Source organism: Parapedobacter lycopersici, from assembly GCF_040395035.1.
GTDB classification, from domain to species: Bacteria; Bacteroidota; Bacteroidia; order Sphingobacteriales; family Sphingobacteriaceae; genus Parapedobacter; species Parapedobacter lycopersici_A.
Map to the genome: position 1 here is coordinate 1 of NZ_JBEBRB010000008.1, position 57,671 is coordinate 57,671.

Here is a 57,671-nt window from a genome sequence, read left to right on the forward strand (position 1 = left end):
CCGAACCCAACGGCATCATCCCCCCGGAGAACGGACCACAACGGATAAACCGGACTATTTCATTTATTTTAAGCATAATTTATAACCTGAAAAGGTATGTTTTGTGCATAAAAAAGTCTATTTAATTGGTATACATTTGCGTTGTGCTATTGAAACACAGTTCATTGTGTTTTGATTATTACTTGATTTTACACGCTATACTAATTAACAATGGACGATCAACAACAACTTATTAAGCAGGTATTTCCTTTACTGCGGTTCCTGGCTGCGCCTAATCCGTCACGCGGCTGGAACAATTCCTTTACTTACCCCATGCAGATGACCATGTGCTGCCGGTAGTCGGTACACGGCTACCGGACTTTCTCTTTTTGAATATGTGTCCAGCTACCTGGCTTTGTGCATTTTACAGCTAAATCCAGCAGTTGGTTGGTTTACCGAATATATTAAGAACATAAGCAATGGCTATCTATATCAAACGAATACCTTATTTAACTTTATTTATTTTTGGCAATCTACTCCCTTGTCTCCTGCTTTTGTGTATCACGGTGCTGTCAGCCAATGCACAGGAAACTACCCCACTGATAAATTCGACATTGGATGGTCTGGTCGTAGATGCGGTTACGAAGGAGCCGCTTGCCGGCGCTTCACTGCAGTTACAGGGCGTTACCCATCGTACGAAAACAAATAGCCAAGGTCGGTTTCAATTTATAACAGGCCAGCAGTTTCCCTATACCATCATTGTGAGCTTTATTGGCTATAAATCCAGGTCCGTTATCGCCGATGGCAGTCCGATAACCATCGAATTGGAGCCGGATGCCACCGGACTCGATGAAGTGGTGGTGGTAGGTTATGGTACGCAACGGAAAAGAGACCTTATCGGGTCTGTTGCCAAAATAACTGCCGAAGATGTCGCAACAATTCCCGTCGCCGGCTTTGATGCTCAGCTGCAGGGAACGGCTGCCGGCTTGCAGGTCAATTCACAGTCAGGTGTTCCCGGCGATGCGGTGGTCGTGCGGGTGCGCGGTGCAGCTTCAATCAACGCAAGCGCCGACCCGCTTTATATTATTGATGGTGTGTTTGTAAATAATGAAAGCTTGTCATCTGTTGATCTGGGCGGTAAAGCAACATCTCCAATTTCAGATATCAACCCCTCCGACATTGAAAGTATTGAGGTGTTGAAAGATGCAAGCGCAACCGCGATCTATGGATCGAGGGGGGCTAATGGGGTCATTATTATCACCACAAAGCGAGGTAATTATGAACAACCGGCTACGATCACCTTCAATACATTACAGGGGATCGCCTGGGCCGATCAAAACAGGCTTTGGAAACAGACCACCGGAATTGAGCATGCCCTGCTGGTCAATGAAGCGTGGATTAATTCGGGTATTGACAATCCAACATTGAACCAGACCTACGAAAACCGGCCCTTCCGCCCGGTGAACGAGTTAATCAATGGGGTACCTGGCCTGGGGCTTCCCGAGGAACAGAAAACGTACGATAGAATAAGTGATATTTTAAAAACCGCACAACTGCAGAACTACGATTTAGCGGTGCAAGGTGGAGGCATGGTTACACGCTATTATCTGGGAGCCAATTATACTTCGCAGGAAGCTAATCTGCGTCCTGCGCATTTTCAGCGGGGGAGTTTCAAGGTGAACCTGGACCAGAAAGTAAGTGATCATTTTATTGTGGGAACCAGTAATACCCTATCTTATTCGCACCGTAACCAGGTACGCGCCGGCACTGGTCCGGGCACGGGGATATTTCAGGCGGCCCTACACACACCCACGTATCAACCCAAGAATAATCCGGATGGTACACCATTCAGACAGGCGTTTGAGAATACGGATTTGTTGCTGACGGATGTGTCAGTACAAACGGCATCCCTGCGCTATATCGGTAATGTATATGGGGAAGTCAATTTTGCCGACTATTTTACATTAAGAACAAGCTGGAGCGCAGATTACAACAATTACGATGAAAGCGAATACAATACCGACAAAACATTAAGAGGCGCCGCCGGCGGGCTTGCCATCTCTGCGATTACGCAAAACAGTACGTGGATCAATGAGCAAACGTTAACTTATCGAAGGACGTTTTCGGATGACCATCATATTGGGGCCTTGCTGGGCAATACGTTCCAAAGCAATGTCCTGAAATTCACACAGGCCCAGGGTACAGGTTTTCCCAATAGCAACTATACGCAGATCAGTGCGGCAAGTGTAGTAACCGCTGAACAGGGGTGGACGAAGGTGAACCTGGCTTCATTCTTTGCCCGGGTGGATTATAATTACCGGAATAAGTATTATATCGAAGGATCCTTACGCGCGGATGGATCATCAAAATTCGGTGCCAATAACCGATGGGGCTATTTCCCTTCAGTGGGCGTATCATGGCGACTTAAGGAAGAGGCTTTTTTAAGGGATATCAACGCAATAAGCGATATTAAACTCCGCGCGAGCCTGGGAATCCTGGGGAATCAGAACGGGATCAATAATTTTGCAGCCCTTGGATTATGGTCCGGCGGCGCCAACTACCTGGCGGTCCCCGGCGGAACGGACCAGTCCGGAACACGTCCGTCACAGCTTGCCAACCCCGATTTACGATGGGAGAAAACGAGGCAGTTTGATGTGGGGCTGGACCTTGGCTTCCTGAACAACCGCCTGGCGGTTACCGTAGATTATTATAATAAGTATACGACGGATTTATTATTGCCCTTGCCGATTGAAGCGATTTCGGGCTTTTCGAGCTATTATGCGAATAGTGGCGAGATCAGTAATAAAGGCATTGAGCTTGCGATCTCGTCAACGAATATTGTGACTTCAAAATTGCGGTGGACGACACAATTCAACTTTACAAGGAACTGGAACCGCGTGGAACAACTGGATTTTCCGCTGGTCTATGGCTCCCGCGATATGGCCCGGAATGAAGCCGGTTATCCATTATATTCTTTCTGGCTGTATAAACAGCTTTATGTGGACCCGCAAACCGGCGCCGCGGTATTTGAAGACGTAAATGGCGATGGGAACATTACCGTGGCTGATCGACAGCTGCTGGGGGATGCAAACCCGAAGTTTTTTGGTGGTCTGGCTAACAATATAACCTTTGGTGCTTTTGATTTTAACGTGCTGTTGACTTATCAGTACGGCAATAAGGTGGTCAGTTTTGACAGAATACTGATGGAAGGCGGGGGCACCAAAGGCGGCAACCGCTCCATCCTGGCCTATAACCTAAACCGTTGGCAGCAACCGGGAGATGTGACCGACGTTCCGAGGGCAACCAGCGTGGGTAACAATTATGGTATTGAGCAAAGCAGCCGCTTTTTGGAGGATGGTTCATTTGTCCGTTTGAAGACGTTGACGGTAGGATATACGCTTCCAGGGAATGCAGCGGCAAAACTGGGGCTTAAAACGCTACGGCTGTATGCCGTGGGTTCGAACCTTTGGTTGCTGACCAATTACCTCGGCCCCGATCCCGAATCCGTGCATACGGCCGATCAAAATGCCCGCGGGATTGACGTGGGAACGGCACCACAGCCTATTTCATTTCAACTCGGTGTCAATCTTAAATTCTGATAGGTAAAAATGAAAACAATGAACGTACGAAACACATACTGCTTTATTATACTTACGTTTTTTTCGCTGGCGTCCTGCGAAACCTTTTTGGATGTGCAACCCCGCGATGAAGCATCGGATGACGCGACAATCGTAGACCTCGGCTCAGCTGAGACGGCACTAAATGGAGCCTATCGGGCACTGGCAAGCAACGGCTATTACGGCACTACGTTCCAGTTTGCGATTTACCTGCAGGGGGGCGAACTGGCCTGGGGAGATTCCCGGACGGTAAACCGGGAATTCATCCAGCGTGACGTCCGGTCCGATAACGAGGAAGTGGAGAGCGTTTGGGTTGCGATTTATAACACCATCAATCAGGTTAATCACATCATTGCAAAAGTACCCGCACTTTCGGATCAGCTGATTGATGGTGCATCCCGCAACCGCATACTCGGTGAGGCTTATTTTATCCGTGCGTTAGCTTATTTCGACCTGGCCCGTACCTGGGGAGGGGTGCAGTTGGTGCTTACTCCTACGGAATCGGTGGACGACACCAAGGGAATAAGCCGAAGCTCCCTTGCGGAAACGTACGCCCAGGTGCTTCGTGACCTGGACGAGGCGGAAAGCCGCCTGCCGACTGGCGTTAACCGGGTCCGGGCGACGAAGAATACCGTTTGGGCACTGAAAGCCCGGTTTTATTTATACCAGCAAGACTGGGAGCAGGCGGAGTTCTATGCCAGCGCGGTGATAGAAGACCCGAATTATACGTTGATGAAACCCTATAGCAGTTGGTTCGCCAATAATGTGGTGGGATCCCGGGAGTCGGTCTTTGAGACCGCTTACAGTAATAATAATACCAATGGTCACCGGAATAATTGGCAGCCTCCGGTTAATGGCGGGGTCCGTCGCTGGTTTCCGACAGATGAATTCATATCACAGCTTACTGATCCGGCTATTGGTGGAGGCAGAAAGGCACTTGTTGCGCAGACCCCTTCGGGCATCTGGTATGGGAATTTATATTACCGCAATCCACCCGTTGATCCGTCATATGTAATCCGTATCGCAGAACTATACCTGATCCGTGCCGAAGCACGGGCAAATTTGGGAGGATCAAGGTTGGTCGGTGCGCTGGACGACCTGAATACCATACGTGATCGTGCGGAGCTCAAGCCCGATAGCGCGTCGACAAAAGAAACCCTGCTGCTGGCGATCGAAAATGAACGTCGGTTTGAGTTTGCCTTTGAGCCCCATCGGTGGTTTGACCTGGTGCGGACGGGACGGGCGGATGAAGTACTCAACTTAACCGACCCGGATAAATATGTGCTGCCAATACCGATTGGCCAGATACTTATCGATCCGGCGCTTGAACAGAATCATGGTTATTAATAATGAATGTTATGGCATTTTCATTGGAACAAACCACCGTCGTATCCTGGAATCACCGGGAGAAAGTGATTTTTCGGTTTATTTTTAGCTATTTAATGCTACAGGCCGTGCCGCTGGACTGGAAGTATTACCAGCATGTACTTTCCATCAATTGGCTGCAATTGCAGTTCGCTGATATTTTCAATATCAGCAGGTATACCCCACAGTTTGTGCATCACATTAAATCCGTGGATTTCTGGGGATTGAATACATTGCTGGATTGGCTCTTCCTCGTGATCATTGCCGGCGTGCTGACCTGGATATGGTCATGGATCGCGCAAAAAAAAGGATTGAAGTGGAATTACGATCGTTTGTATTATGTGTTGCGGGTTGTGCTGCGATACCGGCTGGCTATCGGTGTAATCGCCTATGGGCTGATCAAGGTCTTCCCGCTCCAAGCACCCAATCCGTCTTTGAGTAATTTCAATACGAATTACGGTGATTTGTCGGCCTGGAAAATTTTTTCATTAAGCCTGGGCATAGCCCCCTCTTTTGAGGTGTTTTTGGGAAGCCTTGAAGTGCTGGGCGGACTCTTGCTGCTATACCGCCGGACAACGGCTATCGGCGCCTTTCTGATCCTTGTTTTCCACGGTAATGTATTCCTGTCAAACCTGGCATACGAAGGTGGCGAAGCGATTTATAGTTTGTATTTGCTGCAGATGGCTGCTTTTCTGCTGCTGCACGATATACACCGTATCATTCTTGTATTTTCACTGGCTAAACCAGCGCAACCGGACAACTACCGACTCGTTTATGCTCATGCGTGGCAGCAAAAATTGCGGATTGGGCTGAAATCGGCTTTTGTTTTCTTTTTTGTGGGCCTTGCTGGATACAAAGCTTATGTGGTATACACGGAGGGTCCATACCAGTACCCTGAAACGCCGGGCCTGACCAATGCCCGTGGTTTATATAACGTTCGTGAATTCCGATTCAACGGCCGGGAAATTCCTTATGATAAAAAAGATACTGTCCGCTGGCAGAATGTGGTGTTTGAAGAATGGTCTACACTGAGTATTAAAACGGCCGCAAAGATCCAGCCTTGGCATGCCACAAGCGAAGTATTTCATCGCGATGACCGGGATCGACTATATGAATTGGCGGGTACTGCCGGCCGTCATTATTATCATTATCGCATTGATACCGCGGCGCGTGCGCTGCATTTGGAAAATAAAAACCCGCATTATGCGGGCGATCAATTCGTGTTGCATTATAAACGTCCTGATGCACATACGCTCGTTGTTTTCGGAACGACGGCTGCGGGTGATTCGGTAACCGCGGTGCTCGATCGCCTGGATAAAAAATACCTTCGAGAGGAACTTCAGCGGACCGGCGGAAGACGGGGAAATGAATTGATTTTGTAGTTCTTATTGCATACTTAAAACATTGCGTTATGTCAGAAGAAAAAACAATCCGGCAGCCGGAAACAGCGAATCCAGCCGTGTCCATACCAGCAGGTGATGGGCCATCCCAGCCGCGTGCATGGACCGCCTTTCAAAAGTTTGCTTTTCGGGTCGGCTTTATTTACATCGTGTTGCTGGTAGTACCTCCGGGGGTGTTTTCGATACCGCCGGATTTTAGCTGGTTTCGACTATGGATTGATACGGACTGGACCAGCCTGCATTATCGTGACCTGTATGACATTGCCCGTTTTAACCCATCATTCCCATGGCTTACCCAATGGCTGGGGATTCCGAGGTTAGCCGGGCATGCAATCTGGGTAACCTTGCTGGCGATAGCTTCGGTCGGCGCATTCGTATGGACGTTGATCGATCGAAAAGCCAGGGAGTATAATACGTTGTACTATTGGGCGTTGGTAATGGCCCGTTACCGGGCGGGCATTGGTATTATTGGTTTTGGCTTTACCAAATTGCTGCCTGTTCAGATGCCGTATCCTTCTGAAGGGTTGCTGAATACGGATTTCGGTGATTTTTCGGGTCAGAAAATCTATTGGATGTCTATCGGTATTGTGCCTTGGTATCAAGTATTTGCAGGTATCGTTGAAGTGCTTGCGGGTACGCTGCTATTTTTCAGGCAGACCACTGTTTTCGGAGCCGCTTTACTTTTTGGTGCCCTGGGCAGCATTACTTGGGTAAATCACGCGTATGATGGTGGTGTACAGGGGTATGCGTTCTATTTTGTGTTGCTGGGATTGTACATTTTTGGTTATTACGTGCCTAGAATACACCGGCTGTTTATCCTGCAGCAATATACTGTGCCTGTTGATTACTGGCCCACGTTTCCTAAGCGCTGGCAAAAAGGGCTCCGTTATGGGTTGAAGGCCTTTGTCATCTTTCTGTTCCTCGGGGTGCTCTTTTACCTGCAGCTGGTGGACTTTCTGTACGACCCCTATAAACAGCCTTCGACACCCGGGGTAAAGGCCCTGCGCGGATACTACGATGTTTCGGAGTTTAAGATTAACGGTGAGGAAATACCGTATTCTCCCCTGGATATCGTGCGCTGGCAGGAAGCGATTTTTGAGAAGTGGACTACCCTGGCCTACAAGGTGAACAAGCCCACCAGACTGAGCCTGTCCAATGGGGGTGGTAACCCCATCATGGATTTGGAGCGGAATTTTGAAATCACCGGTACGGCTGGTGGGAGGCGGGTATTCCATTATTATGCCGACACGACAACGCAAATGTTATACCTACAGGATAAAGTCCCGGTTGGTGGCGACTCCGATGAACGTGGTGTGCCGGCAAGTACTGCCCGGCAGGCGGCAGTGACATCCGGCCTGTCCGCCGGAGACTGGATTGATGAAACAGCGTGGGAACGCATCGGTGATGAACGTACCAAGATTCACCCACGGGGAATTAACACCCGAAGGAACCGCGGATTTGCAAGGGGGCCGCGTCCACTGACACGACATAAAATGGTCCTGCATTATGAAACTGCCGACGGACAGCGGGTGGTGCTGACCGGGACGAATGAGCACCGGGACTCCCTGTATATTGTGTTGGACCGCGTAGAGCGAAACTACCTGTTATCCAGAAGTTCGCTGGAAGCCGGACAGTATGATTAATAGACTGGTAAAATGCTAATCATCGAAAGTGATACTGTCCTTAGCCTACGTTTGGTATATTTGTGGTCACCCAGTGCATACTTGCCCTTGGCATCGGGATTAATATAACTTAGTTTGATGAATTCATTTCCCCAATTTAATCCAAAGCTTCCGGCTGTTGGCATCAGTATATTTTCCAGGATGTCGGCACTCGCCCAGCGATACGGGGCCATTAATCTTTCTCAAGGCTTTCCTGATTTTGATTGTTCGCCGAAATTGATTGGTCTGGTTGAGAACTATATGCGTAAAGGGTATAACCAATATGCCCCAATGCCGGGCGTACTTTCGCTGCGTGAGCGCATAGCGGAAAAAATAGCGCATACATACGGGTTGACCGTTGACCCGACGGAAGAGATAACCATAACGGCCGGCGGCACGCAGGCACTCTTTGATGCTATAGCAGCGGTGGTTAATTCTGGTGATGAAGTAATCGTTTTTGACCCGGCTTATGACGCTTATGCTCCTACTGTGCAATTGTTTGGCGGTGTGGTACGTCATATTACCTTACTGGCCCCTGATTTTGCGATTGACTGGCAGCAAGTAGCACGTTGCATTACCGAGAAAACAAAGCTGATCATTATCAACTCTCCGGGTAACCCGAGTTCGAAACTGCTGACGGACGTTGATTTTAATAAACTTTCGAACCTAATACAGGGAACCGGCATTTTTGTTTTGAGCGACGAAGTATACGCAGACATCGTATATGACGGGCGTAGGTTTTCCAGCGTATTGCAATACCCTGCACTGCGGGACCGGAGTTTTGTGATCGGATCGTTCGGAAAGCTTTTCCACGTAACCGGATGGAAAGCGGGATATGCTGTGGCCCCTTCGTGGCTGACCGATGCATTTAGAAAAGTACATCAGTTTAACGTTTTCAGTGTAAATACCCCGGTACAGCACGCACTGGCGGATTTCCTTGACGATCAATCGGAATATGAACAATTGCCTGCTTTCTTCCAGGAAAAGCGTGATTTTTTGCGTGCGGCAGTGGAGGGAACGGGTTTCCGTCTCTTGCCCTGTGAAGGAACTTATTTTCAGCTGGTTGATTATTCCGCACTGAGTGAGCAGGAGGAGGGGGGATTCAGTGAACGGTTAACCAGGGAGTTTGGATTGGCAACGATTCCGGTGGCAGCTTTCTATACGGATCCCATTAGCCAGCGGTTATTGCGCTTATGTTTTGCTAAGTCGATGCATACGCTGGAAGCTGCAGTTGAAAAGCTACGGAAAATAGACATGTTTTATGGCTAAAATCATCATAGCCGGTGGGACTGGCTGGCTTGGGTCGGCGATTATCCGGTATTATTTGAACGCGGCGAATGAGCTTGTCGTATTAACAAGGACAGTAAGGTCAGCACGTGATGGCGTGCGTTACGTTCGCTGGGACGGCTGCTCAATGGGTGATTGGTATAGGGAACTGGATGGTGCCGATACGGTGATTAATCTGTCGGGCGAATCTATCAATAGCCGATTAACAACGGCTAACAAAGATCGGATATGGCGTTCCCGGATCGACACAACAACGGTAATTGGCGAAGCGATACAGCAGGTTTTGGTTCCGCCGAAGTTATGGATCAACGCTTCTGGAATTTCGATTTATGAATCGTCAGATGTAGTCCGGAACGAAGGAGATGAGCCGCATGGAGAGGACTTCCTTGCGCGGGTGACCCAGCAATGGGAGCAGGCGCTTCGCGCCAGGCACACACCGAATACACGCAATGTGTGGCTGAGAATCAGCGCAGTGTTGTTTGCTAATGGGGGCATGCTGAAGCCGTTGATCCGTTTGGTTCGTCTGGGACTTGGAGGGCGTATTGGCAACGGTAACCAGTATGTTTCATGGATTCATGAAACCGACTTTGTCCGGGTAGTGGACTGGATTATTAACCATCGTGATATCTATGGTGTCATCCATGCCTGTAGTCCAAATCCGGTTCCGAACTGGGAATTGATGAAGGCATTGCGCCACGCATTGAAGATGCCATTGGGACTGCCTAATTATACTTGGGCTGCAAAGATCGGTGGCTTGCTTATCGGTGTAGACGCGGACCTGATACTGTCCGGTCGGCGAATCGTTTCCCATAAGCTTCCGGCGGGAGGTTTTGTCTTTGATTATCCCGAAATTAATGCAGCAATCCGTAACTTAGTTGCCAAAAGTGAAGCACACGCATGAAGTATGATGCGATAATAGTTGGGTCCGGTCCCAATGGACTTTCGGCTGCTATTACCCTGCAACGCGCCGGGCTTCAGGTCCTGTTATTGGAAGCCAGGGACACGATCGGTGGTGGTACGCGGACGGCCGAACTGACCCTGCCGGGGTTCTTTCATGACGTTTGCTCGGCTGTGCATCCAATGGGTGCTGCCTCTCCATTTTTCCGGACGTTGCCTTTACATGAGTTTGGCTTGGAATACCTGAATCCAGAAGTATTAGCGGCACACCCGTTTGACGATGGTTCCGCCGCGGCGCTTTATCAATCGATAGCTGATACCGCCGCAGGTTTGGGTGAAGACGGCCCGGCTTATCGCCGCCTTTTTGATCCATTGGTGGAGGACTGGCCACGGATTGAAGCGCATATCCTGGGACCGATGCTGAAATGGCCGAAAGATCCATTTGCATTGGCAGAGTTTGGGCTGAAGTCACTGCAATCGGGGAAGCAGATTGCCGCCCGTTTTAAAACCAGACACTTAAGAGGTTTATGGTCGGGTATCGTTGCCCACAGCATGATTCCATTGGAATCACTCACATCATCGGCTATTGGATTTGTGCTTACCATAGCGGGTCACCGTGGCGGATGGCCGATTCCCAAGGGCGGATCACAACGTATTGCGAATGCCTTGGCAGCTTATTTCCAGTCATTGGGCGGCGTGATCCAAACGGATACAATGGTAACAGCACTCGCGGATTTACCAGAGGCAAAAGCCATATTGTTTGATACTTCACCTAAGCAATTGATTCAAATCTGTGGAGATAGGCTGTCTTCTTTTTACCGATGGCAATTGAGGAACCACCGGTATGGGATGGGGGTATTTAAAGTAGACTGGGCATTAAGTGAACCGGTTCCTTTTGTTGCGGAACAGGCGCGAAAGGCCGGTACGGTGCACTTAGGAGGTACCTTAGCGGAAATTGCAGCGGGCGAGCGACTGGTATGGGAAGGAAAGTGCGCCGATAGACCGTTCGTGCTATTTGCCCAGCAGAGTGTCTTCGACGATACGCGGGCCCCGGCGGGTAAACACACAGGCTGGGCGTATTGCCATGTCCCCAATGGTTCTACTCAGGATATGACCGAGGCAATCACCGCCCAGGTGGAACGTTTTGCCCCGGGATTCCGGGACACGCTATTGGCCACGCATACGTTCAATACAGCCGCTATGGAAGCGTACAATCCAAATTATATTGGCGGCGATATTAACGGTGGCGTGGTGAATATTGCACAGCTATTCAATAGACCCGCCCTCCGGTTTTCACCTTACCGGACATCTGCAAAAGGAATTTATCTTTGTTCTGCATCGACGCCACCCGGTGGAGGCGTTCACGGCATGGGTGGTTTTTTTGCAGCCAAACAGGTATTAAAAGATCTTTTTTAATCGTTTCCGACACGTTACGATGTCGTATAACCGGTTTTGCGTATGTTTTCTGCATATCATAGGCATGATTTATGCCTATACCGGGAAAAAACAAGTGGCTACCTTTGTCATACTGAAATAAGTAATTGTCTGTTTTCAAATGATTAAAAAATGAACACTAAATTTACCCAAGGAACGCTGCCTGTCGTGCAACATTCTATTTGCATTGATCTTTCCAAATCATCTCCCATGTCGGCAATGCCTATCATGTACGCCGGTAATATGTGCCGTTAACCGACACAACGATCTTCCTTTTGAAATGGCTGAATGGAGACTGAAAAAGCCGTTTCAGATCACGTAATATTTAATTTTTGTCGATGGGTTAAATACCCGGGTTTTTGATGTTGGCGGGTGGTGATGTGAATACCGGGGTTGCTGGTTTCTTGCAGCAACAAAATCTATTTAAACCATAGATTATACATGATAATTAAAGCGATATATGATTATTCATAAAATTCAAAGACGATATCAATGGCTGTGGATACTTTGTGGGCTTGTTGTGCTGACGTTCCCTGTTGAAACAATAGCGCAGCAGACCGTACCGTTGGTTAATTCCGTATTAGATGGCACGGTCATCGATGCGGCGACGAAAGAACCCCTTGCCGGCGCGACGATTGACATTGCTGGAATAACACACAGTACAAAAACGGATGAGAACGGGAAGTTCCGTTTCGTAACCGGGCAGAAATTTCCTTACACGCTTATCGTAACCTACATCGGATATAAAGCAATCAATGTGGTGGCCGACGGAAGTCCGATTACCATTGCGCTGGAACAGGATGCCACACTATTGGAGGATGTCGTTGTTGTGGGATATGGCACCCAATCACGACGGGACCTGGTTGGCTCGGTTTCAACGATTAAAGCGGATGAAACTAAGCAGATTCCGGCGGGAAGTTTTGATGCCCAATTGCAAGGTAAGGCTGCGGGCCTGCAGATTTCGTCAAATACGGGGGTGCCGGGTGAAGGGATTTTCATCCGCGTAAGGGGAACAACGTCAATTAACGCGAACAATGACCCACTATATATTGTTGATGGAATTTTCTTAAACAATACCAGTTTACAGACGGTCAGTACGGGAGGTAAGGAAACCTCACCGATCGCAGACATCAACCCATCAGACATCGAAAGTATCGAAGTGCTAAAGGATGCGAGTGCGACGGCTATTTACGGCGCGCGCGGTGCCAATGGAGTAGTTATTGTGACCACCAGGCGTGGTTCATTTAACACGAAACCTGTTGTTGGCTTCAATGCCACCCACGGATGGGCGCACGCCCCGAAAATATGGGAAATCGCGTCCGGGCCTGAAAACGCGGCACTGCTCAATGAGTCCTGGATTAACTCGGGGATTGATAACCCCGCGCTGAACCAGACGTATGAAAACCGGCCTTTTCGACCCGTAGAAGACGGTGGGCGGGGCACCCCTGAAGAACAGGAAACTTACGACCGGTTGGGAGACATATTCCGCACTGCCCAATTGCAGAATTATGATTTGACATTGCAGGGAGGGAACAACAGTGCCCGATATTATATTGGTGCGGGATACAACAGACAGGAATCGATTATGCGGCCTGTGTATTTTGAGCGTTCGAGCTTTAAGCTTAACCTCGACCAACAAATCAGTGACCGGGTACAGATTGGCTTGAGCAATGGCGTGTCGCGCACGTTCAGGAACCAGGCCCGTGCTGGTGATGGTCCCCAGGGAGGTATGTTTCAAACCGCATTGCTGGTGGCCACGTACCTGCCAAAAAACAATCCGGATGGGACGCCGGCCAAATGGGGACCTTGGGATAACCTGGATGTACTCTTGAATAACTATGATGTAACCACGGCTAATCTTCGTTACATCGGAAATATTCACGCTGATGTTGAAATTCTTCCGGATCTGAAGTTCCGGACCAGCTTTGGTGTCGACTATAATAATTACGAAGAAGCAGAGTACTGGAATAGCCTAACACTCATCGGAGCACCACCTACAAATGGACGCGCTACTTCAGCAATCAGCCAGAACAGCACCTGGTTGACAGAACAAACGCTTACTTATAGGAAAAATTGGGGGCAACACCGCTTCGGGGCCCTTATCGGAAATTCCCTGCAGGGCGATGTACGGAAAACGACGTCTGCTGAAGGTACCGATTTTGCCAATGACTCTTTTAAACTGATCGCTTCTGCCGCGAACCGGATCAGTAACCAGTTTTGGACACAGTCAAAACTGGCCTCATTCTTTTCCAGGGTTGATTATAATTATGCAGGAAAATATTATATCGAAGTGGCCGCCAGAGCCGATGGGTCATCCCGTTTCGGACGGAATAATAAATGGGGGTATTTCCCGTCCGTAGGCGTTTCCTGGCGAGCAAAAGCGGAGTCTTTTCTCGAAGATGTCGACGTGATTGATGATTTGAAATTGCGGGGGAGCTATGGGCTGGCTGGTAATCAAAACATTGGTGACTTTGCAGCGCGGGGTTTGTGGTCGGGAGGGGCGGGATATCCCGATATCGTGGGTGGCGGCGACAAACCGGGTACTGCACCGCAGCAACTGGCTAACCGGGATTTGAAATGGGAGCGTACCCGGCAGGTGAACGTGGGATTGGACATCAGCCTGCTGCGGCAACGACTCAACATCGAATTTAACCTTTATCATAAATATACCAAGGATGCATTGCTGCAGTTGCCGCTGCCTTCCACCACCGGATTTGGTTCCTATTATAGTAATGAAGGGGAGATTATTAATAAAGGCTACGAGATCGGTATCCAGACGGTGAACATACGCCACAAAAATTTCCAATGGCAAACGAGCTTTAACCTGTCGGGTAACACCAACCACATCAAAAAGCTGAATGCACCTATCAATGTCTATAGCCGCGACTGGATCCGGATGCAGGAGGGCTACCCGATGTACTCCTTCTGGTTGTATAATCAGTTATATGTGGATCCCAGTACCGGGGATGCTGTGTTTGAAGATGTAAACGGAGATGGGCGGATTACTGTGGCTGATCGCCAGATTATGGGAAACGCATTGCCTGATTTTTACGGCGGAATTACCAATAATTTCACGTACGGATCATGGGATCTCGGTGTGCTTTTTACCTTCCAATACGGCAATGACGTATATAATATGAATGAGTTCTTCGATATGGCGGGCGGTACGCGCCCCGACCGCTTCGCAATCGCCAATTCGACCAAACGGTGGCAGAAACCGGGCGACGTGACTGATGTTCCCCGATTTACTACCGTGGGTAATAATTACCGCCTTGAGCAAAACAGCCGGCTGCTGGAAGACGGTTCATTTCTGCGCCTGCAATCCCTGACCCTGGGATACACGCTCCCCAATCGGATCGCGGAACGGATAAGGTCCAAATCCCTTCGGGTTTATTTAATTGGGTCCAACCTTTGGTTGCTGACGCGCTATACTGGATTGGATCCCGAATCGAACGTTTCCAACGGACAGCATGTTCAGGGGCTGGATTTCGGCACCCCTCCACAGCCACGTACAATACAGCTCGGCATTCAATTATCTATTTGATTAAAAGCTTAATAAAATGAATATAAAACTTATTTTATGCTATATACCGGCTTTGTCAGCCGTGCTTTCCTGTAATTCGTTTCTGGAAGTAGAGCCACAACAATCTATTTCAGATGAAGCAACAATCACCAATGGCACTTCTGCAGAAACGGCAGTCAGGGGCATGTACCGCGCACTAGCCGCTGAAAATTATTACGGAACCACTTTCCAGGCGATTGGATATTTATCAGGGGATAACATCGAATGGACAGGTTCCCGGGCGACCGCCGGCCAGTTTGTCAATCATGATGTGCGTGCAGATAATGAATCCGTGGCCGCGGTTTGGTCAGCTATTTACAACACAGTTAACCGGGCGAATCACATCATCGATAAAGTTGCCGCTTTGCCGCTGGAACCGACGTTTACCCAGGAGAAGAAGAATCAGTTGCTGGGTGAAGCTTATTTCGTCAGGGCATTAGCATATTTTGATCTGACCCGGTTATGGGGCGGTGTGCCACTTTACCTTAACCCAACGTCCACATCAACAGACAACCGTGGCCTCCCGAGGAGCAGTGTTGAAGAAACGCTTGCTCAGGTACTGCGCGATTTAGATGAAGCAGAAATATTACTACCCGAAACAACAAATCGCATCAGGGCAACACGGAAAACCACCTGGGCATTGAAGGCGCGATACTACCTCTATCAAAAAAATTGGGAAAAGGCCGAAGGTTACGCAACAAGGATAATCGACGATGAAGCAAATTACAGGTTATTACAGCCATATGGCACATTCTTTATGAATGATGCCGTGGCTACTGCAGAGTCCGTATTTGAATTAGCTTACAGTGCCACCAATACCAACGGCCATCGGGGCAACTGGCAGCCGCCACAGCTTGGCGGCACAAGGCAGTGGGCTCCCAATGCCGAGTTTGTCGCGCTGGTAACTAACCCGGCCATTGGTGGTAATCGGTCGGTACTGGTCGACCGGACATCCGACGGACGGTGGTACGGTAATCTGTATTACCGAAGTCCGGCAACTGACCCCGCGTATATAATCCGTATCGCCGAATTGTACCTGATCCGTGCCGAAGCACGTGCCCGGCAGGGAGGGGAGAAACTTGAAGGCGCACAGCTTGACCTCCAAGCTGTACGCAGTCGCGCCGGACTGGTTTCCTCCGGCACGGCTACACAAGAAGGGCTTTTACTGGCGATTGAAAAGGAACGCCGGATAGAATTTGCTTTTGAGCCACACCGGTGGTTTGATTTAATCAGAACCGGCCGGGCGGCCGAGGTGCTGGGATTAGCGGACAGCAGGCGATACGTACTGCCGATCCCTGCGGACCAGATCCTGGTAGATCGTGCATTGATACAAAATGACGGATATAACTAATCAGCGATGAATACAGGGGAAATACCAATGAATAGTACCGGGTGGAATAGTAAGGTAAACATCCTTTTCCGGCTATGCTTCATTTTCTTTTCGTTGCATATGTTGCTCTTCGCGCTAAATTTCCTCATTGGAATTTTTACACTTTCTGGTCAAGGGCTACATTTCCTGACATTCTTCCAGCTGGCCAATCAGGCTTCCTATTTGGCGGTATGTTTGCTGATAGCTGTGCTGGCCACAGTTGTGTGGAGTTATTATAAACATGATACGGCGTATTACCGCGCGCTTGACTACTGGATCCGGGTAATCGTCCGTTACCGGCTAGCTATCGGGATGTTTGCCTATGGCTGGATCAAGTTATTCCCATTGCAGATGCCTACGCCTACACTCAGCGACTTGAATACGGCCTATGGTGATTTTCTGCCTTGGAAAATTTACTGGCTGACCACCGGCGCAGCGTCTGGAGGCTATGAGTCGGCGTTGGGTGCGTTGGAAATCATTGCCGGGGGACTTTTATTGTTTCGCAGAACCACGTCGTTCGGTGCATTGCTCGCACTATTGATGCTGACCAACGCACTAGGCGTTAATATTGCCTATCAAACGGGTCAGTACGCCTTTTGTTTATTACTCATTCTGGCCGCTATTTTTCTGATTGCGCCAGACATCCCTCGCTTATACCGATTGTTGGTGCTCGAACAACCCGCGCGCGCAAGGAAAAATCCCGTTCCGGTGAGTGGACGCGGTCTTCGGATTACAAATGGGCTCCGGATGATCGTTGCCTTCGGCATGGTGGGCTATGCATACCTGGTATATACGGCCTACTTGCGGGGGCCGCATTTGCTCCCGGAAGGAAATGGAGTGAATGAATTATATGGTTATTACGAGGTAACTGATTTTGAATGGAATGGCGCCCTTGTCCCATATTCATTAACGGATCGAAACCGGTGGCAGAATGTTGTCTTTGAAAAATGGCCCACCGTAAGTATAAAGCGCGCTGCTGCGGTGCCGATGGATTGGACGAAGGAGGGATTTGGTACAACTGGGAATCTGGATCGGAATTACGAAGGCGCCGGAACGGTAGGGAGGCATTACTTTCATTATACGGCGGATACTATACATCGTGTGTTGCATCTTCAAAATAAAAACATACATCAACGTAATGAAAGGTGGGATCTCCGGTATGTTGTCGATTCCGATGGCGGATTAACATTGGCAGGTACCGAAGCCAGTGGCGATTCGGTGCGAATGACATTAAGAAAAGTTAATCGACGATACTTATTATGGGAGGGTAGGCGCCGACCCATTCAGCTTTCGGTTTTTAATTGATAATGAACATGACTGTCTATTCCAATACCCCCGAATCCTGGAGCGTTGCCGAGCGGTTTCTTTTCAGGGTTGCCGGCTGTTTTTTTCTGACAATGTGTATTCCACTTAGCTGGAATTATTATCGTCATTTATTTTCACTGGACTGGTCGGACTTGAATTACCGCGATATAACCAACCTGGGTAGGTTCAGTCCTAATTTACTGCATATCCAAACTGAAAGCGGACAATGGGGTTTTGCCAGCTATAGCGACTGGGGGATTATCCTGTTGGGGTCACTTATTGTTGCAGCGTTATGGTCATTAGTTGACGGGCGTCAATCCCATCACAAACTCTATTACTGGTTGCGGGTAATTGTGCGGTACCGGATTGCGATCGGGATGATTGAATTTGGATTTGTAAAAGTCTTTCTTATCCAGATGCCGTTTCCCCCTATTGCGACACTTCACACCAATTTCGGCGATTTTACCGCTCAAAAATTATACTGGCTATCCGTGGGAATTGTGCCAGGTTATCAGGTCTTTTTGGGGTTGGTGGAAGTTACTGCTGGGTTTTTGTTGTTTTTTAGGAAAACAGCTTTTCTAGGCGCTTTTCTGACACTTTGTGCTTCTGCCAACATTGTTTATATCAATCATGCTTATGACGGAGGGGTACATGTATACAGTGCTTATTTTGTACTATTGGCTTTGTTTTTATTGTGGAGGGATATTCCGCGCATTGGCAAACTGCTGGTTTACGAGCAGGATACCACTCCATTGAATTATTATCCAAATTACTCAGGGATAATACAAAAAACGGCGCGGATACTAACTAAATCAATGTTTATCCTGGTGTTTGTGGTGCTACTGGCGATTCTCCATTGGCGTAACTACAACAGTGTCGACCGGAATATGAAATTGCCGGTTGAGCCGGGTCTGGCAGAGGCAGCAGGGTATTATGAGGTAACAGCATTTAACTGGAAAGGAAGTTTTATTCCATCCTCGCCGTTCGATTCCATTCGTTGGCAGGACGCTATTTTTGAAACCTATTCCACATTATCTTTTAAAATAAACCAACCAATTCCCATTAATTTGTCAAACGGGGTGCCACGGAACAACGGTTTATTGAGTGACTGGGAGTTTTCCGGGAGAGGGGGTGGCAGACGATTTTATTATTATGAAGTTGATACGATTGAAAAAGTACTTCAATTGCAAGATAAACAGCAGCCAGGCAGTCCGATCCCTATTTACCTTGCTTACGAACGGCCGAATGATTCGACAATTGTCTTACGGAATAAATCCGCCAATTCGGACTTACGCTATATCCGATTAACCAAGATTTTTAAACGATACCCGTTAATCGAAAAAGATGATTACTAAATTGCTGGTTATTAGCGTATTTGTTTCGGAATAAAAAGTCTACTAAAATAGTATACTTTAATGAATATTCTTATCTTTGTGCAGTGTATGTATTTAAATGAGTGCAGAACCGGTTGAAGTTATCCGATGGAACAGTCCAGTATTTTGGTGCGTATTAAAGAACTCCGTAGGCATAGGGGGTGGTCTCAGTCCGATATGGCTGAACGGCTTAACGTCGCCCTGAAAACCTACCAGAACCTTGAAAGCGGAATAACACGGATTGATATTGAGCGACTGGGCCAGGTCGCATCTATATTGGGTGTCGAACTGATTGACTTACTGGGATATCAGCCCAAACCAGAGGCGTATATTGATCGTTTCATTAACGAAGAAAAAGCGTTATACCATAAAATAATCCAGGATAAAGAAGCATACATTAAACGGCTGGAAGAAAATCTAAAAGTGTATCAGGATATATTGCAGCGTAGTTCAGACGACCCGGGAAATATTTTTCAATGAAGTATGTATTAATCGACAGTTGCATAGACAATATGGCGATTCTCTCTTAAAACTTGTAACTTAGCATTTCAGTAAACCTATTTACGATGAAATATATGTTATTATATCGCTGGGTATTTGCTGCGATTGTATTGACCGCATGCAATGGTACAACGGATTCTTCACGTCAGGGAAATGCCAAGCAACCCAATATTCTCTTTATTTTTTCAGATGACCACACCAATAACGCGATCGGTGCGTACGGCAATGCCTTGGCAAAAACACCTAATATTGACAGAATAGCCGCAGAGGGGGCACTATTCCGCAATTTCTTTGTAACTAATTCGATCTGTGGACCAAGCCGCGCGTCATTGTTGACGGGCAAATACAGTCATGCTAATGGCTTTATGTCCAATGAACAACGGTTTAATATTGATCAATTTGTCTTTTCACGGCTGCTACAGGAGACTGGGTATCAGACCGCTTGGATAGGTAAATGGCACTTGGGTACGCTACCGGGGGATGCATTTGATTATTGGAATATTCTTCCTGGTCAAGGTTTTTATTTCAATCCGGATTTCATAAATAACAACAATGACACCATCAGGCATGAAGGCTACGTAACCGATATTATCACGCAGCTGGCTTCCGGTTGGCTGGACCAGCGGGATAAGGATAAACCATTTTTTATGGTTGTTGGCGAAAAAGCAACACACCGTGAATGGTTGCCGGATATCCAGGACCTTGGTGCGTATGACAGCGTGGAATTCCCCCTTCCCGAAACGTTTTATGACGATTACCGTACGCGACAGGCCGCGGCTAACCAGGATATGACAATAGATGAAACCATGCGGCTGGATATCGATCTCAAGGTAAACCTGGATTTTGAAAAAACATTGATATACGGTCGGATGAATGCCGATCAGAAAGCGGCTTACAAGGCATATTATACTGACCGGGTAAGCAGGGAGTTCAACGAAAAGCAATTGTCGGGAAAGGCATTGACCGCATGGAAATTCCAGCGTTACATGCGGGATTACTTGGCGACCGCAAACTCGCTTGACCGGAATATCGGCAGGTTGCTCGACTACCTGAAAGCGCATGGATTAGCCGAGAATACCATTGTTATTTATGGATCCGACCAGGGATTCTATCTCGGCGAACATGGCTGGTTTGACAAACGCTTTATTTATGAACAATCGCTGCGTACGCCGTTTGTTATGCGTTACCCCGGGGTGGTTGCCGCCGGGACGTCCATCGATCAATTTGTACTGAATATTGACCTTGCTCCAACCTTGCTGGAGCTTGCCGGTGCAGCCGTCCCCAAAGAAATTCAGGGACAATCATTTCTTCCAATATTACGGGACGGAAATACCGCCGGTCGCGATGCGGTATATTATCATTATTATGAGTACCCCGAGCCACATCGGGTAATGCCTCATTTCGGTGTTCGTACCAGACAATATAAATTAGTCCGTTTTTATGGCGAAAAGAATTTCTGGGAGTTATTCGACCTCGAAAATGATCCCAATGAGTTAACGAATCTATATGAGTCCGACAGCTATCAGGCAACGATTATGGAGCTGAAAGAAAAATTGAGAGAATTGATTACACAGTACGAAGATACCGATGCGGCACGTATACTTGCCGAAGAAACGGCGCGATAATATGAAAAGAAAGTTAGACTGGATTGGGTTAGGCGTTTTAGTGACAATTGTCGTCTCGTGCAATCAGGCAAAAAAAACAAATTCACACGATGAAGCTATACGGAACGCGGATAGCGCAACCACGTGTGTTGCGCATGGTATCCCGTCACGTGCGGCTGCTATTGCCGAATCAACAGCTTCCCATAATTTTCTCGGTGCAGACAACGCACCGATGGTTTACATTAAGGGCGGAACATTCCGTATGGGGTCTGCTCAATTTGCCGACGCCCACCCCGTTCACGATGTAACGGTTAATGGGTTCTGGATGGATGAACATGAAGTAACCAATGCACAGTTTGCCCGTTTTGTGGCGGCTACAGGTTATCAAACCATTGCTGAGCGTCCGCTGGATCCTAAAGATTTTCCAAATGTGCCATTGGATGCATTGCAGCCGGGATCGGCTGTTTTCACACCACCCCAGCAGCAGGTAAACCTGCAGAACCATTTGCAATGGTGGGAATACGTGGCAGGTGCAAACTGGCGACATCCGGAAGGTCCGGGCAGCAGTATTGAAGGGCGCGAAAACGAGCCTGTAGTTCACATCGCTTACCAGGACGCCCAGGCTTTTGCAAAGTGGGCCGGAAAGCGACTTCCCACAGAAGCAGAATGGGAATTTGCTGCGCGGGGAGGTCAGACTGCCAGTACCTATTATTGGGGTGATGAGCTAAAACCCGGCGGAAAATGGGTGGCCAATGTTTACCAAGGAGATTTTCCTACCAAGAATACCGCTGAGGACGGCTATGAAGGGTTGGCTCCTGTAAAATCGTACGCACCCAATGCCTTTGGATTGTATGACATGGATGGAAACGTATGGGAATGGTGTGCAGATTATTACCGACCGGATTATTATGCAAATAGTCCGAAAGAAAATCCGAAGGGGCCTGCAGATAGCTACGACCCGATGGAGCCCGGAGCAGTAAAGCGGGTACAGCGCGGCGGATCATTCCTTTGCAATGCACAGTATTGCGAGCGTTATATCGCAGGCAGCCGCGGAAAAGGAGAAATCAGCAGTGGTAGCAATAACTTGGGGTTTAGGTGTGTAAGTGACGATCCGCCCCCGGGTAGTTAATAGCCAACCAATCTGATTCGAACCTGATTAATTGTATTCATATGTCATCTTTCAAGCTGAATATATCCGAGGACTGGGCAGTCGTTATCCTGGGGTTTATCATTATTTTTCTTGCTGTTTGGGGATTCGTCATACCGGTTCCGCATTATGAATGGACGGACTCCGCAACGCTGCAATCGCTCTTCTCCCAAGCCAATGAACTGCATGTATTGTATCAATTTGTTTTTGCTTATATCATGGTCATTGTCGGCGCCATGATTACAGGGAAACCGATAATGCCCTATGTCCGGAGTTTTCCGGTGGTATTTGGACTGACAATCATTGCACTGCTGTTATCGGGGAACGCCCGGCTTAGTGATTTGGGTTTAGAGACCGTTATATTCAGCCTAATCATCGGTCTCATTATCGGCAATCTGTTTAAACTCCCGGTTTGGTTCAAAAATGCGCTTAATGCCGAATTTTTGGTCAAGATTGGTTTAGTGCTCCTTGGCACGGGTGTCATTTTTTCCAATATACTCGAAGCCGGTTCGCTGGGACTTGTCCAATCACTTATTGTAGTGCTGTCGGTATGGTATTTTGCCTTTTGGCTATGCAGGCGATTGAAGGTTGATGAAGAATTAACCATGATGATTTCCAGCGCCGTTTCGATCTGTGGGGTTTCCGCTGCCATTGCTACTTCCGGCGCAATCAAAGGAGATTCCAAAAAGCTTTCCTATGTCGTGTCGATGGTATTGATTACCGCAATTCCGATGATGATCGGCATGCCTTATATCGCCCGGTTATTAGAACTCCCCGAGGAGGTGACCGGTGCCTGGCTGGGCGGCAGTATCGACACTACCGGTGCCGTGGTTGCTTCTGGAAGCTTGGTGGGCGAGCGGGCACTGGAAATCAGTACCATCGTTAAATTTTCCCAGAACGTTTTGCTGGGACTGGCGGCGCTTGCTATTTCCGTTTATTGGACCTATCGGGGCACACCTGCCGGTGAACATATTGAGAAGCCCGGGCTTGGCATTATCTGGGAACGGTTCCCGAAATTTGTACTCGGATTTATCGCAGCCTCGCTTTTATTTTCCTTCGCGCTGGATGCGGAAACGGTTGATCGCGTCAAAGGCAGTGTGAAGAGCATTCAGGGACTATGGTTTGCCTTGGCTTTTACGAGTATTGGACTGGAGACGAATTTCCGTGATTTACTGCGGCATAACAGCGCAAAGCCATTCTGGGCATTTCTGATTGCGCAGGGGTTTAATATCCTGGTTACATTGGCAGTTGCCTGGTGGCTGTTTGGATAAGTTTTCGGATGAAATAAAAAGGGGACATGATTTTCACGTCCCCTTTTCTATGACAACGTCTTGTTTATTCCACTTCAACAATCATTTCCACTTCCACGGCAATGCCATTAGGCAGCGATGCCATACCTACGGCTGAACGCGCATGGCTTCCCTTTTCCTGTCCAAAAGTAGCGACCATCAATTCGCTGAATCCATTGATTACTTGTGAGTTCTGTTTGAAATCAGGAGCTGAATTTACCATTCCGAATACCTTTACAACACGCTTTACCTTATCGAAGCTGCCTATTTCGCCTTTTAGCGTTTTTAATATCGAAATGGCTACGAGGCGGGCGGCTTCCTGACCTTCTTCAAGCGTCAGATCGTCACCGACTTTTCCTACAATCTGCGTTCCGTCGGGTTTGTCCGGGCCGTGGCCGGATAAGAAAATCAGATTACCTGAACGTACAACACCGATGACTGCGCCACTAATGGGAGCCGTAGGCGGGGTAATACCCAACTTTTCCAGTTCAGATGCTACCATGGGAGAAACCTGGGCAAAAGAAACATTTTGCATTACGAATAGGAAGAGGGCACCGAGCAGAATTTGTTTGAATTTTGACATGTGTGATAATAGTTTAAATGAGTAATTTAAATCGGCTAATTTAACGATAATAATCCGGTTGAAGTCCAAAGTAACCCCGTTTTTACGTTCGCATCGCTATCCACCGTATCGTTATTTAACAGCAGAAGCGCCTGATGGGCAGGCGCTTCTTACTTAACTAACCAATTATAAACCTAATATGAAGAGAAATTTCAATAACAATCCGCACATTCCAGCTGATCGAAAAATCGCCGGATGGATTGGAACTCCTGGTGCAGGGCAACCGCCTGGCCGAAAATGAGCAGCACCGGTTGGGTACTGTCAATCTGTTTTTCTTCAGCCGTTTCTGCAATGGTGTTAACCAGTCCAATGGCAATCTTTTCGTTTGCCATGGATCCATTTTGAATGACTGCGGCCGGTAATTTTCCTTTGCCTGCTTGCTGGTAGATTTCCACAATTTGCGATAATTTCTCATACCCCAGCAATACAATCACCGTGGCCCTGCTTTGGGCTGCAGTAGTCAGTTCTTCCGAAAGCCTGCCGTTCGAGTCCGTACCGGAAAGTATCCATAAACTCTCGCTTACACCCCGTTGTGTTACCGGAATACCTTGTAAGCCGGGTACAGAAATTGCACTTGATATGCCCGGTACAATAGTTGCCTGAATGCTATAAGATGCGGCGTACGCTATTTCTTCGTATCCACGGCCAAAGACAAATAGGTCGCCACCTTTCAACCGTACTACATGCCCAAAATTCAAGGCATAGTCAACCATCAGTTGATTAACCACATCCTGTGAGAAGTTTTCATCACCCGACGGATTACCTACAAAAACTTTAATCGATTGCTGCGGCGCGTAGCTGAGTAATGTCTCATCAACCAATGCATCGTATAGAATTACGTCAGCAGTTTTTAATGCTTTTACACCTTTTATGCTGATCAGGTCGGGATCACCAGGGCCCGCACCAACGATCGTGATTTTGGGCTCAACGTATTGTTTTTCTATTGTTCCTGTTGCCATGTTACTTATTGATTCGCTTTTTTTAAACTAAAAACCCCTTCGATCTTTCGATGAAGGGGGTATATCTCTTGACTGATGCTAACGCCTTCACCTATGCGCATAATACGACATCTTACACATTTTCATGTGATTATTTCGGATCGTATTAGGACGTTGAATTGCTTTCACGAAGCAAATATACATTAAGTCTATGAGTTTAGTAGTGTTATATAACTATATTTTTTTAGAATACATTTATCTATCTGATTATTAGCTATATAATTTCAATTGATTTGTTGATCACCAGCGTGTGTAAAAGGCAATCTGTGCAATATGGGTAAACATATTGGGTATAGCTTCATTACGGAGCAGAAACTGATTCATATAACCAATTTCCAAATCATACCTTGGGGAAAAGCGATGACCAATTGCCGCATAAGCCCGGTTCTGATCAAAAAAGTGCCCATTGAGCGCCGCTTTATTCTGGATGTTAAAAAACAGTTCATTTTGCAGGGCGATAAACATGCCCTGCGTAAACGTGTCGCCGGAGGAGGCTCCGATGGGCATGATGCCGCGGATGAAATAACGGGCACGTTGTGCAAATGCCGTTTCATCCGGCCGTTTTAAAAATCGCTGTTCCAGCCGAAAGCGGTGCTGTAAGACCGTATGGCCGAGTTTACCTGTAATAATATACTGCTGCCATAAGCGATGCTCCGTTAGCCGTTTGCCGGCTGCAGGAAGCTCGCTGGTAACCAACGTGGCGGCATAACCGGCTGCCACGGTTTGCTTCGTGCTGATATAATAATTGATGCCCGGCCGGATTAACAGCATTGAATTTTCTCCCCAATTGGTGCCGGCTCTGAATTGGATATCGTTATTCAATCCCCATTTTGCCGAGAATTTTACATTGTTAAACCAACCTGCCCAGCTGCCAAATGTGTGATCCTGTGCATATGAGCTGCCAGAAAACAGGAGTAAAAAACTGAAAATGAGACATATGAATTTAGTGGACAAGTGCATGCTTCTTTAACGATAAAGTTTCGGATCATTGTTTAGCGGCTGAATATAAGAAAATTGTCAGCGAAATACAGATTAGTGATTCTATTAGCCGTTGGTTTTGGACACCCGCCGAAAGCAAGCACCCTTTTAAAAAAAAACTTATTTTTACGATACTTAAATTATGATGCATATGGTACAGTCGAAGTTTATTTATTTATGGACGTTGATTGGTGCAGTAGGCCTGCAAGGTTGCGGACAAACCCACGGTCTTTCAGAAAATGAACCGGTGCCGTATGGTCCGGTTCCTACCGCTACCCAGCTCAATTGGCATGAGATGGAAATGTATTGCCTCATTCATTTCACCCCCACGACGTTTCAGGATAAAGAGTGGGGATATGGCGATGCACCCGCAGATCTGTTCAACCCGGAACATTTTGATGCCGATCAGGTTGCGGAAGCCGCCAAATCCGCCGGCTTCAAGGGGTTGATCACTGTAGCGAAGCACCATGATGGGTATTGTTTATGGCCTACTAAAACCACGGATTATAACATCTCCCAAAGCCCCTGGCAGGATGGCCGGGGAGATATGGTTAAGGAGTTTATGGAAGCCGCACACCATCACGGATTGCAGTTCGGTGTTTATTGTTCGGCATGGGATCGTAACCATCCCGAATATGGCAATGAAAAGTATGCAGAAGCTTACCGCGAGCAATTGCGCGAGTTATATAGCAATTACGGCACATTATTTACCAGCTGGCATGATGGCGCCAATGGTGGCGACGGCTATTACGGCGGTGCGGATGAAATGCGCAAAATTGACCGTGAAACGTATTACGGGTGGGAAGATAAGGTTTGGCCCATTACCCGTGAACTGCAGCCCGGTGCTGTCGTTTTTAGTGATGTCGGTCCTGACGTCCGGTGGATTGGAAACGAAAAAGGCATTGCCCCGGAGACATCCTGGGCCACGTTTACACCTGTGGGGCCCGATGGGGGTAAAGCTGCCCCGGGCCATATTGACAACCGGTTTCTCGGAACAGGGCAACGGGACGGGAAGTTCTGGATCCCGGCAGAATGCGACGTGCCGCTTCGGCCGGGCTGGTTTTATCACGCTTCACAGGACCAGCAGGTAAAAACACCCGATGAACTGTTCGCTATTTATATCCAAAGTGTGGGGCGGGGAGCAGCCTTCAATCTCGGGCTGGCACCGATGCCTTCAGGTACCTTGCACCCGGCGGATGTCGCGGCACTGCAGGGTTTTGGTCGAAAACTGTCGGAAACCTTCGGTCGTAACCTCGCGGACGGTGCCTCGTTTGAGGCGTCCAATATCCGCAGCCGGAATAATCGCCAATTCGGACCGGACAATCTGCTGGATACCAGCCGGTACACGTATTGGTCTACAGATGACGAGGTAACGGCACCCGAGCTGACCGTTGACCTTGATGGGGAAACCACCTTCGATATTATCCGCCTGCGCGAGAATATCAAGTTAGGCCAGCGGCTGGACAGTGTCCACGTAGCTATGTGGGATAACAACGCGTGGGTGCCACTCGCATCGGCTACCAGTATAGGTGCTAACCGGCTCATCCGCCTGGAGCAGCCGGTTACCGCCCAGCGCCTGCGGCTGCGGCTCTTCGCACCAGTTGCTGTCGCACTAAGCGATTTTGGGTTATTCAAAGAAGCAGATGCCGCCGTTACCACAGCAGCGCCGGCAGATAGCGGGGTTAGCCGTGCCAACTGGCGCATTACGGCCAGCGGGGCGGACTCCAGTGCACTGCGGAAGGCAATTGACGGCCGCGTGGAAACCTTTTGGTTGAGCGGGGAAGGTAAACTGCCGCAGCACCTGACAATCGACATGCGCGAGCAGCAAACAGTTGATGGATTCGGTTATTTGCCCCGGCAGGATGGCAATAACGCCGGGATGATCAGTCGCTATCGTCTCGAATCCAGCATAGACGGTATAACCTGGCAGGCGGTGGCGGAGGGAGAATTTTCAAATATTGTAGCCAATCCCATTGAGCAGCATATTCGTTTTACCAAACCGGTATCAGCAAGGTATCTCCGCTTTACCGCCATCGCGGTAGCGAATGCCACAGGTGCCCGTGCCGCCGTTTCAATTGCCGAACTGACCGCATATGATTAATCCGGGCGGAAGCTACCGTATCAGGGGGGAGGTAGCCGTTCCGGGCGCCCGGTATCTTAAAGAGCGCCCAGTAAGTTCTTCCAGCCGACCAGCTCAGCGATTATTTTTTCCAGTTCGGCAATAGACACACGTTCCTGTTCCATGCTGTCGCGATGGCGGAGCGTTACCGTATTGTCTTCCAGCGATTGGTAGTCCACCGTGATGCAAAACGGTGTACCGATAGCGTCCTGCCGGCGGTAGCGTTTGCCGATGGAGTCTTTTTCGTCGTATTGTACGTTGTAGTCGATCCTTAACCGCTGGAGAATTTCCCGTGCTTTTTCTGGCAACCCGTCTTTCTTGGTTAAAGGCAGGATCGCTGCCTTTACCGGCGCCAAGGCAGGATGGAAGTGGAGTACCGATCGTGAATCCTGTTTATCTCCGGAGCTTAGGTCCTGCTCTTCAAACGCATTGCACAGTACCGTGAGGAACAGCCGGTCCAGACCAATGGACGTCTCAATAACGTAAGGAACATAGTTCTGGTTAATTTCCGGATCAAAATATTGCATTTTTTTGCCGGAGTATTTCTGGTGCTGGGTTAAGTCAAAGTCGGTACGGGAGTGAATACCTTCCACTTCTTTAAAACCGAACGGAAACTCATATTCAATATCCACAGCCGCATTGGCGTAATGGGCGAGTTTCACATGGTCGTGAAACCGGTATTTTTCGGGATTTCCTCCGATGGTCAGGTGCCATTTCAGACGGGTTTCTTTCCATTGAGCATACCATTCCAGCTCCGTGCCGGGGCGCACAAAAAACTGCAATTCCATCTGCTCAAATTCACGCATGCGCATGATAAACTGGCGGGCAATAACCTCATTCCGGAATGCCTTTCCGATCTGAGCAATCCCGAATGGAACTTTCATCCGGCCGCTTTTCTGTACGTTCAGAAAGTTAACGAAAATGCCCTGTGCCGTTTCCGGCCGTAGGTATACGGTATCAGCATCTTCCGCAGAAGCACCCATCTGTGTGGAAAACATCAGGTTAAACTGGCGTACTTCTGTCCAATTTGAAGTGCCGGAGATCGGGCAAACAATGCGGTGTTCCTCAATGATCTTTTTCAGTCCGGGCAAGTCGTCGGCATTCAGCGCCGCATCCAGATCGGCCTGTAACTGCGCTGCTTTATCCGTTTTTCCGTCGGCCTCATATCGGGCAATTTTATCTTCGATGAGCTGGTCTGCACGGTACCGCTTTTTTGAATCCTTATTGTCAATCATCGGATCGTTAAAGCCATCCACGTGTCCGGACGCTTTCCATATGGTCGGGTGCATAAAAATAGCCGAATCAATCCCCACAATATTCTCATGGAGCTGCACCATGGCCTTCCACCAGTATTGCTTTAAGTTATTTTTAAGCTCGGCACCTAGTTGTCCGTAATCGTATACAGCACTTAAACCGTCATAAATTTCACTGGATGGAAACACAAAGCCATACTCCTTGGCATGCGAAACCACATTTTTAAAAAAATCGTCCGTCTGTTTGCTCATAGGAGGGCAAACATAGATAAATTGCCGTTGATTTCAAAGTGTTTTACCGGCGTCAGCATGCAATGCAGTCTACTGATAATACCCTGCTTATTGATCCTGCATCGCATAGTCGACCAGCGCGAAGAAATACTGCACGGCATTGTCGAACTCCGCCGGCGTTTCCGCAACAAAATCACCCGTAATATGCGTGCCGGTAATCCCCTTGGATTGGAAATAGAAATCGCCCATGCTTCCAAAAAGTTTATGGAATGCAATATACCGGTTAAGCGACTGGAGTTCCTCCGTTGGGATTTCCGTTGCGAGCTTTTTGGCGCTGAGCAGACCAGCCACTTTGTTCTTGCGGATCAGGTTGCGGTGTGCACGGCTGATTTTTCCGCGGTAACGGTTCGCCGCGATATCGTGTAATTGTTCGGAGGAGGTTCCCAGAAATATGATGCCATCCCGGCGGGTAAAATAAAGACCAAACGGTAAATCGCTTTCTTCCACGCTGAATATGCCGTCCATTTCCGAAACCAGTCCCTTTTGATAAATATAGTTAGTAACCTGATCGTACAGCTTGCTGTCGTCCGAAGAAAACATCAGTAGAAAATCAGGAATTGTTTCCATTTTGGTCTTTTCCACTTCTTTGTAATCGTAATTGTCATCGTACTCGTAATCAATATACGGCACCTCTTCTTCGGTTATCCCGTTGAGTATAAAAAGCGCATCACCCTTTGCGACATTGGCAATCGCCGTTTCATCAAGCAACAGTGAAACAACATCGGCAGCCAGCGTAATTTCCTGCTCATGCTGTCCGAGGAGACCGCCATACGTATCTTTCATGATACTCGGGAGCTCCTCCAGGTATGCCTTCGTATCCATTGCAAACGCAAACCAACCGATTGCTTCTTCGCTGTTCAGGTAGTTTAAGAATTTCCGGTTTATTTTTCGGCCGTATATCCGTTTATAGCTTTTTGCCAGTTGCGGGGCAATCTCCAGGTCGGTGCTCAGCCGGAAACCCGCGTCATTCGCATAAAGCCCGGCCCGCAAGCTGCCGTAGTGGCTGAATAACGAGCCGGTTGATCCGGAAAGCATCAATTCGGGTAACCACGCCAGGTAAGCAGATTCAAAATTGGATAACCACGCCGTAATCAACGCGTCGTCCTGAATACTGCTTACATAGGACGCATTGGACAGGATACTTTCTGCCGGTGCCTGGTTAAACAGATTTGCCGTGAACGCACGCGACCACTGTGTAGCCAACCCCTTTTTTATTTGCTCGTCCGCCGCATAATATTCATCATACGGATTGCCATCGTCGTAGTCCGCGCTGTCATATTCAACGGCCGGTGGCGCACTCAATTCATAAACAGTGTCTTCAGACCAGGCTGAGTCAGCAGCTGCGTCAACCGGAACGGGAAAACTCATTGCAGTTGAATCGAGGGCTGGGGGAGGCAGGAACATGCTGTCATCATACTTGTCGCCCTCATCGAAGGCTTCTGCTGTATCCACATCAACGTCATCGTAATCATCATAATCGGGTGCCACAGCCACGGCTACCGCCGTACTGTCATAATAACCATAATCATCGTAATCAACGGCACTCACGGTATCGGCGGCTGCTTCGTCGTAATAATCGTAGTAGTTGTAATTTCTGATGCCATAGCGGTCTGCCACTTCGCTTTGTTCAAAATAGCCATCTACAAGTGCCGTGCTGGTGACGCTTAAGGTGCCGCTATCCCAAGCGAAAATGGTGGTGTCCTCGTCAATGACTTTGACAAAGCTGCGAAAACCATCCTTTTCTTCCACCTCCTCGTCGCGGATAAACTGCTGTTCAAAAACCGTTGCGTCCGCAATTGGGACGAGAAAATTATAATGCTTCGTACTGTCGGTAAGGACCGTATAGAAGTAACTAGTCCGGTTCAGGTCCAGCCCGAAATCTGCTACGCTATTTACCGAGGAGAATCCGGCAGACCGCGCTTTTTCCAGTAGCATGCTACCAATTGCCGACTGGTTAAAATCCTCTACCCCCATCAGGTCAAAAAAATGCGCCGTTTGAATATTGACAACGGCAAATGCATCACTGGGAATCCGGCGGGCTAAATCCTGGCCATTTGCCAGCGTTACCATGGAAACGCATAAAATCAAAGAAAAGAGCTTATTCATCTTAATTTGCTAATTTAATACGGTTTGAAAGATTTTTCCTGCCATTGATCAAGTCCATCAGCGGGCTTTGCAGCATGACCGCTTTTTTCGAGGCAGATACTTTGGCTATGGGATTACTATTGGAAACGACAGGGATATCAAAGCGATAAATACTGGTATATATGGCATTCTCAAACACCGCCTGGTCCGCGGCCTTCAGTTTGTCGAATTCCTTTTTTGCCGCCGGCTCATACACATAAGTCCGGCTGAACGTCTTTGTTGCCGGAAGATAAGCATAGGAGGCATGATTTGCGGTCGTAACTTTCATCTTTTCGAAGACGCGGTCGGTGATGGTATTCAAGTCCTCAACGCGGGCAAACGACCAGCTGATGGAAGCGATGAACGTGTTAAAATCAAGTGTGTAGGCGACATTGGAAATTCCGTCGGTTTGCTGCAGCTCGCTGACCAGCTGCTCCAGTTCCCTGCGGATATCAGCTTTGGAAGGTACCGGATATCCATTAACGCTATCAAGCAACATAACGGCTGCCAGCTTACTCTTGCTTTGGCTAAGGTTAGCCGTAAGGACCGCTGTGCCCGACCCATCCTGCTTCACGCTGACCTCTTCAATAAGCTGAAAACAGGAAGTGCATAACAGGCCCGATAATAACAGGGGAAATAAGAAAAAAAGGCGTTTAGTGCTCACTTGTCCGTCTTATATTAATGCAACATAAACATTGCATGTTGCTAATTCGTGGCAAATATAACGTGACCATGTGGATTAATAAACCCCTGTTTTCCGTTATTCTGTCCCTGCGGTAAACCGGGCATTGGCTGCCGCCGACAGGGTATCGTAAGCTGTTACTGCTTGTGTACGGAACTGCCAATCAGAAATTTGGTTTTCGTTTTGCCAAAAATGCCGATACCCCTTCGGCAAAATCGGCCGTACCAAAGCACTTCGAAAATTCTTCGATTTCCACTTCAAACCCATTCTTTGACGGATCAAGTCCGGCGTTTACCGCACGTATGGCCGCAGCCACCGCATTGGGCGATCTGGAGGCGATTGTCTGGAGTATTTCCAGCGCTTTCTCCAGCAACACTGACTGATCGACCACCACATTAACCAATCCATATTCCAGCGCCTTTTCCGCGGTGATCATGTCGGCAGTCAGTATGAGTTCCAGTGCACGGCCCCGGCCTACCAGCTGGGTTAGCCGTTGCGTGCCACCATAACCCGGGATAAGTCCCAGTGTGACCTCCGGCAAACCCAGCCGGGCATTCGGAACCGCAATCCGCAGGTGGCATGCCAGCGCCAGTTCCAGTCCACCCCCAAGCGCATAACCGTTAATAGCAGCCAGGATGGGCTTGCCTGCATGGTGGATCAGGTCGAATACATTGCGGTGGCCGTCGCGGGCGAGGCGCAGTCCCTGTGCGGCATCAAAAGCGGCAAACTCCGCGATATCCGCACCTGCCACAAATGCCTTTTTGCCCGCACCGGTCAGTACAATACCCCGCACCCGATTGTCGGCCAGTGCTTCGGTTAAGGCTCCATGCAATTCAGCTAGAATAGTCTGATTAAGTGCATTAAGCTTTTCCTCGCGGTTGATGGTAATAAAACGGACCGATTGCTCGTCCCGGATCAATAACTGATGAAATGCCATAAGGATTGTATTTGATGAACTAAAAAGATAAACTGGCACCTATCCGGATCCCATTCCGGTCTGCACCGGGATGGCCAAGGTAAGACAGCCTGGTAACATATTCTATGCGAAATACGTTCAAAATGTTTTCCAAACCAAATGCCGTTTCCATATAGGGCTTCTGTCCCAGCGTAAACGTCGTCGGGTTTCCATGAAGATCCGTAGGAAGCCGGAATACGCCCGTAACCCCGTTTTCGGGCCGGTTCTCCGGCCGCACATTGCCATACAGCAATCTGAAGCTGATAATCTCGCGTAATTTCAACCGCTTTATCAACGGAATTTTATTCAAAATAAAGCCATTTAGCCGGTGTTCGATGCTGAACTTGACGTATTGGTCACTCACGAACTCCAGGTCCTCCATCAGACTATAAGCATCCGGCGAAAGCACATAAGTCTGGTTGGCATTCGGGATATCCAGCAAGGGGAAAGGGAGTGTGCCAAAAATATAACCCGCCCCCATGTTGACATCGGCAAATCCCAATTGTGAAAGAAATACCCGCTTGAACACATCGAACCGCAGGGCATGATACCCGTAGTCGCTGCCCAGCAGTCCCTTAACTCCCATGTTGTAGCGCAGGTTAAAAACCGGAAATTTATTGATCATCGGCGTGCGTTCCACATTGCGTTGTAAAAACGCTTCGTGGGGCGCCCAGCGCAGGCTCAATCCCCACTCGGCAGTCTGTAACCCACGGAGGGTATCGGCTGTGGGCCCGGCCGAAATAAAGTGCAGCTGCGCGGCAGGTGTCTGCCGCAGCGTGGCAACATGCGTCTGCAACATAAAATGATTGCCAAATTCAATCACGTGGTTTAGCCGCATGGCTTTATTATACAGCCATTTGTCCTGTTCATCACGCCGGAATGACCGCACAAAACTATCGCCATTACGAAAACCCAGCCGCTGGCCCGGTTCCCGGGCATCCTGCTGATAAGTCGCCTGTATGTAATGTGCAGGATAGGCGGCAACAGGCCTGCCATTAAGTGTGTAAGCTGTTCCCAGATAAAATTTCACGCGTTCGTCGCGGAATCCATATGCCGCGTATGCTTCGCCATATATTTTGTCCGATAACAGCGGGCTTGTTCTTCCTCCTATGCGCACACGGCTGCCTTCCAGTTCGTTATAACTGTACATGTATTCCACGGGCCCGATTTCCACGGGTCCGGCACGTTTGAAACTGCTGAGCAGTACAGATCCCCAGTCCAGTGTACGTTTAAACGCCCGGTTATTCCGCAGGCTGTCAAAATTGGTGTAGGTATTGGCTTCCACCGATGTGAGCGGTACCGGCCGGTTCTCTTTCCAGTAGCGGTCGGGTACCAGATTGGCTCCGGCCACCATGGACGCCGGTTGGCCGTCGAATACGCGGTCGGGCGTCTGTTGCTGCGTATCATAATCCCCATAAACCAATGTCCGTTGCCCGAAAGCCCCGCGTTTCCCGCCGGTCAATCCGAAGTGGATGCGCATATCGGAATGCCCGAGTAGGTAGATGCCGTTCCCTTGCCGCTTAAAACGCTGGGAAATGGTAACATCCGTTACCCAATTCAGGTTCGCCTCGTGACCTATCCGGATATCCGCCTGCCGGATGCCGTAATTGCCATCGAGTGTGACCTGTAATTTCCCGGCAAATAAGCGGTCTTCGCTGTTGCGCGGCACAAAAGCCAGTTCGATAAACGTTCCCTCCCCGGTTGAAAGCGTATCCGTGATGTAGTATTTATAAAACAGCGGTGCGCTTGCTGCAGTAGGTCCCAAAAAAGGCTTGTTCAGGATCAGAATGTTATCTTCATAAATGTCTACATCCCCGTGAATGTATTCCATATACGCTTCAATATTCCTGTTATTTACATACCGGGGGTCAAGTTCGGTTTTCCGATGTGCCGTCACAAGGGTTTTTGCCGCTTTGGGAAACGCGCGTAAATACTGCCTTGCTACTTGCTCTTCCAGGAACACCGGCAACAGGGCTTTGCCAGGTGCCAGTGTCGTATCCGTATTTTCCAGCGCAAACCGGTATCCCCGGGTAATGCTACTGTTTAACAGGCCTTTTGGGGGGTTACTGACCGCCAGCATGACTTTTTCATACCGTTGAAAAGACACATAATCATAGCGCGACAGCCGGTTAAGCGGCTTATGCTGAATGACCTGCCGGATCAGCGCAACGGCCGGGTTATCCCGGTTCCGATAACGGCCCTTGCCTTCAACCATCACTTCATCCAGTGCATGGATGTTCTCCTCCAGCTGTACATTCAGTGTTTGGTTGCCCGTTTGGGGCAGCCGGGTGACCAGTGCCTTGTAACCCAATGCATCAAAAGTGATCGATCGGCTGACGTCTGGAATAAATAGGCTATAAAACCCAGCGCGGTCCGTGGAGGTACCTATATCGGTATCCGGCAGTACGACTGATACACCCGAAATCCCTTCCCCGGTAGAGGCATCCGTAACCCGTCCGCGGATGGTCAGCTGTGCAGAAGCGCCGAATCCATTGACGAGAAAGATGAACAGGAGTACGGTTTCCAAAGCGAACTGTCGTATAGCAACACCTTTTATGCCCTTACCTTTCGTCATCGCCATAACCACCGATTGCTGTTCTTCCGTCTTTTTGTAAACGACCACAAGATACATTTGTTGGGGGATTAATACAACATTTCCTAACTTGCGCTACACAAAAAACAAGGATTATGACCCATGCCGAAAAACTGTCCGCCATCCGTCATTTGATGGATGAGCAACATATCGATGCGTATATCATCCCGTTATCCGATCCGCATATCAGTGAGTACCTTCCCGAACATTACCAGTGTATCGCTTGGATATGCGGCTTTACCGGATCGGCGGGCACCATCGTGATCACCCAGGAATTTGCGGGATTATGGACAGACTCGCGTTATTTTGTACAGGCCAACAGCCAACTCTCGGGCACCGGTTTTGAATTGGTGAAGCTACGGGCACAGGGCGCAGCGGAATATGCGGATTGGCTGGCAGGTCAACTGCCAGGGAGTTCCGTAGTGGCGTTTGATGGTAAGCTAGCTTCCGTGTTGCTGGCCCATACCGTGTCGGAGAAGCTGACGCCGTTGGGAATGACGGTCCGGGGCAATGCCGATTTGATAACCCCGCTGTGGCAAGGACGCCCCGCATTACCAGACAATCCGGCCTATTTGCTTGCTCCGTCCATCACCGGCGAGTCTACGGAGGAAAAACTTCGGCGGCTGCGCGGCGAGATGGAAAGACAGCAGGTACAGGCACACTTTATCTCCTCTCTTGACGACCTCGCCTGGCTGTTCAATATCCGCGGCAGCGACGTGGCATGCAACCCGGTGGTGCTGGGTTTTGCCTTGATTACACCGATCACTGCCACGCTGTTCATTTCCGGGACAAAGCTCAGTGATCAGGACAGCAACGTGTTGATCCAGCAGGGCGTTACCCTAGCCGATTACCATGCGAGCGGTCCGGCATTGAAGGCCCTTCCTTCCGGAGCCAGGTTGCTGCTCGATCCCAAACGCACCTGTTTTGCGCAGTATCAGCAAGTGCCTGCCGGCAACGCGATTGTGGAGCAGCTCAATCCGACAACGCGATTTAAGGCCGTTAAAAACGAAGTTGAAATTGCCCATACCCGAAATACCATGATTAAAGATGGGGTGGCACTCACCCGGTTTTTCAAATGGCTTGAAGAAGCTGTAGGACGGGAAAAAATTACCGAAATATCCATCGCCGAAAAGCTGCAGGGCCTGCGTGCAGCGCAGGAAGGTTTTGTCGGCGAGAGTTTTGACACCATCGCCGGTTACAAAGCCCACGGCGCACTGCCCCACTACAAGGCAACACCGGCCAGTGACGTCGAGCTTGCAGCCGATGGCCTGCTGCTCGTAGATTCCGGAGGGCAGTACCGCACAGGAACGACGGACATTACCCGGGTGGTTTCGTTAGGCAAGACCACGGATGCGGAGCGAACGGATTATACCCTGGTGCTGAAAGCGATGATTACCGGCAGTACCACCGTGTTTCCGGTGGGCACACGGGGTTATCAGCTTGATGCCATTACACGGAAACCCATGTGGGACCAGCTGCGCAACTATGGACATGGCACCGGCCATGGGGTAGGGTTCTTCCTGAATGTCCATGAAGGACCGCATGTGTTTAATCCCTCCAGTGTGGACGTCGTCATTGAACCGGGGATGATTACCTCCATAGAACCGGGACTGTACCGGGAAGCGCAGTACGGTATCCGTATCGAAAACCTGGTGTTGGCGGCAACGGATGAAAACACACCGTTTGGCACTTTTATGGCGTTTGAAACCCTTACGCTTTGTTATATCGATACCGCGCTGGTGGATAAAACCCTACTGGACGAACCGCAGATCCACTGGCTGAACACTTACCATGCCACGGTATATGAAAGGCTGGCACCCCACCTGGATGAAAGCGAGCGGCATTGGCTAGCCGGGAAAACCGCAGCCATACGATAACGCTCCAAAGAAAATAAAAAAGGCTGTCCCGCACCAGGACAGCCTTCGGAGATAGGTTTATGGGTCGATTATTCGGCTTTTTATTGCTGTTTAGCCCACCAAAGCGGGGTCAGCACGTCGTCCGGACCACCCAATGCACTGACAGCACTGTCGTAGCCCTCGGGATTGCTGGCCGGTATCGTTGAAGGATAACGGACCCGTTGCGGGAAGAATCGGATGCTAACATCCATGTAGTTGCTTTGGTTGAGGTCCGGCATGTTCACAAGCGGATCTTCCACGGCTGGATTTTCGAAAAACGGCAGGCCCAGTCTCCGCTGGTCATTCCACGTTTCCAGTGGCAGCCAGGGTGCCTGGGCAATGAATTTCTGCGTGATAATTTTGGTCAGCTGGTCGTTTTTAACCGCACCCCCCTCATACAGGTCGTTATCCGGGTAAGGGATATTGGCGACACCGGCACTCCCGGTGTAACCATCCACAAAGTTCATGGCGTGGGTTGCGGGCGGCTCAGCGGTATGTCCCCAGCTAACCGATGTCCCGGTCATGTTGTAATCCGTTGAGCTAAGGTAATCACTCAGATAGGACGTTACCCCCCAATGTTCAAAGCTCGACGTAATGCCCGCTTCATAGGCCGCCTGGGCATCCATGGGTGCTGACCAGCCACGTAACGCAGCCTCGGCCACCAGAAAATAAGATTCCCACGGGGCGAAAAAGATACGTTTGTTGTCGCTGTTACGGAAGAGGTTGTTCAGACGAGGTGTACCATTGGGATAGCTATAGACCTGATTCAGCGATCCCCTCGTTCCCCAGGCGCCATTGGCAAATCCATTCCAGGTATAGGCTAAGTTCACTTCCTTAAACACCGAGCCGTCCTCACTCATGAGGTTGCGTTTGTTGTCCAGCGTGGCATACGTCGGATACAGCGCATTGCTTTCATCTCCGGGGATGGCATATATCTTATAAGCACGCGGATCAATCGAGTTGGGCAGTCCGTCGAACCAGTAACCCGCAGTCGGCGCATTGGTCAGCATTGCAAAGTGATCATCGTATTTGATGCCCACATAGTCAGCAGGTTTGATATAGTCTGCATAAGACGCAGCCAGCTGGTCGGCCGACGGAATGCCGCCCAGGCCAAGGTACAGGTTGTTTAGCGTTGCCGAGATATTAAAGTGGTTCCATGTACGGGTCATTACCCCAGTAAGCCCATCCCATCCCGGCTGTTCAGCCACCTGGAACATGTCGGCTGCAGTGGTGATGTGGGGTAGTGCCGCAGCAGCCTCAAATTCAGCCTGAGCCTTGCCGGCGTCCACTTCAGAAAGCCGCATTGCCAGGCGCATGCGCATGGAATTTGCGTATTTTTGCCATTTGGCAAAATCATAGCCATACGCCGGGTCAAAGCGGGAAATGCTTGAGGCGCTGACTGCCAAATCCAGTTTGGTTGAAGCGTCCGTTAATTCCGATAGCAAGAAATTATAAACGTCCTGCAGGCTGGCGTATGACGGATTGTCTCCATGGAAAGCATCCAGTGGGATCGGCCCAAAGGTGTCCGCCAGTTCACTCATCAGGTAAGCCCGCCAGATCCGCGCCACCTGTACCAGGTTCGGGGTGTATTCCGGTGCCGTGCCGGCCTCAATCTGTTGCTGGCCGATCTGGATCGCGCTGTTGATGGCGGAGAGCCAGCTCGCCATGTAGCTGCGACCGTAGTAATCCGAAGACCACCCATCGTTATAACCGCCGCTGGATATGCCGCCGCCGGAAGAAAAGCGTCCGGCGGTCGTCCAATACAGGACAAATACCCGTTCCGCAATGTGGGGGTCCATCTGCGAGTTAATAATGGCGTTGTTAATGAAATATTCTACCTGTACCTGGTCGGCATTCGCCCCGTACGGGTCTTTATTGATTTCTTCAAATTTGCTGCACGACTGGAAGCCAACCAGGCTCCCAAGAAGCACCGCTGCTGTTTTATGAATAATATTTTTCATGTCAGTAGGATGTTGAAAATTAAAAACCAAGGGTTACACCAAACATAAAGGTCCGCATGGTGGCGGGCGACGCGCTCTCAAATCCAATGGCGTTTGACCCGGTTGCAAATACAGCTTCGGGGTCGAGTCCCCGCATTTTGCTATGAATCATCCATACGTTATTGCAGCTGGCAAATACCCGGACGTTCTGCAATCCGGAATTGGTTAACATGGATTGCGGAAACTGATAACTCAGCTGTACGTTGCGCAGCCGGATGTTGGTCGCATCATACAAATTGGCCTCGTTTATACCCAAGTTGCTTGCCGTGGCGACACGGTTCCAATAGTTCTGTACGGTTACGGACGTTGTGTTCTCTACGTAACCGTCGGCACCATCACTTTCCACACCGCTTACTACGAAATCTTCACGCGCACCGTTAGGCGCGGTGACGGCTGCAGTACCGTTACGCTGCATGGCGACCTGGGTAGAAGAGAATATTTCTCCGCCGAAACGGCCGTCCAGCTGAAATGAGAGACCGATCCCCTTATAGTTGAAGGTGTTGGTCAGTCCGGCCATTGCATCAGCTTGCTGGTTACCCAGCAGTTCCTTTTCGCTGTCGCGCAAAGGTAGTCCGTTTTCCAGGATCAACCGGCCATAATGCGGGCTTGCGGGATCTTTTACACGCAAAAAGCGGTGTCCGTAAATTTCGCCATACATACCGCCTGCACGGCCGACAATGGCGAGGTCGTCATAAGCGGCATCCACGGGATACTGATATACGCCCAAATGACTGGCGATATCAATCACTTCGTTGATGTTCCGGCTGAAATTGGCTGAGATGTCCCAGTTGAATCCGGTCGGATTACTCAGCGCATTCACATTCACCATAATTTCAAACCCTTTGTTCTGAATATTCCCGGCATTGATTTTCCGCGAAGCATAACCGCTGGTAGGATCGAGTCCCAAATCAATCAGCTGATTGGTCGCGTTTACCTTGTACCAGGCAAAGTCAATGTTCACCCGGTCGAATAGGCGTACTTCGGCGCCAAATTCAAGACTGCGCAGCAATTCATTCACCACATTCGGGTCGTAAAAAACACTTCCGGTATTGGCCGTGGTGTTACCCCGCGGGTCGCTGCCGATGCTGTACACGTTGTAAAGCTGGTATGGTCCCATGTCGTTTCCGACTTCGGCATACGATGCGCGGAGCTTAGCGTAACTAAACCAAGCAGGGAGTGTACCCCCAAGCGCATTAACCATGTCGGTAAATACGTAGGAAAGATTGACGGAAGGATAGAAAAATGACCGGTTATCCGGATGGAGCGTTGATGTCCAATCGTTCCTGAACGTTGCGTCCAAGTATAGGTAGTTGTCATATTTCAGCGCAAGCGATCCATAAATGGAATTGACGCGTTTTTCCGATAGGCTTTGGGTAATCGAAGGCACGCCTACACCGTTGTTCAGAGAAAATAAATTCGGCACCTCCAATTCCGTCACCGAGCCGCCTACAGAAGAAAGGCGTTGTTGCATCAAGTTGCCGCCGACCATGATGGAGCCGCCGAGCCGGCCAAACACTTCGTCTTTTTGGGCAGTCAGCATCGCGCTGTAATTGGTTTCCTGAAACGTTTCCTTGGATAAGGCATAATGGCCACCGGCCGGATTCGGGCTGCCTACATATACTTTTCGCTCCACATTGGTGGTATAAATATCCCCGCCTCCTTTAACCTCGGCTGTTAACCAGTCGGTTGCTTTGTAACGCAGGGTACCGTTCAGCATTATCCGATCCCTTGAATCCTTATATTGGTCATACGCTGCGCGCCAGTACGGGTTGATCGAGGCGTTTGTGCCACTGCCGAACCATAGCATATCACCGTTTTCATCGACAGCCGGTTGAAAATCCCGGATGTTGAGCGAGCGGGGCATCATATATAGCGAATACATACTGCTCCAGTCACGCGAATTAATCGGACGGTTATAACCTGCGGTGTTGTTGTACTGCACTTTGGTGTCGGTGCTCCAGCGGTCGTCTCTCCCGAATTTGGTGGTGGCGCGCGCCATGAGGTTGGTCCGGACAAATTTATTGCCGGGCAGGATGCTCTTCTGGTTGACCCGGCTTACGGACGTATAGATCCCTGTATTATTAAATTGCTGCTGAAATGTAGCGTTATGCTGCTGGTTGATGCCCGTTTGCAGGAAATTGCTGATGTTGTCCTGCACCGTTAAAGGGCCTTCCGAACCGTCCCATTTGACGACGTTCTGTCCCTCAATGCGCGGTCCCCAGCTCAGTCGCTCGTCGGGGAGAAAATTGCCATTCGTTCCCTGGCCGAAAATATCCTGGGTTTCCGGTGTCATAAACGGATTCTCAATACCGACGTTGGAGGAGATGGTCAACCCCAATCCGGCCTGTTTCCGGCCTGATTTGGTGGTGATCAGGATGACACCGTTGCCTGCCCGGTTACCGTAAAGTGCCGCTGCAGAAGGACCTTTCAGTACCGACATGCTTTCAATGTCTTCGGGGTTAATGTCTCCAAGGCCATTTCCCCGGTCAAATCCCGGATCCCAGAAACCGTTGGATTCGGTTCCTGTGAAATTGTTCACGGGCACCCCGTCAACCACGATCAGCGGCTGGTTATCACCTGTCAACGAGTTGAAACCACGGAGTACAATCTTAGCCGATGCGCCGGCACCGTTGCTGGAACGGGCTACCTGCAGACCGGCTACTTTGCCCGACAGCGCATTCGTCACGTTGGTTTCCCGTGCATTGGACAGCGTGGCACCTTTCACCTCCTGCACGGCATAGCCCAGTGAACGGCGTTCCCGCTCAATACCGAGCGCCGTTACCACTACCTCACCCAGTTCGCTGGCGTCCTGTTCGAGGACGACATTCATCCGGGTCTGGTTTCCTACGGTAACCTGCTGTGAAGTATATCCGACCATACTGAACTGGATAACCTCACCGCGTGATGCACTGATGGTGTAATTACCTTCTGCATCGGTCTGCACGCCGCGGGTAGTGCCCTGCACTACCACGCTCACACCGGGCAGCGGACCGTTCGCGTCCGTCACCGTTCCGGTGACTGACTGCTGCGCGTAGCCGACGGAGACGGCGCTGAAAAGCACCACAGCCAGCATGCAGCATTGCATGTAAAAATTTCTCATGTTTGTGTTGATTTGGTTAAATAATTGGTTAATTGCTGTTATAATTAGGTTTAAAAGGTGTTGTAATTCGTTACGGAACGCTTAACACTTCTTGCTTGGCTCGATCAGTTATCGTTTTTTCTTCCAGTATACAGTGCTCCACGACTAGGCTGGCTGCGCCAAGAAACTCGGCCCGATACGTGAGATCGGATACCACCACGTCGGTGTTTTCCACCAACTTGGGGATGCAGAATTCATGGATGGCGCGATATACCGGTGGCAGCAGCAGGTTGCCGGCCGCTCCCCCACGGCCGCTGAGCACCACCCGTTCGGGATTCATGATGTGGATCAGTGTGGCAATGCCTTTGCCCATCATAAACGCCGCATCCGTGAGCACACGTATCGCTAATTGGTCGCCTTTACGGGCCGCGGCAATCAGGTGGTCGCCTTCCGCCTTGGTTTTATCGGAGAAAAGCTTGCTCAGGCTGGATATTCCCCCTTCTGCCATTGCCCGCTTGGCATTTTCCACCGCCACGAGCAGCGATGCCACGACTTCCAGACACCCCCTTTTTCCACAGGGACATAGGTTATTGGAATCCGAAAGCGGAATGTGGCTGAATTCACCCGCATACCCGTTGTGGCCGCGGAACAGGCTCCCGTTGACGATCATTCCCAGACCGATTCCCCAGCCCACGTTAACCACCATGACGTCCTTCATGCCTTTTGCAGCCCCGAAATGCAATTCGGAAATGGCTATTGCGCTTGAATCGTTTTCAATATAAACCGGCAGGCCTAGCCGCTGGGTTAATTTCTCCCGCAGGCCAACGGTTTCATTTTCTTCGTATAAATAGGAGGCATTGACGCCGCGTTCCACATCGACAAACCCCGGCATGCCTATTCCAACACCCAATAGGTGCCGGCGATCTATTGCCGATCCGTCAAGGTAATCGTCAATAAATGCGCAGAGCTGGTCAAAGGCACCCTCGTTGTCCTGCAGGGGCAGCGTGATGGTCGCTTCAGGATAAACCGTTTCATTAAGCAGGTTGTACAGTACAATGCGGGTGACAAACTGGTCCATGGCCACCACGACGATGTATTGTTTCATTTTTTTGTTTAACCGGTATTTTACCGCTCTCCGTCCGCCTGTGGAAGGTGCGAGCCCCTGTCCAACGACATACCCGTCCTGAATGAGCCCGTTAACCACTTTCGTAATGTTCGGGATGCTTTTTTTGGTGCCCGTGCTCAATTCCATTAAGGAAAGCGCACCTTTATAGTAAAGGAGTTTGAATACCGTTTTCCGCAATTGGTCCTCGCGTTGTCTTTTCACAGGTTGGTTAAGTTAAAATTGGTTTTTAAAATGTAATACAAACTTAATAAAATAAATATTTTTATTGCAATACTTTTTAAAAAAATTAAATAAGATGACGTAATGTATTGATAGTTAAACCTGGTCATTGGCTTTCCTGGCGCCATCAGATGAATCCCTATCCGTATTGGTATTAAAAGCAGGCCCGCGTCGTGCGGCTTTCCGGCAGATTCGATGGTTAATCGGGGTTGCGGGGCGCCCGCTTCATCATCAATTGGGGTTGTGGCCGGCCTGTGTGCAGGGTGACACCAGTATTGTGGCGGAAATGGTGGACTTACCCTGGACTCATACTGGACTCACTCTGGACTCATACTGGACTCACCCCGGACGTATCCCGAACCAGTCCCGGACAGGGGTGCCCTCATTCCGGACAAACGGGCGCATGGATCCCGATTGATGGCAAAGCAGGGTCAACGCACTAAAAAATAGCATCGGCTGAAACAGTATTATTTAAAAAATTGTAGCTTTACCTAAATTATAAACTTCATTCCCTGAACAATGAACCAACGGTATTATTCCCTTGATGTCTTCCGGGGCGCCACGGTGGCACTCATGATATTGGTAAACAACCCGGGTACTTGGTCACACATCTTTTCCCCGCTGGAGCATGCGGCATGGCATGGCGCGACGCCCACGGACCTGGTGTTCCCTTTCTTTCTTTTTGCGGTGGGTAATGCCATGGCATTCGTGATGCCCCGCCTCCGCGAAGCCGGTAATGCAGTCTTCTGGAAAAAGGTGTTGAAACGGACGGCACTGATCTTTCTGATCGGGCTGTTTATCAACTGGTGGCCGTTTGTGCAGTGGGATGGCGATGCACTGGCGTTTAAGCACTGGGTTAATCCGGAAGATCCCGAGCGGGGTATCCGTATCCTTGGGGTACTGCAGCGTATTGCGCTGGCTTATTGCTTCGCATCCATCATCGTCTATTACCTGAAGGAGAAATCCGTTATTGTTGTTTCTGCCTTGTTGCTGCTGCTTTACTGGGGATTATGTGCGGCATTCGGCGGAGCCGATCCCTACAGTTTAGCGGGCTGGTTCGGTAATGCCATTGACCAGCGGGTAATCGGTGTTGCTCACCTATACCGGGGTGAAGGGGTGCCGTTTGAACCCGAGGGATTAATGAGTACCCTGCCTTCCATTGTACAGGTTATATTCGGTTACCTGACCGGTCGCTACATAAGGGAAAAGGGAGAGGTATCCTGGCTGTGGCCAAGGTTGCCTAACCGGGACGGGTCTATTTACCGGATGCTGGGCGGTCTGTTGGTGATGGCAGTGCTCTTGTATGTAGCCGGCCTGTGCTGGGGATTGGGATTTCCCATCAACAAGAAAATATGGACAAGTTCCTATGTGCTGTATACTACCGGACTGGCGCTGTTTGCCATCGGCGTGATGATCTGGTATATCGAAGTGCTGGATGTGCGCAACTGGCTTACCCGCTTCTTTGACGTTTTTGGTAAAAATCCGCTGTTTATTTTTGTGCTTAGTGGCCTGCTGCCGCGGTTGCTGGGCCTGTTCCGCATCAGTACAGGCGTGAATGATGCCGGGGAAACCCTGTATACCACACCGCTTGGCTGGTTTTATACCCATGTCTGCGCCCGTGTACCGGGTCCGCCGGAAATCGGATCGCTTTGTTATGCCCTCGTTTTTGTCGGGTTTTGCTGGGCAATCTGTTACGTGATGGATCAAAAGAAAATATACGTGAAGGTGTGATTTGGAGGCTATTAAAAATTGGCGTACCTTTGCAGCCAATTAATTAATTTTTTAACGCTTTAATATTATTCACAGTAATGTATTTAAGTAAAGAGTACAAGGCGGATATTTTCGCCGAATACGCCGGAGGCGCAACAAATACCGGTTCCGCGGAAGGTCAGGTGGCTTTATTCACCAAAAGGATTGCTCACTTAACTGAGCATTTGAAAACGAACAGGAAAGACTTTGCCACACAACGTTCTTTGCAGAAATTAGTGGGTAAGCGCCGTGCCTTGTTGAAATACCTCTACAACAAGGATATTGAACGCTACCGTGCCGTAATTAAGGCATTGGGCTTGAGGGATATCATCAAGTAGCTTTCAGTTAACATTTTCAATAAAGCCATTCGTCCGCCGTTCAGCGGGTGAGTGGTTTTTTATTTTTTTAGTCATCGGGTGCTGGTTTCAGCTGCCGTATGAAGGATGGACTAATTTGCATTTTATATACTGTAGATAAATGCCAATTTAGTTATGTTTGTGAGCAAATAAAAAGTCTAATATATCCATGGTGTACTGCCTGAAGACGAACAGTGCGCCGAATTTGAAACAACAGATGAGTTACAACGAGATCAAAACAACAATCGATATCGGCAATGGACGCCATATCGAAATCTCCACCGGCAAACTGGCCAAACAGGCCGACGGTTCGGTGGTGGTCAAACAGGGTGATACCATGCTATTGGCCACGGTGGTTTCTGCACAGGAGCCTAAACCCGGAGCGGACTTTCTGCCGCTTTCCGTCGATTACCAGGAAAAATATGCATCTACCGGGCGGATTCCGGGAGGGTTTTTACGCCGTGAGGCCCGGTTATCGGATTACGAAATATTGATTTCCCGTTTAGTGGACCGCGCCCTGCGCCCGCTATTCCCCGAAGATTACCACGCGGATACCCAGGTAATGATTTCCCTGATTTCCGCAGATAAAGACATTATGCCGGATGCACTGGCCGGATTGGCCGCTTCGGCAGCACTTGCGGTATCGGACATCCCCTTTAACGGACCGATTTCCGAAGTGCGTGTGGCGAAAGTGGATGGCCAGCTGGTGATTAACCCGTTGTTGAGCGAACTGGAGCGGGCAACACTCGAATTTATTGTAGCCGGTACCGCGCAGGATATTGTAATGGTGGAAGGTGAGTCTAAGGAAATTTCCGAAGCGGAGATGGTCGAAGCCATTGAATTTGCACACCAGACCATTAAAAAGCAAGTGGCTGCCCAGGTTGAATTATCGCAGTTAGCAGGTAAAACTGCCAAACGGGAATATAGCCATGAGCCAAGTAATCCCGAGCTGCGCGACCAGATTTTTGCGGCTACCTACGATAAGGTATACCAAGTGGCCAAAACGGCGTCGGCTAAGCACGACCGGAGCGAGCAGTTTAAACAGATCGGTGAGGAATTTATTCAGACATTGGGTGAAGAACTCGACGACGATACCGTGTTCCTGGTAAAAAAATACTACCATGACGTGCAGTATGATGCCGTCCGTAATTTGATATTAAATGAAGGCATCCGGCTGGACGGTCGCGATTCACGTACGGTACGCCCCATCTGGAGCGAGGTGGATTACCTGCCCGCAGCACACGGATCGGCGGTGTTCACCCGCGGGGAAACGCAGTCCCTCACTTCTGTGACCCTGGGTGCCAAGGATGATGAGCAGCTGATCGACGGCGCATTTATCCACGGATATAACCGGTTTCTCCTGCATTATAATTTCCCCGCATTTTCAACGGGTGAGGTACGCCCTAACCGCGGACCTGGCAGACGGGAAGTTGGCCATGGTAACCTGGCGATGCGTTCGCTGAAACAGGTGCTGCCTACCGGCGATGAAAACCCATATACCATCCGGGTGGTTTCGGATATCCTGGAGTCCAACGGTTCGTCGTCGATGGCGACAGTATGCGCCGGTACCCTGGCCCTGATGGATGCCGGCATTAAGATCAAGGCACCGGTATCGGGTATAGCCATGGGCTTGATAACGGACGAAAAGACCGGAAAATACGCCATCCTGAGCGATATTCTGGGCGACGAGGATCACTTGGGCGATATGGACTTTAAAGTAACCGGAACTGAAAAAGGAATCGTGGCCTGCCAGATGGACCTGAAGATCAATGGCCTGAAGTGGGAAGTGCTCACCCAGGCGTTGGAACAAGCGAAAGAAGCCCGGCTGCATATCCTCAACGAAATGCGAAAAACCATTGCCGAGCCGCGCGCGGACTACAAACCGCATGCACCGCGTATTGTTAGCTTCAGCATAGACAAAGAGTTTATCGGTGCGGTGATCGGACCGGGTGGCAAGATCATTCAGGAAATGCAACGGGAAACCGGTGCAACAATTGCCATCGAGGAAATCGACGGTAAAGGTGTTGTGCAGGTGTTTGCCGATAATAAGGCGGCAATCGATGATGCGGTAAGGCGTATCAAAGCTATTGCGGCCAAACCTGAGGTAGGTGAGGTATACGAAGGAAAGGTCAAATCCATTATGCCTTTCGGCGCATTTGTTGAGATTATCCCCGGTAAAGACGGGTTACTCCACATCTCGGAAATCGACTGGAAACGGTTCGAGACCATGGACGGTATCTTCAATGTGGGCGATACCGTGAAAGTGAAGTTGCTGGATATTGATAAACAGGGCAAACTGAAACTCTCCCGTAAGGCGCTGATCCCGCGTCCCGAGAAGAACGAAGCGTAATTACGCGGTGTTACCGCATATAAAGAGCCGGACATCCATGATGTCCGGCTTTTTTGTTTTACAGTCCCCCGGGCCAGGTTTCCGGCTTCCGTCCGAAACGTTTACTGGGTTTTGCACCCATTTCCAACACCAGTTCCCCTCCCTTCACCAGATCCTCATGCCGGATGTAGGCTCTATCGTAAGGTTCGCCGTTGAGTGTCGCCGATTGGATATACCGGTTTTCGCTGCTGTTATTCCGTGCACGTACGGTAAACGTACGGTTTCCGGCCAGTGCGAAAGTAGTTTCGTCGACGGCCGGGCTGCCGAACACATACTCGCCATTGGCGGGATTTACGGGATAGAGACCGGCTATACTCCAGACGGCCCACGCGCTCATCTGTCCGGCATCTTCATTGCCTGCATAGCCGTCGGGGCGGGCATGGTACATCGAATCAAGCACGAGCCGTACCTTTTCCTGTGTCTTCCACGGTTCGCCCAGGTAGGTGTACATGTATGCAATATGGTGACTGGGTTCATTTCCATGTGCATACTGCCCGATAAAACCGCTTACATCGGGTGATACGTTTTCGCCCCGCATTGCCGACGGTGCAGCAAACAGTTCGTCGAGCTTACGGACCAATGCGTCATTTCCGCCATAGAGTTCCGCCAGCCCGCGGACGTCATGCGGCACAAAGAAAGTGTGCTGCCAGGCATTCCCTTCGATGTATTGGCTTTTGTCAAAGTTGTGTTCAGACCAAAATGGATCGAATGGTTCCACGAAGTTGCCGTCGCTGGTCTTTGCACGCATGAAACCGGTGCCCGGATCGAAAAGTTGGGTATAGGATTTTGAACGGTCGATAAAAGTAGCGTAATCGGCATGTTTCCCTAGTTTTTTCGCCACCTGGGCGATACACCAATCGTCAAATGCGTATTCCAGCGTCACCGTTACGCTACCGCCGGCTTTATCCTGCGGCAGGTAGCCGTATTCGATGTAATCCGGCACGCCGCGTATGTCTTGGTGCGCGCTGCGGATCATGGCCCGGTAGGCCCGCTCCGCATCCAGTCCGGGCCAGTCTTTCAGGATTGCATCGGCCAGTACGGGGATGGCGTGGTATCCGGTCATGGTATTCGTCTCCCAGGTGCTGAGATCCCACACCGGCAGCAGTCCGTTTTCATCATGGAAGGCAAGCATGCTGTTCAGGATGTCAGCATACCGGCCGGGCTGGGTGAGGGTAAACAGCGGGTTTAGCGCACGGAACGTATCCCACAGGGAAAAGAGGGTATACCGCTGCGCGCCGTCCGGCATCGTATGCACGTCGCCGAGCGCATTCTGGTATTCACCATCGGCATCGGCATACAGGGTAGGTGCAATGGCCGTGTGGTACAGGGCGGTGTAGAATACCCGTTTCAGCGAATCGTCATTCGTTTTGACGGTGACTTTCCGCAGTTCCTGTTCCCACAGGCCTTCCGCAGCTCGGTATGCGGCGGCAAAATCCTCCTGTGGCCGGGCATTCAGTTCATCAAGTGCCTTGTCGTAACTGGTGGTGGACAGCGCTACCTTGAGTTCAATGGTTTCGGTCGTGGCGGGATCGAACAGCAGCTGTGCTGCCACACCTGTTCCTTTGTCATACGTTTCTACCATGTCGGTCATGTCCGATGCCGTCTGCCCGTCGTGCAGGATCGTTCCGGTGAATGGTGTGGACGTCCGCGCGGCAAAATAGATGCGCTGTACCTGGGCCCAGCCCGTGGAATAACGATAGCCTACCAGCGTGCTGTCGTTGAGGATGGTGATGTGCGTTTCCGTGGGTGTGTCCCAGTTGACGTGGAAACCGAGGTCGAAGCGGAGTGTGGGGGTGCTTCCCCGTGGAAAGGTATATCGATGATATCCGCAGCGCGCGGTTGCGGTGAGCTCCGCTTTGACGCCGTTGCCGAGCGTAACGTAATAATACCCCGGCGAAGCACCTTCGTCCGTATGGCTGAACGGTATCCTCGGCGGAGCAGCGGTGTCGGCCAGCGGCGTGGTCAGCGGCATCACGGATATATCGAGCCAGTCGCCGATCCCCGTTCCGCTCAGGTGGGTGTGACTGAAGCCGGCAATCAGGCTGTCGCTGTAGTGGTAGCCACTGCACCAGTCCCATCCCTGCCGTCCATTGTCCGGACTCAACTGCACCATCCCAAAGGGAACGGTGGCGCCGGGAAAGGTGTGCCCGTGGCCGCCTGTGCCGATAAACGGATCGACATAGGACGCCAATGGCGACTGTGCCCGGGAGTATATCGAAGCAATGGAAAGCAAAATACAGGCGCTTAAACGTATTAGCATAAAATTGATTCCGAATAAAGTTAGCAATTCTTTTTTGGTAAAACTAACGGATTATTTACGATAAGTAAAAATGTTTGCTGAAATTTTGCGGATAAATTCAATTTATTGCATACGTTTGCCGGTGTGCTAAACGTTAAGCATTTTTTGCTAAACGGAATGGTGATGTTAGGGGAGCAGCAGGGGTATGATGCCCCACCGGGGAAAAAGGAAAACCAAGCACCAATACCAGTGAAATTAACCAGCATCAGCAAATATGAAGAAAAAAATACTCATCAGTGATATTGCGAAAGATTTGGGGATATCCGTAACCACGGTATCGTTTATTCTCAACGGCAAGGCCAAAGAAAAGCGGATCAGCGAGGGACTGACAAAGCGGGTGCTGGATCACGTGAAAAAAGTCGGTTATAAACCCAACGAACTGGCTAAAAGCCTGCGCACGGGGAAAACGAAAATCATCGGGCTGGTCATTGAGGATATCTCCAATCCGTTCTTTGCCAATATTGCCCGGTTTATCGAGGCGAAGGCCTACAGCCGGGGGTACCGGATTATTTATTGCAGCACAGACAACGACGTAGACCGGACAATCGCTTTGGTACAGCTTTTCCGCGACCGTCATGTCGATGGGTACATTATCACACCATCTGAAGGCCTAGCGGAAACCATCCAGTCGCTACTTAGCAGCCAGCTACCCCTGGTGCTGTTCGACCGTTATTTGCCGAACCTGCAAACCAACTACGTGGTTTCAGACAACATAAAAGGAGCTTATGATGCCACGGCTCACCTGGCCGAACAGGGCTATAAGCGCATTGCATTGGTAACCCTGTATTCTTCACAGACCCAGATGCGCGACCGGATGGATGGTTATATGCGGGCCATCGACACCTACAAGCTGCAACCCTATGTAAAAAAGGTCAACGTTACTCACGATGAACAGGCAGCGATTGCGGATTTTCAGTCGTTTCTGGCCGAGCAGCAGCCCGATGCCGTTTTCTTTGCCACCAATTACCTAGCCATCTCGGGGCTGAAGGCCATCAAGCAGCTTGACATGCCAATGCCTGCCGTTGTTTCCTACGACGACCACACGCTGTTCAAGTTGTTTTCACCGACAATTACAGCGGTATCACAACCCATCGAGGCCATTGCAGACGAACTGATCAATATCCTGCTGAACCAGCTCGACGGTAAAGAGCGGGCATTGAAACAGGTGGTGCTTCCTTCGGCGCTGCTGATCAGGGAGTCCTCATTGAAAAAATAACCGGGGTAGGGGTTACACTTCGGGGATGAATTTCATGGACAGGGAATTGACACAATGCCGTGTATTCTTGGCTGTGAACTGCTCGCCAAGAAAGACATGGCCCAGGTGCCCGCCACAATTGGCGCATACGATTTCCGTCCGGCGGCCGTCCGCATCGGGTACGCGCCTGACCGCATGGGCAATCTCATCGTCAAAACTGGGCCAGCCGCAATGCGATTCAAATTTATCTTCCGAGCGGTAGAGTGGCTCACCGCAGCGCTTGCAGACATAGGTGCCCTTGGCCTTGTTGTGCAATAACTCCCCTGTAAACGGCCTTTCAGTGCCCTTATGCACCAGGATGTACTCCTCTTCGGGGGTTAATTCGTTATGTTTCTTCGTGTCCATATTGACATGCATTGGCGTTATACGCTGCCCCGGCCGGTGGACTAACCACCTGCATGGCCGGCATTGCTGGGAAACCCGGTGCCGTCTGCAGAAATAAACGGGACAGTTCCATACGAATATACGAAAAAAAGCAAAAAAAGTTTTAAGTAGGCGGATCCCGGGATTCGCCGGAGCCACGAAAGGAGAAATATGGAGATACCTTCCGGTTGGTAAGACAGGTGTCTTTAACGCGGTTTCAGATACTAAACAATTCGATTGAAAAATCAAAATGCACAAACCAAAATCAACCGCCTGCACCGAATGACTTTTTCAAAGAAATTACGCTATATGCGCTGAAATCTTCGTTTTTGATCAATTTAGAACGATTATAAATTATTAAATTAGGTCATCAAAGTGTCATCGATACAGCAATAAGTTATACTTTTGTGGCAATAATAAAAAAGGGTAAATCCATTCACACAGATAACCCAAACTTTTATATTCATCATAAACAGTATAAAGTGCTCAATATGAGAAATATCTCATTGTTTTTTGGAAGATTTGCAAAGCCCGTTTCGGTTGCGTTGGGATTATTATTTGCGGTTTCTACCTTACAGGCCCAGGATGCGAAAGAGGGCGAAACCTTGTTCAAGGCCAACTGTTCCACTTGCCACAAAGTCTTCGGCAAGTTTCTGGGGCCTGAGCTGGCGGGTGTAAGCGAGCGGCACGATGAGGCCTGGCTGCTCAAGTGGATTCACAATGCTCCGGCCATGATTGCTTCGGGTGATGCTGCTGCGGTGGCACTGGATGCCCAGTTTCCGAATGCGGCGATGACGGCTTTTCCCCAGCTTTCTGAAGACAATATCAAAAACATCCTGGCATACGTTAAGGCAGAGGAAGGGAAAAAAGCGGCCGGCGGCGATGCAGCCGGTGGCGCAGCAGGGGGGGCAGCCGGGGCGGCAGCAGCCAGCGGTGACGCCAGCAATTTCATGATTATTGGACTGGTCGCCGTTATCGCACTGGCTTTCGGTGTTATCTTAGTGCTCAACAAGGTAATCCGTACCCTGGAGCGCGTGCTGGCGAACAGCAAACCCGTGATCCCCGATCCGACGGAGAAAGCACCGGGTAAAGATTACATGGCTACCCTTAAGCGGATGGCCAAGAATAAGAAACTGGTATTTTTTACCGTGCTGTTGCTGGCGGTATTCCTGGGTTCGGCGGGTTGGAAGACCCTGTGGAATGTAGGTGTACATGAGGGCTATCAGCCGGTGCAGCCGATCAAGTTCTCGCACCAGCTGCACGCTGGGGTGAATCAGATCGATTGTGCGTACTGCCATGGCGGGGCCTATAAATCGAAAAACGCATCCATTCCTTCGGCTAACGTATGTATGAACTGCCATACAGCCATTACGGCGAGCGAGAAATACGACGGTGAACTTTCACCGGAGATCGCAAAAATTTACCGCGCCCTGGATTACAACCCGGAAACAATGGAATACGGCCCGAACAAACGGCCTATCGAATGGGTACGGATCCACAACCTGCCGGACTTCGCCTACTTTAACCACTCACAACACGTGGTTGTTGCCGGTGTGGAGTGTGAAACCTGCCACGGTCCGATCAACACCATGGAGGAGGTATACCAGTACTCGCCGCTCACGATGAAATGGTGTGTAGACTGTCACCAGCGGACCGAAGTAAACGCAGATAATGCTTATTACGAGCAGCTCATTGCTGCACACGAGCAACTGAAGAAAGGCGAGAAAGTGACCGCAGCCATGCTGGGCGGACTGGAATGTGGAAAGTGCCACTATTAATAAAATACAAATTAGAAATACGCAATCTTAGATATAGCTTAAATGGATAGCAACAAGAAATATTGGAAAGGTTTGGAAGAACTGCAGCAGACGCCCGCTTTTGTGGAGAAAAGCAAAGGGGAGTTTGCCGAATCGATTCCGGTAGAGGAGGTATTGAATGAAGCTGGGCTGAGTACGAAAACGCCGCGTCGCGATTTTCTTAAAGCACTGGGATTTGGTGTAGGCGCCGTAACGCTGGCAGCCTGTAACCGCACCCCATTACATAAATCAATTCCGTATCTGATTAAACCGGAGGAAGTTACCCCCGGTATACCGAACTTCTATGCATCCAGTTTCAACGGCCAGAGTGTATTGGTGAGAACCCGTGAAGGCCGCCCCATTCTGCTGGAAGCTAATCCGGCAGCACAGGGACTGAACTGCGGAACGGACGCAGGGACGCAGGCCGCGGTGCTTGATCTTTACGATCAGGCGAAGCTGCAGGGTCCAAAGTTCCACGGAACGGATACGTCATGGGATGAGCTGGATACGCAGGTGGTGACCGCGTTGGGAAGCGCGGCTGCAGCAGGCAAGCAGATCCGTATTATTGCTTCTACCGTGAACAGTCCGTCCACCATGGCGACGATTGCCCGGTTTACCGAAAAGTATCCGACAACCCGCTTAATTGAAGTGGACGCCGTTTCATACAGTGGCATAACCAAGGCAAACCAACAAAGCTTTGGAAAAGCAGTGGTGCCGCAGTACCGGTTTGACCGCGCTGATGTGATTGTCAGCGTGGCTGCCGATTTCCTGGGAACCTGGGTAAGCGGCGAAGAACATACACAGCAATATATTTCCAACCGCGATTACAAGAGCCTGAAAAAAGGCCGGATGTCGCGGCATATCCAGTTTGAAGGGGGGATGAGCCTTACCGGCTCCAATGCCGACGTACGTGTAGCCATCAAGCCTTCCGAAGAAGGACCCCTGCTGATCGCATTGTATAATGCCATTACCGGTGGTTCGTTGCCGGGAGGGCTGTCTTCAAACAACAAGGCGCAGACTGCGCTGAAACTGGTTGCGCAGGAACTGCGGCAGGCGCAGGGCCGTGCGGTTGTCGTGTCGGGTGCCAATGATATCGCCATTCAGACACTGACCAACGCCATCAACGTGGCGCTGGGAAGCTATGGCAACACGATTGATCTGGATAACCCTTCATACCTGCTTAAAGGAGATGAGGAAGCATTTTCCGCGTTTCTGGCTGAAGCGAACCGGGGCGATGTAGATGTGGCTTTTTTCCTGAACAGCAATCCGCTGTATTACCACCCTGATGCAACAGCCGTAAAGGCAGCGCTCGACAAGATTAAGTTCAAACTTTCTTTTGCGGACCGGGAAGATGAGACGGCTTCGGAGCTGGATGCCATTGCGCCAAACCATAATTTCCTTGAGTCGTGGGGCGATGCCCATCCGCGCGGCGGATACTACACCATCGTACAGCCTACCATTAATCCGGTTTACAATACCCGCCAGGCAGAACAGAGCCTGCTGATCTGGGCCGGTGACACAACAGACTACTACACCTTTGTAAAAACAAACTGGGAGCAGAATATTCTGGCCGGCAGCAGCAAGACCTGGAAGGATGTGCTGCAGACCGGTTTCGAATATAAGGGCGATGCACCTGCAGGTACCTATACGTTTGATACGTCGGGCCTCGCTGCTGTTGCTGCTGCCATTACCAAACAGAGCCAGGCATTGGCCAAAGATGTGGAAGTGCAGCTTTATCAAAGTATCGCGCTTCGCGACGGCCGCCAGGCGAACAACGCTTTCTTGCTGGAACTGCCTGACCCGATATCGAAAGTAACCTGGGATAACTACGCGGCGCTGAATCCGAAGTTTGCCGAGTCACTCGGACTGGGTGAAAACAGCGTAGTTGAAGTGGAGGGGGAGAACGGCTATAAGGTTATTCTGCCCGTGCTGATGCAGCCGGGACAGGCAATGGGAACGGTGTCCATTGCAGTTGGGTACGGACGGACCAAAGTGGGTAAAGCCGGAAATAACGTCGGCCAGAACGCGTATCCTTTCGCAAAAATGGTTAACGGAACGCTGCAGTTTAATACCACCGCGAAACTGAACAAAGCAAGCGGATCGTACGAACTGGCACAAACCCAGACGCACCACACCATTGAGGGGCGTAATATCATCCGTGAAACAACATTTGCAAAATATAAGGAAGACCCAAGCCACAATACAGGCCGCTGGTCGGACTCGCATAAAACGTATGACCTGTGGGACAAATACGAAGAGCCGGGACATAAATGGGTAATGGCGATTGACCTGAATGCCTGTACGGGATGTGGTTCCTGTATTGTTGCCTGCAGTGTCGAGAACAACGTGCCGGTCGTTGGCCGGGATGAGGTACGCCGCCGCCGGGAAATGCACTGGTTGCGTATCGATCGCTACTATACCATTGAACAGGAAGGGGAGTCGTACACCGAAGAGGATGAAATCGGCCGGCTTGAGGACCTCGAAAATGTTTCCGTAGTGCATCAGCCGATGCTATGCCAGCACTGTGACCACGCGCCGTGTGAAACGGTTTGCCCGGTACTGGCTACCGTACACTCTTCAGAAGGATTGAACCACATGGCCTATAACCGTTGCTTCGGTACACGGTACTGTGCAAATAACTGCCCATATAAAGTGCGCCGGTTTAACTGGTTCAACTACTGGAATGACTCCAGGTTTGACAATTACCTGAACAACGAGTTTACCCAATTGGTACTGAATC

The 57,671-nt window shown here is 49.9% G+C and carries 36 protein-coding genes (1 of these 36 running past the window's edge); 23 read left to right on the forward strand and 13 right to left on the reverse strand.

The window, feature by feature from the left end; translation table 11 throughout:
- Positions 1-458: 458 nt before the first annotated feature.
- The 15 genes from ABWO75_RS03650 to ABWO75_RS03720 all read left to right on the forward strand — a co-directional run bounded on the left by ABWO75_RS03650 (position 459) and on the right by ABWO75_RS03720 (position 23,772).
- Positions 459-3,578 carry a SusC/RagA family TonB-linked outer membrane protein gene (locus tag ABWO75_RS03650; RefSeq protein WP_353182665.1) on the forward strand — a complete coding sequence of 1,040 codons (3,120 nt, stop codon included), beginning with the start codon at positions 459-461 and terminating at the stop codon, positions 3,576-3,578.
- A gap of 18 nt (positions 3,579-3,596) precedes the next feature.
- Complete coding sequence (locus ABWO75_RS03655) at positions 3,597-4,943, forward strand: RagB/SusD family nutrient uptake outer membrane protein (RefSeq protein ID WP_353182667.1); 1,347 nt, start codon at positions 3,597-3,599, stop codon at positions 4,941-4,943.
- Positions 4,944-4,954: 11 nt separating this feature from the next.
- Positions 4,955-6,343 carry a DoxX family protein gene (locus tag ABWO75_RS03660; protein ID WP_353182669.1) on the forward strand — a complete coding sequence of 463 codons (1,389 nt, stop codon included), beginning with the start codon at positions 4,955-4,957 and terminating at the stop codon, positions 6,341-6,343.
- Positions 6,344-6,372: 29 nt separating this feature from the next.
- The gene (locus tag ABWO75_RS03665) at positions 6,373-8,004 is read left to right on the forward strand and encodes a hypothetical protein (RefSeq protein ID WP_353182671.1); all 1,632 of its coding nucleotides are present in this window, start codon (positions 6,373-6,375) and stop codon (positions 8,002-8,004) included.
- A 117-nt stretch (positions 8,005-8,121) separates the two neighbouring features.
- On the forward strand, positions 8,122-9,291 hold the full coding sequence (locus ABWO75_RS03670; RefSeq protein ID WP_353182757.1) for a methionine aminotransferase: 1,170 nt from the start codon (positions 8,122-8,124) through the stop codon (positions 9,289-9,291).
- Positions 9,284-10,210, forward strand: coding sequence for a TIGR01777 family oxidoreductase (locus ABWO75_RS03675; protein WP_353182673.1), 927 nt, complete (start codon positions 9,284-9,286; stop codon positions 10,208-10,210). The genes ABWO75_RS03670 and ABWO75_RS03675 overlap by 8 nt, the downstream gene beginning before the upstream one ends.
- Positions 10,207-11,622, forward strand: coding sequence for a phytoene desaturase family protein (locus ABWO75_RS03680; RefSeq protein ID WP_353182675.1), 1,416 nt, complete (start codon positions 10,207-10,209; stop codon positions 11,620-11,622). The genes ABWO75_RS03675 and ABWO75_RS03680 overlap by 4 nt, the downstream gene beginning before the upstream one ends.
- Positions 11,623-12,100: 478 nt before the next feature.
- Entirely contained in the window at positions 12,101-15,184 is a 3,084-nt protein-coding gene (locus ABWO75_RS03685; RefSeq protein WP_353182677.1) for a SusC/RagA family TonB-linked outer membrane protein, read from the forward strand.
- A gap of 16 nt (positions 15,185-15,200) precedes the next feature.
- Entirely contained in the window at positions 15,201-16,553 is a 1,353-nt protein-coding gene (locus ABWO75_RS03690) for a RagB/SusD family nutrient uptake outer membrane protein (RefSeq protein WP_353182679.1), read from the forward strand.
- A gap of 6 nt (positions 16,554-16,559) precedes the next feature.
- The gene (locus tag ABWO75_RS03695; protein ID WP_353182681.1) at positions 16,560-17,876 is read left to right on the forward strand and encodes a DoxX family protein; all 1,317 of its coding nucleotides are present in this window, start codon (positions 16,560-16,562) and stop codon (positions 17,874-17,876) included.
- Positions 17,877-17,884: 8 nt separating this feature from the next.
- Positions 17,885-19,231: a DoxX family protein gene (locus ABWO75_RS03700; RefSeq protein WP_353182683.1), complete on the forward strand. Its 1,347-nt coding sequence runs from the start codon at positions 17,885-17,887 to the stop codon at positions 19,229-19,231.
- A gap of 126 nt (positions 19,232-19,357) precedes the next feature.
- Complete coding sequence (locus tag ABWO75_RS03705; RefSeq protein ID WP_353182685.1) at positions 19,358-19,729, forward strand: helix-turn-helix domain-containing protein; 372 nt, start codon at positions 19,358-19,360, stop codon at positions 19,727-19,729.
- An 86-nt stretch (positions 19,730-19,815) separates the two neighbouring features.
- On the forward strand, positions 19,816-21,375 hold the full coding sequence (locus ABWO75_RS03710; RefSeq protein WP_353182687.1) for a sulfatase family protein: 1,560 nt from the start codon (positions 19,816-19,818) through the stop codon (positions 21,373-21,375).
- A gap of 1 nt (position 21,376) precedes the next feature.
- On the forward strand, positions 21,377-22,483 hold the full coding sequence (locus tag ABWO75_RS03715; protein WP_353182689.1) for a formylglycine-generating enzyme family protein: 1,107 nt from the start codon (positions 21,377-21,379) through the stop codon (positions 22,481-22,483).
- 41 nt (positions 22,484-22,524) lie between these two features.
- Positions 22,525-23,772 (forward strand): YeiH family protein, encoded by a 1,248-nt coding sequence (locus tag ABWO75_RS03720; protein ID WP_353182691.1) that lies wholly within the window; start codon positions 22,525-22,527, stop codon positions 23,770-23,772.
- 64 nt (positions 23,773-23,836) lie between these two features.
- On the opposite strand, the gene ABWO75_RS03725 is transcribed toward ABWO75_RS03720, so the two are convergent.
- From ABWO75_RS03725 to ABWO75_RS03735, 3 genes are all read right to left on the reverse strand, one after another.
- Positions 23,837-24,373, reverse strand: coding sequence for a RidA family protein (locus ABWO75_RS03725; RefSeq protein WP_353182693.1), 537 nt, complete (start codon positions 24,371-24,373; stop codon positions 23,837-23,839).
- 191 nt (positions 24,374-24,564) lie between these two features.
- Positions 24,565-25,371 carry a uroporphyrinogen-III C-methyltransferase gene (gene cobA / locus ABWO75_RS03730; protein ID WP_353182695.1) on the reverse strand — a complete coding sequence of 269 codons (807 nt, stop codon included), beginning with the start codon at positions 25,369-25,371 and terminating at the stop codon, positions 24,565-24,567.
- 279 nt (positions 25,372-25,650) lie between these two features.
- Positions 25,651-26,364 (reverse strand): DUF2490 domain-containing protein, encoded by a 714-nt coding sequence (locus ABWO75_RS03735; protein WP_353182697.1) that lies wholly within the window; start codon positions 26,362-26,364, stop codon positions 25,651-25,653.
- A 166-nt stretch (positions 26,365-26,530) separates the two neighbouring features.
- Between ABWO75_RS03735 and ABWO75_RS03740 the strand changes: the two genes are divergently transcribed.
- Positions 26,531-28,489, forward strand: coding sequence for an alpha-L-fucosidase (locus tag ABWO75_RS03740; RefSeq protein WP_353182699.1), 1,959 nt, complete (start codon positions 26,531-26,533; stop codon positions 28,487-28,489).
- Positions 28,490-28,545: 56 nt separating this feature from the next.
- Here ABWO75_RS03740 and ABWO75_RS03745 read toward each other — a convergent pair whose 3' ends face one another.
- The 5 genes from ABWO75_RS03745 to ABWO75_RS03765 form a co-directional block, all read right to left on the reverse strand.
- Positions 28,546-30,012: a glycine--tRNA ligase gene (locus ABWO75_RS03745; protein WP_353182701.1), complete on the reverse strand. Its 1,467-nt coding sequence runs from the start codon at positions 30,010-30,012 to the stop codon at positions 28,546-28,548.
- Positions 30,013-30,099: 87 nt separating this feature from the next.
- Positions 30,100-32,157 carry a hypothetical protein gene (locus ABWO75_RS03750; protein ID WP_353182703.1) on the reverse strand — a complete coding sequence of 686 codons (2,058 nt, stop codon included), beginning with the start codon at positions 32,155-32,157 and terminating at the stop codon, positions 30,100-30,102.
- Position 32,158: 1 nt separating this feature from the next.
- Positions 32,159-32,839, reverse strand: a complete 681-nt coding sequence (locus tag ABWO75_RS03755) for a hypothetical protein (RefSeq protein ID WP_353182705.1) — start codon at positions 32,837-32,839, stop codon at positions 32,159-32,161.
- A 181-nt stretch (positions 32,840-33,020) separates the two neighbouring features.
- Positions 33,021-33,794: an enoyl-CoA hydratase/isomerase family protein gene (locus ABWO75_RS03760; RefSeq protein ID WP_353182707.1), complete on the reverse strand. Its 774-nt coding sequence runs from the start codon at positions 33,792-33,794 to the stop codon at positions 33,021-33,023.
- A gap of 19 nt (positions 33,795-33,813) precedes the next feature.
- A complete protein-coding gene (locus ABWO75_RS03765) occupies positions 33,814-36,444 on the reverse strand; it encodes a DUF5686 and carboxypeptidase-like regulatory domain-containing protein (protein ID WP_353182709.1) in 2,631 nt (876 codons plus the stop codon).
- Between the two features lie 56 nt (positions 36,445-36,500).
- Here ABWO75_RS03765 and ABWO75_RS03770 point away from each other — a divergent pair, with 56 nt between their 5' ends.
- On the forward strand, positions 36,501-38,282 hold the full coding sequence (locus ABWO75_RS03770; protein ID WP_353182711.1) for an aminopeptidase P family protein: 1,782 nt from the start codon (positions 36,501-36,503) through the stop codon (positions 38,280-38,282).
- An 80-nt stretch (positions 38,283-38,362) separates the two neighbouring features.
- Here the strand turns inward: ABWO75_RS03770 and ABWO75_RS03775 are convergent, their stop codons facing one another.
- The 3 genes from ABWO75_RS03775 to ABWO75_RS03785 all read right to left on the reverse strand — a co-directional run bounded on the left by ABWO75_RS03775 (position 38,363) and on the right by ABWO75_RS03785 (position 44,706).
- Entirely contained in the window at positions 38,363-40,261 is a 1,899-nt protein-coding gene (locus ABWO75_RS03775; RefSeq protein WP_353182713.1) for a SusD/RagB family nutrient-binding outer membrane lipoprotein, read from the reverse strand.
- Between the two features lie 19 nt (positions 40,262-40,280).
- Positions 40,281-43,400 carry a SusC/RagA family TonB-linked outer membrane protein gene (locus tag ABWO75_RS03780; RefSeq protein ID WP_353182715.1) on the reverse strand — a complete coding sequence of 1,040 codons (3,120 nt, stop codon included), beginning with the start codon at positions 43,398-43,400 and terminating at the stop codon, positions 40,281-40,283.
- Between the two features lie 70 nt (positions 43,401-43,470).
- A complete protein-coding gene (locus ABWO75_RS03785; RefSeq protein WP_353182717.1) occupies positions 43,471-44,706 on the reverse strand; it encodes an ROK family transcriptional regulator in 1,236 nt (411 codons plus the stop codon).
- A 537-nt stretch (positions 44,707-45,243) separates the two neighbouring features.
- Between ABWO75_RS03785 and ABWO75_RS03790 the strand changes: the two genes are divergently transcribed.
- The 3 genes from ABWO75_RS03790 to pnp all read left to right on the forward strand — a co-directional run bounded on the left by ABWO75_RS03790 (position 45,244) and on the right by pnp (position 49,179).
- The gene (locus ABWO75_RS03790; RefSeq protein WP_353182719.1) at positions 45,244-46,455 is read left to right on the forward strand and encodes an acyltransferase family protein; all 1,212 of its coding nucleotides are present in this window, start codon (positions 45,244-45,246) and stop codon (positions 46,453-46,455) included.
- 77 nt (positions 46,456-46,532) lie between these two features.
- Entirely contained in the window at positions 46,533-46,811 is a 279-nt protein-coding gene (rpsO, locus tag ABWO75_RS03795; protein ID WP_353182721.1) for a 30S ribosomal protein S15, read from the forward strand.
- Between the two features lie 235 nt (positions 46,812-47,046).
- Entirely contained in the window at positions 47,047-49,179 is a 2,133-nt protein-coding gene (pnp, locus tag ABWO75_RS03800) for a polyribonucleotide nucleotidyltransferase (RefSeq protein ID WP_353182723.1), read from the forward strand.
- A 58-nt stretch (positions 49,180-49,237) separates the two neighbouring features.
- Here the strand turns inward: pnp and ABWO75_RS03805 are convergent, their stop codons facing one another.
- Positions 49,238-51,478: a GH92 family glycosyl hydrolase gene (locus ABWO75_RS03805; protein WP_353182725.1), complete on the reverse strand. Its 2,241-nt coding sequence runs from the start codon at positions 51,476-51,478 to the stop codon at positions 49,238-49,240.
- A 253-nt stretch (positions 51,479-51,731) separates the two neighbouring features.
- Between ABWO75_RS03805 and ABWO75_RS03810 the strand changes: the two genes are divergently transcribed.
- On the forward strand, positions 51,732-52,733 hold the full coding sequence (locus ABWO75_RS03810) for a LacI family DNA-binding transcriptional regulator (protein ID WP_353182727.1): 1,002 nt from the start codon (positions 51,732-51,734) through the stop codon (positions 52,731-52,733).
- A gap of 12 nt (positions 52,734-52,745) precedes the next feature.
- On the opposite strand, the gene ABWO75_RS03815 is transcribed toward ABWO75_RS03810, so the two are convergent.
- Positions 52,746-53,117: a methionine-R-sulfoxide reductase gene (locus ABWO75_RS03815; RefSeq protein WP_353182729.1), complete on the reverse strand. Its 372-nt coding sequence runs from the start codon at positions 53,115-53,117 to the stop codon at positions 52,746-52,748.
- A 509-nt stretch (positions 53,118-53,626) separates the two neighbouring features.
- On the opposite strand from ABWO75_RS03815, the gene ABWO75_RS03820 reads away from it, so the two are divergent.
- The gene (locus ABWO75_RS03820; protein ID WP_353182731.1) at positions 53,627-54,913 is read left to right on the forward strand and encodes a c-type cytochrome; all 1,287 of its coding nucleotides are present in this window, start codon (positions 53,627-53,629) and stop codon (positions 54,911-54,913) included.
- A gap of 42 nt (positions 54,914-54,955) precedes the next feature.
- On the forward strand, positions 54,956-57,671 hold the 5' portion of the coding sequence (locus tag ABWO75_RS03825) for a TAT-variant-translocated molybdopterin oxidoreductase (protein WP_353182733.1). The gene runs 299 nt beyond the window's last position; 2,716 of the gene's 3,015 nt are visible here — the first part of the coding sequence; it begins with the start codon at positions 54,956-54,958; its stop codon lies beyond the right edge, outside the window.

Coding starts and splice junctions, on each gene's coding strand:
- ABWO75_RS03650 (WP_353182665.1), top strand. CDS start 459: ATGGCTATCTATATCAAACGAATACCTTATTTAACTTTATTTATTTTT.
- ABWO75_RS03655 (WP_353182667.1), top strand. CDS start 3,597: ATGAACGTACGAAACACATACTGCTTTATTATACTTACGTTTTTTTCG.
- ABWO75_RS03660 (WP_353182669.1), top strand. CDS start 4,955: ATGGCATTTTCATTGGAACAAACCACCGTCGTATCCTGGAATCACCGG.
- ABWO75_RS03665 (WP_353182671.1), top strand. CDS start 6,373: ATGTCAGAAGAAAAAACAATCCGGCAGCCGGAAACAGCGAATCCAGCC.
- ABWO75_RS03670 (WP_353182757.1), top strand. CDS start 8,122: ATGAATTCATTTCCCCAATTTAATCCAAAGCTTCCGGCTGTTGGCATC.
- ABWO75_RS03675 (WP_353182673.1), top strand. CDS start 9,284: ATGGCTAAAATCATCATAGCCGGTGGGACTGGCTGGCTTGGGTCGGCG.
- ABWO75_RS03680 (WP_353182675.1), top strand. CDS start 10,207: ATGAAGTATGATGCGATAATAGTTGGGTCCGGTCCCAATGGACTTTCG.
- ABWO75_RS03685 (WP_353182677.1), top strand. CDS start 12,101: ATGATTATTCATAAAATTCAAAGACGATATCAATGGCTGTGGATACTT.
- ABWO75_RS03690 (WP_353182679.1), top strand. CDS start 15,201: ATGAATATAAAACTTATTTTATGCTATATACCGGCTTTGTCAGCCGTG.
- ABWO75_RS03695 (WP_353182681.1), top strand. CDS start 16,560: ATGAATACAGGGGAAATACCAATGAATAGTACCGGGTGGAATAGTAAG.
- ABWO75_RS03700 (WP_353182683.1), top strand. CDS start 17,885: ATGACTGTCTATTCCAATACCCCCGAATCCTGGAGCGTTGCCGAGCGG.
- ABWO75_RS03705 (WP_353182685.1), top strand. CDS start 19,358: ATGGAACAGTCCAGTATTTTGGTGCGTATTAAAGAACTCCGTAGGCAT.
- ABWO75_RS03710 (WP_353182687.1), top strand. CDS start 19,816: ATGAAATATATGTTATTATATCGCTGGGTATTTGCTGCGATTGTATTG.
- ABWO75_RS03715 (WP_353182689.1), top strand. CDS start 21,377: ATGAAAAGAAAGTTAGACTGGATTGGGTTAGGCGTTTTAGTGACAATT.
- ABWO75_RS03720 (WP_353182691.1), top strand. CDS start 22,525: ATGTCATCTTTCAAGCTGAATATATCCGAGGACTGGGCAGTCGTTATC.
- ABWO75_RS03725 (WP_353182693.1), bottom strand. CDS start 24,373: ATGTCAAAATTCAAACAAATTCTGCTCGGTGCCCTCTTCCTATTCGTA.
- cobA (WP_353182695.1), bottom strand. CDS start 25,371: ATGGCAACAGGAACAATAGAAAAACAATACGTTGAGCCCAAAATCACG.
- ABWO75_RS03740 (WP_353182699.1), top strand. CDS start 26,531: ATGATGCATATGGTACAGTCGAAGTTTATTTATTTATGGACGTTGATT.
- ABWO75_RS03745 (WP_353182701.1), bottom strand. CDS start 30,012: ATGAGCAAACAGACGGACGATTTTTTTAAAAATGTGGTTTCGCATGCC.
- ABWO75_RS03750 (WP_353182703.1), bottom strand. CDS start 32,157: ATGAATAAGCTCTTTTCTTTGATTTTATGCGTTTCCATGGTAACGCTG.
- ABWO75_RS03760 (WP_353182707.1), bottom strand. CDS start 33,794: ATGGCATTTCATCAGTTATTGATCCGGGACGAGCAATCGGTCCGTTTT.
- ABWO75_RS03765 (WP_353182709.1), bottom strand. CDS start 36,444: ATGTATCTTGTGGTCGTTTACAAAAAGACGGAAGAACAGCAATCGGTG.
- ABWO75_RS03770 (WP_353182711.1), top strand. CDS start 36,501: ATGACCCATGCCGAAAAACTGTCCGCCATCCGTCATTTGATGGATGAG.
- ABWO75_RS03775 (WP_353182713.1), bottom strand. CDS start 40,261: ATGAAAAATATTATTCATAAAACAGCAGCGGTGCTTCTTGGGAGCCTG.
- ABWO75_RS03780 (WP_353182715.1), bottom strand. CDS start 43,400: ATGAGAAATTTTTACATGCAATGCTGCATGCTGGCTGTGGTGCTTTTC.
- ABWO75_RS03790 (WP_353182719.1), top strand. CDS start 45,244: ATGAACCAACGGTATTATTCCCTTGATGTCTTCCGGGGCGCCACGGTG.
- rpsO (WP_353182721.1), top strand. CDS start 46,533: ATGTATTTAAGTAAAGAGTACAAGGCGGATATTTTCGCCGAATACGCC.
- pnp (WP_353182723.1), top strand. CDS start 47,047: ATGAGTTACAACGAGATCAAAACAACAATCGATATCGGCAATGGACGC.
- ABWO75_RS03805 (WP_353182725.1), bottom strand. CDS start 51,478: ATGCTAATACGTTTAAGCGCCTGTATTTTGCTTTCCATTGCTTCGATA.
- ABWO75_RS03810 (WP_353182727.1), top strand. CDS start 51,732: ATGAAGAAAAAAATACTCATCAGTGATATTGCGAAAGATTTGGGGATA.
- ABWO75_RS03815 (WP_353182729.1), bottom strand. CDS start 53,117: ATGGACACGAAGAAACATAACGAATTAACCCCCGAAGAGGAGTACATC.
- ABWO75_RS03820 (WP_353182731.1), top strand. CDS start 53,627: ATGAGAAATATCTCATTGTTTTTTGGAAGATTTGCAAAGCCCGTTTCG.